Origin of the sequence: Bacillus sp. RC240, from assembly GCF_044907945.1 — a bacterium.
GTDB lineage: Bacteria > Bacillota > Bacilli > Bacillales > Bacillaceae_G > Bacillus_A > Bacillus_A mycoides.
On the sequence record NZ_JBIYCT010000014.1, the window covers coordinates 1 to 57,671 of the forward strand.

Sequence of the window (57,671 nt, forward strand, 5' to 3'; positions counted from 1 at the left end):
CATATCTTTCATTCTCCCTTCATTTATCTTTTGTTACAAAACTTCTATTATACTAATACGCTTGATAGAAATACGATTAATGCTGTTAATACTACCGCTCCACTTGCTGATCCTACGAAGTCACCTTTTGTTACTTGTAATACTTGCTCTTTCATATCTTTCATTCTCCCTTCATTTATCTTTTGTTACAAAACTTCTATTATACTAATACGCTTGATAGAAATACGATTAATGCTGTTAATACTACTGCTCCACTTGCTGATCCTAAGAAGTCACCTTTTGTTACGTTTAATACTTGCTCGTTGTTCATATCATTCATTCTCCTTTTTTATAAGTTATCTATATGTAATTACTAAGAAATGATTAGTTCATAGTTTTCATGTTAACGTTACATTGAAATTAATTACGTAACGTTTGTAACAATAATGTAACATAACTATTATTACGTTGCAATATAATTACGTAAATTTTATTACACTTTTTTTACGTTTTTTTTAATAAACACTCAAAAACCTTGTTTTAATGCGTTTTCTACTACAATCACATTTGTAACACTAGTGTAACATTAAGGTCATAAAGCGAAATATAATATTATTCATCTCTATTTTGTTAAAAACCAAAGTGAAACTTTAATCAACGAGAGTTTCATTCCCTACTAATTATTCCCCTCACCAATCGCACTTTTACTAGAAATTAATGCGGGATAAAATACTATCTTTCCAAGATAAGTTTATATGTTTCCTCTATATAACTATGTATAATGGAAACAAAGAGGTGGTCATTTTGAAATTAATCGCACTAGATATGGATGGTACACTACTATCATCTAATCTTGAAATCTCCAAAGAGAACTTACAAGCTATCCAAACCGCAAAAGAGGCTGGTCATATTGTAATGATTTGTTCTGGCCGCGCGAAAGAGGATGCTTTGAAATTATTGGAAGAATATAAACTATCTCTTCCAGTTGGAGCAAGCAATGGGGCAATTGTTTATGTGGACGGAAAAGTAATTAACTCGCGTTGTTTACAAAATGATAAAGTATACAAGCTTGCAAAATTACTAGAATCTGAAGGTTTTCCATATAAGTTGTACACAAATAAAGGGGTTTATTCTCCTTATACATGGCAAGGTCAAGTTATGCAGGCATTCGAAGAAAATAAACATACACTAGATGTTACACTTGAGGAACTTGAAAGAATTACAGAAAAACAAAAGAAATCTAACTTAATTACTGATTTCCAAAAAATAGAAGATGTCGTAAATAATCCAGAATTAGAAATATCTAAATTCTTTATTTTGACATTTAATGCTGCTCATCGTTCGCAGCTATTGCAAACTTTACAAGAAGATACGGACATTTCAGTTACCGCATCAGCTCCTACTAATGTAGAAATTATGGATAAGCATGGTCATAAAGGGAACGGCCTACAAGAAATGGCAGCTTATTTCAATATACCAATTGAAGATACTGTTGCAATCGGTGACAACTTTAATGATGTGCCAATGCTACAAGTAGCTGGCTTATCAGTTGCAATGGGAAATGCCGAAGAAGATGTCAAAAAACTATGTGACGTTGTAACATTAACAAACAATGAACATGGTGTTGCTCATGCAATCGAGCAATTTGTATTGAAACAAACTTCATCTAGTAAATAAAGTTCAACTTTAATCAGAGGTGGGGTTCCTCTGATTATTAGTTGAACCAATCGGGCTTTTACGGGCAGTTAATCTCCCACCTAACTTCCCCGCATGTGTCGAATTTTCAGGTGGGAGTCTTACTGCCCGTTAATGCGGGGTAAAAAAAGGACTCTTTCACATTTTGAAAGAGTCCTTTTCTTTTACACATGATGACAAGCAACAAAATGATCTTCACCCAAATTACGGAATTCTGGTACATTCGTTTTACAAATATCTGTAGCAAAGGGGCAACGTGTATGAAAACGGCAACCTGATGGTGGATTTGCAGGACTTGGAATATCCCCTTCTAAAATAATCCGTTCTCGCTTAACTGTTGGATCCGGTATTGGCACTGCTGATAACAATGCTTTTGTATATGGATGAAGCGGATTCGCAAATAACTCATCACGTGGTGCTGTTTCGACAATAGTTCCTAAATACATAATTCCAATTTTCGTACATAAGTGCTCCACAACACTTAAATCATGTGAAATGAATAAATAGGATAATCCCTTTTTCTCCTGTAATTCACTAAACAAATTAATGATTTGCGCTTGAATAGATACATCTAATGCCGCAACAGGCTCATCAGCTACAATAAATTCTGGATCTAATACCATCGCCCTTGCAATAACGATACGCTGACGTTGCCCACCGGAAAACTCATGAGGGTACCGGTCAATGTGATACGGCGCTAAACCACATAACTCCAATACTTCTATCACCTTTGCACGGACATTTTCTTTCGTCGCTAGTCCGTGAGCCAACATTGGCTCACCAAGCGCTTCTCCAATTCTCATTCTTGGATTTAATGAGCTAAATGGATCTTGAAAGACGAGCTGCATATTAGGACGATGCTTTCTCAGCTCCTCATTTGATAAAGCATGAACATCTTGACCTTTAAATTTCACTTCACCTTCTGTTTTTTGAACGAGACGGAGAATTGTTTTTCCTATCGTCGTTTTCCCACTTCCAGACTCTCCTACAAGGCCAAACACTTCTCCTTTATCAATTGTAAAGCTTACCCCATCTACCGCTTTCACATGTCCAATCGTTCTACTAAATACGCCGCCCTTAATCGGAAAATACGTTTTTAAGTTCTTCACTTCTAATAATGGTTCACTCATTGCCCAGCACGCTCCTCATATAACCAACAAGCTACTTTATGATCCTCGTCATGCACATTAAGATTTGGCGCTTCATTTTTGCATATTTCCATGCAATGTTCACAGCGGCCACTAAAGTAGCAAAACTCATCTAAGCCAACTAAATTTGGAACTTGCCCTGGAATAGAATAAAGTTTCTCTGTTCGTTTCCCCATTACTGGTTTTGATTTCAGCAACCCTTGCGTATATGGATGTTTCGGATTTTGAAATATTTCTAGTACCGGTGCCTCTTCAATAACTTTTCCACCATACATAACAACAACGTAATCAGCCATTTCCGCTACAACACCTAGATCATGTGTAATTAATAAAATGGACGTTTTAAATTCCTCTTTTACTTGTCTTAGTAAGTCTAATATTTGCGCTTGAATCGTAACGTCTAGAGCTGTTGTCGGTTCATCTGCAATTAATAACTTTGGATTACAACTAAGTGCAATAGCAATCATAATACGTTGTAACATACCACCGCTTAATTCGTGCGGATAAGAATGGACAATTTCATCAGCACGAGCAATACCAACTTTACGAATTAATTCAATTGCTTTTTTGTATGCTTCGTTTTTGCTAAGTAGTTCATGCTCTCTTAACGTCTCAACAATTTGCTCTCCAACAGTAAAGACCGGATTAAGTGATGTCATCGGTTCCTGGAAAATCATCGCGATATCATTTCCTCTTAAACTACGAAGTTCTTTCTCTTTCATTCCTAAAAGACTTTTTCCTTCATAAAGAATGTCACCACCAACGATGCCGCCAGATTCAGCAATAAGTCCCATAATAGATAAAGCCGTTACACTTTTCCCGCAACCTGATTCGCCTACTACACAAACTGTTTCACCTTCTCGAACTGAAAAGCTAACATGATTGACAGCCTTTACTGTACCTTCTTCCGTCTGAAAGTGTGTTTGTAAATCCTTTAGCTCTACTACTGCTCTACTCATGCTTTCTCACCTACCGCTTCATCTTTGGATCTAATGCATCACGAAGTGCATCGCCAAGTATATTAATTGATACAACTGTTATAAAGATTGCAAAACCAGGCGGGATCCATAACCACGGACGCTTTTGGAAATCGATTAATGAGTTTGCTGCACTAATCATATTTCCCCACGATGGTGTAGGCGGGACAACGCCAAGTCCTAGGTAACTTAGTGCAGACTCACTTAAAATAGATCCTGCCACACCTAACGTCGCTACAACAATTAATATTGGAAAAACGTTTGGAATTAAATGATGGAGAATTTTACGAGAATCTTTTAATCCCAAGACGTCCGCTGCCTGCATAAATGCTTGCTCCCGCAGCGTTAAAATTTGACCTCGTACGAGGCGTGCAAGTCCTGGCCATCCTACTAAACTTAAAATAATCATTACGACATATAACCGATATTCTGATGGTAGTTTCCATTCTGATAAAATTGCCCCCATTATAATAAGCAACGGTAATCCTGGAATGGACATTAACACATCTGCAATACGCATAATTAGATGGTCTACAATGCCACGATAAAAACCAGCAATGGCTCCTAACAGAGCACCGAGTATAACAGATAGTAACATCGATGCTAAACCGATTGTTAATGAAATACGTCCTGCTTGCATAAGCCTAGTTAAAATGTCCCGTCCTAATTGGTCTGTTCCGAGCCAATGTGAAAGGTTAGGTGGTTTATTGATTTGCGTTACTTGTACTGTCCCCGAAGCATATGGTGAAAAGATTGGACCAATGAAACTAAATAAAAACATAAATATTAAAATGTATAAACCAAACAATGCCAACTTATTTTGCTTTATTTTTTTATAGGCTTGACGCCATGGTGATGATTCGTTTCTTTTTTTCGGTTCTTTCTTTTTCTTTATTGTTGTAATAGTCTCCATATCTTCCCCCCCTTACTTCAGTCGAATTCGTGGATCAACAAGCCCATATACAATATCTGCAAAAAAGTTCGCCATAATTGTTAAACAAGAAAGAAACATCGTAAATGCCATTAATACTGTATAATCACGAAAGTTCAATGCTTCTAATTGAATACTTCCAATCCCTGGCCAGTTAAAGATTTGTTCAATAATAATTGCGCCAGAAAATAAGCCTGGTAATTCAAACGCAAGTAAAGTAATCGCTGGTAAAATTGCATTTTTCAATGCATGCTTATAAATAACTTTTCTTTCTTTCAACCCTTTTGCACGTGCAGTACGAATATAGTCTTGTCTTACAACATCCAACATACCTGTTCTAAAATATCGTGTTAATGACCCTACACCGAGAAGCGTTAAAATAAATACAGGCAGAATCATATGACGTAATACTTCCAATATGTATGTGATACCTGTCGAATTACTTCCAATATCAATCATGCCGCCAATTGGTAATAAATTTAAATCAACTGCCAATAATTTAATTAAGAACAATCCTATAAAAAATGATGGGAATGACATTGCAGCAAAAACACCAATTGTTACAAGTCTATCAAACCATGAATGCTGTTTTGTTGCTGAAACAACACCAATTATAAGAGCAATAATCCAAGTGAAAAATAAAGCTGCAACTGCAACAATAAATGTATTCCAAATGAACTTATTAAGTAATGATGTTACTGGTTCTTGATATTGTAATGAGAAGCCAAAATCACCGTGCAGTGCGTTACCTAGCCAGTGAAAGTATCTTTCAATAATCGGCTTATTTAAACCATACAGTTCCCTTAATTCTTGAGCTCTCTCTGGTGTTAACTTTGGATTCGAATCAATATAATCACCTGGCAAGAGTGCAAATAAGAAAAAGATAATAATGGACGTACCAAACAATGTAGGAATCATTTGTAGAAACCTACGAATGATGTATGTTTTCACCTTTTGTCTCCCCAATCCTATTTACTTAAAAATAGAAGAACATTTTTTCAAAGCAGCGTTTATTCCTTGCTGTATGAAAAAGTGTCTTCTATTATTTCAGTTAATCTTTATTTTTCAACTGATAGCACTGGTAAGTTAGAACTAATACCATCATATTTTTCTGGATTGATGCCTTGTATACGTGCATTGTGAGCGTAAAGTAGTTTACGATAGTTTAGTAAAATAACCGGTGGATCATCGCTTAACTCTTTATACAGTTCTTTATAAACTGCTCTACGTTTTTCAATATCTGTCGTCTCTATGCCTTTTACAATTAATTCATCAACTTTCGGATTACTATAACCTGTATCACTTTTTGGGTTAGTTGATAAGTAGTCACTTACCACTTCACTTGGATCACTAATTCCTGGTGTTGAAACCGCTGCTAAATCATAGTCACCTTTTCCCACTTTTGAAAGCATCGTATTAAAGTCCATTAGCTCTGGATTTATTTCAACACCGATTGCTTTGTAGCTTTCTTTTGCAATTGGAATAAAGATATCATTTGTTTTTCCTGTATTTGATGCGTAGTATGTTAATTTTAATTTTTGACCATCTTTTTCACGAACCCCGTCAGAACCTACTTTCCAACCAGCTTCATCCAATAATTTTTTAGCCTTTTCTACGTCGTATGGATATTTATTAATTCCTTCTTCCGTATATGCCCACGAAACTGGAGCAATTGGTACGTTAGCAACAGAACCATATCCTTGTAAAGCTGTATCAACATACTTCTTACGATCTAACCCATAAGTAAGTGCTTGGCGGACTTTCTTATCTTTCAAATATGGCTTCTTATTATTCACATAAATATAAGCGATATCACTAGAAGACTCGAGATTAATATTCGCAAAACCTAATCCTTTTAATTGTTCTATATTTTCAGGATTTGCTCTAAATCCACTATAATCTAGTTCACCTGTTTGGAATAATTGGAATCCAGTATCACCTGATGTTATTTTGTAAATAAAGTTTTTGATTTTCGGTTTTCCTGCATAATAATGTTCATTGGCAACAAAGCGAACTTCTTGACCTGGAACATATTTCTCAAATTTATATGGTCCCGCAGCAATTGGTTGCCCATACAACGCTTTTAAATAGTCTAAACTTGTATTTTGTTTATATTCTTTTCCATAATAAGCTTTTGATAACACTGACCCACCTAAAGCAGTTAGTGCCTGAGAATTAACTTTTTCAGTTATAATTTTAATTGTTTGTGGATTAACAACTTGAACTCCTTCAATAGAAGTTGCTTTTCCTTCTTTATATTCTTTCCCACCTTTAATGGCATACTGAGCAATATCCACCCCACCTTCATATGCTTTATCATGGAGTAGTGTTAATGTGAATGCTACGTCATCCGCTGTTAAAGGGGAACCATCACTAAACTTTAAATCTTTACGTAAATGGAATGTATATGTTAACTGATCAGCAGAAATATCCCATTTTTCTGCAAGGTCTGGAGCAGGTTTACCTTGTTTGTCTGTTGTTACTAATGATGCAAAAATAACAGACGTTACGTTTCCATCCCAACCATTCTCTTGGAAATATGGTAAGAAAACGCCTCCTGGCTTAGAAATAGCCGTGATAAAAGTGTCCTTCCGCTGATTTGCTTTTTCTGGACTTTTCTTCTTATCTGTAGCTGGAATTGTTTCAATCTTAGAGTCTTTTAAATCCTGTTTTTGCACTGGTTCTGTAGAAGCCGTATCCTCCTGTCCCCCACAGGCAGATAACACAAGCGAACTACTCAGTAATACCGAAAATACACCAGCCCATTTTTTTGTCTTTTTCTTCATTGTCCCCACCCTAACTTTTTTTTAATAATTACACCTTATGAACTGCTTGCCTAATGTATGCCTCCCACAGCAACATTTCATAGCCAATCGGAAAAGTCGGTTTTAAACGTAAAAAAAGATGTTTTTGAGGGGTAACAATCTTATTCCGACCTTTCCGGTAGACTTTATGGTTATTAGCTTATATCTTTCAGTATATTTTGTCAATTATTTCTATATAAATATTTTGAGAATTCTTTCGAAATTATTGATCAATCTTTAATTTAAATAAACTTAGCAAAAAATTCATTCTATTACCTAATAGTCCCGCATAGAATAATAACAATTAACTACCAAGAAGGGGGCGAAAATATGGACAACCTATTCCAATATGTCCTGCACTATGTGCTATTAACAATCATGATAGTCGGGGCGTTATTACTATTCCCTTTCTTCCCAAAGTTCGTCCTCTTTTTAGCTTTTTTTATTATGCTCGGGATCGCTATTATAATTTCAACAAGGGAAGATACCACACAAAAAGAAAGCAGAGTTCAGCGCGTAAAGCTGTAACTCTGCTTTCTTTTTTCAGTCATAACGTATTCTTGTTAAACCAATTACGAAAAATACTCCTGCAAATAAAATGAGTATACCAATATATACTCCTATATCTGCTAATGTACCTCCCCTTACAATTAACTCAGTAAAGCCACGCATCGCCCACGTTTGCGGAACAAAATTTGCCGCCGCTTGCATCCATGAAGGCTCAATTTCAATTGGCCAATAAAGACCACTAATCATACACGTTGAAATTACAACGATATTCCCTAGTGCGGACTGCTGTTCTGTTGTTTTCACGATACTTGCCAATAATAAAGCTAGACCAATAACCGCTAATAGCAATACTGAAACGAGTGTAATAACCCCTAATAAATTTCCCCACTGCACATCAAATAATGAATGCGTTAATATCATTAAAACACCAAATTGAATCCACCCTATTAAAAAGAAGGAAAGGATATATCCTGCTAGTATTTGAACTTTTGAAACTGGTGCCCCTAATAAACGAGACCAAACACCAAGTTGTCTAGCTTTCAAAATGGTTCCCGTCGCACTTAACATGACAATCATGACGAATAGAATTGAAAAACCTGCCGCTCGCCCTGTAACGTTATTTAACTTTTGATCATCGTGTAAAATCAATTCTTTTTGAATCGAAACAGGATCTATTTTTGTATAAATTGTTTCATACATCGTTTCCCACGAAGTGTTACTTTTCTTCTCAAAATCTCTTGCTGCACTAACTTCTATCTCCATCTTTTTTAATGCACTTGCTAATACTTGCTCTACAGAAGTTCCACCCGTAAAATCAGCACTGGCTTGAAATTGGATATTTTCTACTTTTCCATCTAGCATACTCTTTTGAAAATCTTTCGGAATGATGATTATACCAGATGATTTCTTATCTTCGATCCTCTGTGTCCCTTCCCTATACGTTACCTTTTCTATAGAAATTAAATCACTTTTCTTTATTTCCTCATAATACTTGCCAGATAATACAGAACCATCTTTATCTACTAAACTAACATTTACTTTCTCATTCCCACTTCCGCCTAAAAGTCCACCGAAAATGAGTGTAAAAATAATAGGCATTCCAAACATGAGTATATAACTTTGTGGCTTAATTAAAATTTGTTTTAATTCTAGCCAACAAAGCGCCCAAACTTTCTTCATCATTTCCCCTCCTATCTCGTACGTAAACGTAACGTTCCAATCATAACGGAGATAATTCCTGCACTACATAAACTTAAAATGACAGGGAATAGCACATCCCAAGATGTTCCCGACATAATATTTAAGAAGCTCGTAAGTGCCCATTTATTCGGAGCAATATTCGCAACTGTTTGAAGTGTATCGGGAAATACGTAAATCGGTAACATTGATCCTCCTAATATAGCTAGTATTTGAATACCGATTCCCCCCATTAAATCTGCCGTTTTTTCCTCACGAATAAAAGCGGCGATTAACATAGATAAACCAGAAACACAAATTGCATAAGAAATTCCCAACACTACTATTTGAGACACATCTGCGCCCCATTCCACATGAAACATAAAGTGTGTAGCAACTATAAATATTCCAAATTGTATACAGGCAAATAGTAATGTACCTAAAAACTTCCCGAATAAAATTGAAAATGAGCTCGTCGGTGTACTGAACAAACGCGCCAACGTTTCAGTTCGTTGCTCTGTTACAACTGACTTTGCACCTACTGTTATGTTATATAGTAAAAACATGACTAACATTGCTGCTGCATAATATTGCATCGCTGCAACTGTTTTTTTGCCTACCGTTCCTTTTTGGATGTTACCCACACTTGCAGTTGCTATCGTCTGTAGACTTCCACTTACCTCTTTTGCAACTTGTGCTACATCACTCTGCTGAGATTTTGCTAATTCTGTTACAACACTTTTAGTAGATACTGCGACTGTTTGAACACGTTCTGAAAAAGAGCGGATCATTGACTCAGCAATTTTTGCTTGTATATCTTTTGATGGGTCTATAAGCACCTTTGGTTCTTTTAATTTTCCATCTTGTACTTGTTCGCTCCATTTATTTGGGATGACAATTCCTACATCGATTTTCTTTCCCTTTAACATATCTTCAAGCTCTTCCTGAGAATTAACTACCTTTACTTTCACATCATCTTTTATTTCTTTAGATTGCAATACATCTTTTTGAAAGACATCTGCAAACTCATCCGTTCCCTCTTGATAATAGCCAATTACTGTTTTCGGTAGTCCACCACTCTCAAATACATTACTTAATGCTGAACCTAAAATGGCCGTTAATACAAGTGGCATAATTAACATCATCATAAATCCGCGCCGATCAATTAAACGGATTTTTAAATCTTTCCATGCAATAATGAAACTTCTCATCTCGTACTAACCCCCTTAATCACGAAGTGAACGTCCTGTTAATTGTAAAAAAAGTGCCTCTAAATTCGGTTCTTTTACTTCCAGTTTTAAAATTTGAGCTTTGTTTTCAACAACTTCTGAAACAACTATGCCAATTGCCTCGCCACCATTTAGTCCAATATCAATCGTGCTACTATCTTCGTCAAAAATAATCCGCTCAACAACAGGTAGTGCCTTCAACTTTTGTAGCAGTTCCGTACTGTAGCGATTTAATTGCAATTTCACCATAAACCCATCTGTTAGACGATTACATAGCTCTCTTTTCGTTCCTAGTGCAATTACCTTTCCATGATCAACGATGGCAATTCGCTCACATAAATACTCAACTTCTTCCATGTAATGACTCGTATAAATGACCGTCATACCTTTTTCATTTAACTTTTTAACAGTCTCTAAAATATGATTTCTCGATTGCGGATCAATCCCGACTGTCGGTTCATCCATAATTAATAACTCTGGTTCGTGCATAAGTGCTGCACCAATATTAATACGCCTTTTCATTCCACCTGAAAATGTTTCAATTTTATCTTTTCCCCGATCCTGTAAACCGACGTAAGCTAACACTTCCTCTGCCCGCTCTTTTGCAACTTTTCCATTTAAACCGTACATCTTTCCCCAGAAGATTAAATTTTCCTTTGCTGAAAGTGTCGGATACAGCGCAATGTCTTGCGGGACAATACCGATTTTCTTTTTCGCTTCTAATGGATACTCTTTTACAGATTTCCCACCAACTTTTATATCACCACTATCGTATGGAATTAACCCGCAAATCATTGATATCGTCGTTGATTTCCCCGCTCCGTTTGGTCCAAGCAACCCAAATGTTTCACCTTTTTTCACTTCAAAAGAAACATTCTTTACGATTTCCTTCTTGCCAAATGATTTCGTAATATGATCTATGACTAACATATTGATTCAGCCCCTTTGTATTCATCTACACTTTCATTGTAGAAAAATTTCTTTTCTTCTCCATCAGCCTTAAGATAGAAATACAAAATAAAAAAGCAGCAAATTCCGCTGCTTTTTCACACTTATATATGCCAAAAGTCATGTGTACATCGTGACGCCATACCTTACTGCGTATATCGCAGCTTGTGTTCGATCTCTCAGTTCTAGCTTACTAATCAAATTAGAAACATGATTCTTAACAGTTCCCTCGGTAATAAATAGCTTTTCGGCAATCTCTTTATTATTTAACCCCAGTCCAATTGCTCTTAAAACATCTACTTCTCGCTCAGTTAATTGTTTTAGTTGTTCTGGTGGGTTACACTCTACTGCCACTTTCGTCTTTTTTAATTCCTCTATAATTTGCGCTGTTATATCCTGAGGAAGCACAACCCCGCCACTATGCACCGTTAAAATTGCTTGCGCGATTGCATCTGTCTCCATATCCTTCAATAAATAACCACTCGCTCCTTGCTCCAATGCTTCAAAAATAAGCTCACTATCATTGAATGTCGTCAACATAAGAACCTTTATATGAGGGAACTGTTCTCTAACTAAACGTGTTCCTTCAACACCATTCATACGAGGCATCCGAATATCCATCAAAATAATTTCAGGATGTAGCTCTTTCACTTTTTGTATCACTTCGTCTCCATCCGTAGCCGTTCCCACTACTTCAAGTTCTGGTCGTAAATTTAATAACATCGCTAAACCATCGCGAATGAGTGATTGATCATCAACAATCATAATGCGAATCATACCGTTCCCCCTATTACCCATGTTTTCTCCTGAAGCGGAAATTCAATCTGTAACTGGAAGCCTTTTTCTATCTCACTCTCAAATTGAATAGTTCCACCATGTTCCTCTACACGTTCTTTCATATTAAGTAAACCAAAACCTGGACTTACCTCGTTGACTCCCACACCATTATCCGAAATACAGAGTTTAACTTGTTTCATTGAACAAGTTAAACTCACTTCACATAAACTGGCTTTCCCGTGACGTTTTGCATTTGTTAAAGACTCTTGCATAATACGAAGTAATGTAGGATGTAGCGACAATGGAATTGTAACAGGATCTCCTTGCAATCGAAAAGATGCTTGTACTTTCGTCATTTTAGAATATTCATTCAACATTCCACGCATATTTTCTACTATGTTTCCTAGTTTGCTTTCCTCTTTTAAAGCATGAACAGAAGCTCTTACTTCTTGAAGTGACTTTCTAGCCAGTTCATAACATGTATGTAAAACCGTTTCTGTCGTATCCGAGTTTTGCTTCCATAGCGCTTCCGCTAGTTGCAACTGCACAAGCAAAGCTGTCATATTATGACCCACGGTATCATGAATTTCTCGGGCAATATCATTTCGCTCCCGAACCGCCGTCAATTCCTCTACCTCTTTGGCATATAGCCTTAATTGTTCATGTGCTTCTTTTAAAGCTGTATGAGATAATGCTAATTCCTCATATTGCTCATCTACCATTTTCCGCGCAGCTGTAAGTTTTTTTATTAAGTTTCCAGCTAAAGCACTGAAAATGATAAACATAAAGTTAATTGCATTACTCTCCAATTCCAGACTCTCTGTATGTTGATACGTATGTAGTATATTTATAAACCAACAAAGAAAGAAAAAAGCGATAAAAAAATAAGTCATCCTTTTACGCCAATCATGAATAAATAATCCTACCGCATCAATTCCAAATATAATTAAATATAAACATGTCTCGGGAAATAAAAACCCTAATAACGCTGTGACAATACCATTTGTGAGCAAGGTATAAAAAACAAGTTTCCTACTCCCTTTTGCTTTTACAAGCAAGATATGATTCACAATATAAATAAAAAGTGCAATACCGACAAAAATTTGTAAATTTTCTGTTTCACGTGAAACATGATTTGCGTAAACTAAGCAAATCATGACGATTGTAGCAATCCGCGCATATCCTAACATAAAATTCTCCCCACGTTTTAGTGACCTAAAGTTCATTCTCTTATCACATTAACAAGAAAATTATACCGATTTTTCTACTTTCATTATACTAGAAAGAGCAAGCCCTCCCCAAAAATATGAGAAAACAACTTGCTCTTTTTCATTCTATTTTCTTTACTCCACAATATTCTCTAACTCATTATATAACTCCGCTCGCAAAAACTCGTTTTTCGTTTTTTCTTCATACAATTGTTCAAGCATTTCAACATCAACTACATGTTCCATTTTACATTCAAGTGCATATATATCTTCTTCTATATGCATTAACTCGTTTTCAACTTCCTCTAAATTCCTAGACTCCTTCTTTTTTATAGGCATTACTTTTAACACTTTATTCCCTTGCTGTTGCTGCTTCTGTTTTGCTACTTGTTTCTCAATTCTTTCTTCCCACTTTTGACGAGCCCATGCATAGTTCCCTGCAAACTCAAATAATTTGTGCTCATCAATCCAATATGTTTTTTCAAATAACTTATTTAAGAAATAACGATCATGTGAAACAGCTAAAATAGTCCCATTATATTGTTCAAGGGCCTCCTCTAAAACTTCCCTTGATTCAATATCAAGATGATTCGTCGGTTCATCTAAAATAAGAAAATTAACATCTTGATACATAAGTTGCGCGAGTCTTAACCTCATTTTTTCTCCGCCGCTAAGTTGCGTTACTTTCTTAAAAACAGCTGGACCATAAAATAAAAATCGCGCTAATATATGTCTTGCTTCTCCCTCTGTTACAGCCACGCAATCTCTGAAAGCTTCCAATACATTGTTCTTCATATTCCCGTACGCATGTTGCGATAAATAACCGATTTTCACACTACTACCAATTCGAATTTCTCCAGCATCTTGCTGCATTTCTTTTAGTAATAGTTTTAATAGCGTAGTTTTTCCTGTACCATTACGTCCAACGATAGCTGCGCGCTCCTGAAAACGAAGATGCAAATTTACTTTCTCAAATAAAGATCGTTCAGCAAATCCTTTACTCACTTCTTTCATTACAACAACATCTTTCCCGCTTCTCTCTTGCCCTTCAAACTGAAGTCCCATCTGTTTTCTATCCAAAATGGGTCTCTTTAGTTTCTCTATACGCTCTAATGCACGTTCCATATTTCTCGCTCTCTTATGCAATCCTTCATTCGGCGGATTCGCTTGATTTGCCCATTCACGTAGACGCTTAATTGCTTCTTTCATTTTCTTTATTTTCTTTTGCTGTTCTTGATACGCTTGAAATTCTTGAAGCAGCCTTTCTTCCTTTTCCTCAACAAACTGTGAATAGTTCGTATGATATACGTGAATTTCTCCATCTTCTAAATCAAAAATTTTCGTTACAACTTCATCAAGGAAATAGCGATCGTGCGAAATGACCATAACTGTTCCTGTATATTCTTTTAGAAATTGCTCTAACCACTCGACTGCAAATAAGTCCAAATGATTTGTTGGTTCATCTAACAAAAGTAGATCTGGTTTCTGCAATAGCATATACGCAAGGCTTACTTTTGTTTGTTCTCCACCACTTATCTCCATAAATGACCTTCGAAATAGTTCCGTCACCTGTAGACCATTTGCTACCTTCATAATATTCGCTTCTATTTCATAACCACCGAGAAACGCGTACCTTTCTTGAATTACTCCGTATCTCTCCATCAATTTTTGTAAAGCAGATGATTCCTGTTCTTCTGCCATATTTTTTTCTAAAGCATGCATTTCTATCTCCAACTCTTTTTCCTTTTTAAAAGCGGAGCTTAATACATCATATACATTCATTTCATTATTGAATTTTGGAATTTGTGCTACATGACCGATGCATGTACCTTTCTTCATATGAATGGCTCCTGCATCCAAACTCTCCATTCCTGTTAGAAGCTGAAAGATAGTTGTCTTCCCACTACCGTTACGACCAACTAATCCAATACGTTCTCCATTCTTTATTTCAAGCGATATATTTTCAAATATGATGTTTCCACCAAAAGATTTCTTTACATTATTTACACTACAAATTGTCATTTTCCGTACTCCTTTCAATATAAAAAACCATGGGAAAGAAACATTCCCCATGGTTTTTGTCATAGAAAAAGGAAGCCAAATAGCTCCCTTTTCACACGTTTATCAAAAATGGGTGAAGAGACTTCTATCGTTCAATAGCTACTATGCAATTGTTAAAAAAGGGCATACGTATCCCGTTAACAACTACATCATGAAAAATCGCACGACAAATATAGATATAATCTAAAAATTTTGCGTGCGTAGCTAAAGAACATTTCATCTCATTCACTCCTTTCGTACGGAATTTAATACTTACTTCTTTATTATACTTCCCCGATTTATGTTTGAATAGTCATTTTTCTGAAAATAATGAAGATAGACTAAACATTTCAATAAGTGACATCAAATCTTACAAAACTGTTATGTTCACGTAATGGAAAGCGATAGTACGAAAAGATGCCTCCCTATACAATAAAGATATAAACAAGAGAGACAAAAACAAGGAGGAAACAATCATGATGAAAGAACTCGTAAAAGCAATCTTTGAGGTATTAGTGAACGGACAAGCAGTTGTAAAAGAACTAAACGAACTATAAAAAGGAGTGAAGGAATATGATGAACATGGTAAAAATGATCTTACATGCTTTAGTTGATGCGAAAGCAGTTAGCCAAGAATTAAACCAACAATAAAAAGGGGTATATGAATATGAAGAAAGCCATTATTGTAATCGCAAGTACAGCAATTGCCTTATACACAATAAAAAATAGAAAAAAGAAACAAAATGAAAATGCTCTATATTATCCATACACACTATTAAAGAAAAAATAAAAGACAAGGTACCCTATTGCAATGAGGATATCTTGTCTTTTATTTTTCCCTATTCCCTTTAAAGGATTTCCTTCTCCTTTTCCCGAATGTATTAAGCGGGATTTTTACATATATTTTAAAGGGGCATATACAAATGGATACACAACAACTATATTTTTTAAACGATATCGGTAAACAAAAACCAGAAAGCATTCGGAACAGAAACACTGCATGTCCTTTTTGTGACAGAAAAAATTTAACGGATATTTTAGCAACTGAGGGCTCTATTATTTGGTTAAAAAATAAATTCCCTACATTAAAGGATACCTTTCAAACCGTGCTAATCGAAACAGATAATTGCGAAGACCATATCGCAACATATACAGAAGAACATATGAGAAAACTAATTCGCTTCTCTATTCTCCATTGGTTAAACTTACAGGAAAATGAAGAATTCACTTCTGTGATTTTATACAAAAATCATGGTCCATTTTCAGGCGGAAGTTTGCATCATGCACATATGCAAATTATCGGAATGAAACATGTAGACTATCTTGAAAATATTGAGGAAGCAAATTTCCAAGGGGTAATTGTTCAAAAAAATGAACGCATTGAACTCAACATTTCAGAGCGTCCTATTATCGGCTTTACTGAATTTAATATCATCATTGAAGATATTGCATTTATAGATGAAATGGCCAATTATATTCAGCAAACTGTACGTTACATACTGACAGATTTCCATAAAGGATGTAGTAGTTATAACTTATTCTTCTATCACTTAAACAGGAAAATCATTTGTAAAGTTGTTCCTAGGTTTGTCGTTTCACCGTTGTATGTAGGATATAAAATACCGCAAGTTTCTACAAAACTAGAAGATGTGAAAATACAACTAGCGCAGTATTTCACGAAAGAAAAGGATGAAATTATTCATAAAAAAACAGAGTAGGTATAGAAAACCTACTCTTTGATTACACCTTTATTTCGATAGTATACATCCTCTAATCCGATGTTATACTTCATATTGTTATCCGTCCACTCTGGTCCTAAATTCCCTGGCCATCCAGATGTATTCGCTATATATTTCAGTAATGCAAAATCAGTCAAACCTTTTTGCACCCCGCGCTTATAACCTTTCATTAAATGCGGCATTGCAATTTGCGCATTTGTACGTGGATCTTTCAGCTCTTCATCAGTTAAATGATCTGGCGCAAGCCCACCACCGCGGTGTAATTGAAACAATCCGAATGAAGTTCCGTTATCTCCAACACTTCTTGGATTTAACCTACTTTCATGTTCGGCAATTGTAAGAGGTATCCATTCCGGAAGGTTTACTTTCTTTGCTTCCTCTATAATGATTTGTTTCATCTGTTTTGCTTCTTCTGAATCAACATAGCTTGTTTCATTCATTAGCTTACCCATTCCTTCAGACTTTCCTTGGAAATATAAATACACTCCAAGAACAACTAAAAATCCTACAAAGAATTTCTTCACTACCTCTACCTCTTTCTCCGCTGAAATTTGTCCCCTTTCAGCCTTCCTTTTACAATTACCAACACTCTATCATTCTCTTACCTTTCAATCATAGCAAATTACTATACATATTATCATCATGCTTTAGACCGATTTTGCGAAAAAACATATGGTAAATACGTGCAAAAATGTAACTTACATGGACTATAACTTATTTCTTGTATATAATTGTAAATTGAATTCTATATATAGAATAGGAGCATAAATAAATGAAAAGAACTCTACTAATCTTTTTCAGCATTTTACTACTCATTCCTATACATACCTCTGCACAAACATCATCAAAATCAAAAGTACTCGTTTTGTATAGTACAGAAGACAACAAAATTACAAACAATGTACAAATCCTTAATACTCAGTTAGGGCACTTTACAAAAAATATAACAGTAAAAAGCTTAAAGGAAGTAAAGGAAAGTACTGAATCATCTTCTTATACACATATTGTTTATATCGGAGAGAAAAAAGAAGATTTTTCTATTGCAGCAAAACAATTTCTAGAAAACTTCTCAGGTCCCATATTAGTTTTAGGACAAAATGTTGAACAATTATCTAATCGCTTTTCTTTCATTACCTCGAAAGAAACCGATATACGAATTCACACTATAGAATATCCGACTAACCAGTTAAAAAATGAATTACATGAAGAACGCTTAATGAAGAAAATTGAAACAAAAGGAACAACTCTTGCTTACGCCTTGAGTGCTGATGGAACTCATCCGTTAATCATTCAGCAAGGAACATCCTATTATGTTGCAACTCCAAACCTTTTCGATTGGATGTCTCATTACGTCGGTGAAATGTTATTTTCTTATTTCGGACAAAAACCTGAAACAAATAAAACTTCAGCTTATTTACGCCTTGAAGACGTTCATCCAGCTGTAGATGTAAAGCAATTAAAAGAAATCGCTGAATTACTAAAAGAGAAAAAGCTCCCTTATATGATTACGGTTATCCCTGTTTACAAAGATCCAGACACAGGAAAAACAGTACATTTAAAGGATAACTCTGAATTAATCGATGTTTTACACTTTATGCAAGATAATGGTGGCTCTATCGTTATGCATGGTTACACACATCAGTTTTATGATAGTGAAACTGGCGAAGGTTTTGAATTTTGGGATGTAAAAACAGATCAACCAATTCGCCAACCGAACCATGAAAAACCAAAGACAAAAGAAGATTTTCATTCTACAGAAGACTATAATAAATACGTAGAAAACGGAAAATCCTTCGAAGAAAAATATATTAAAGATCATATTGAAAAAGGGATTACAGAGCTTGTAGAAGCTAAATTATATCCAGTTGCCTTTGAAGCTCCGCACTATACAATGTCTCAAAAAGGATATGAAATACTATCACAATATTTTTCAACTTATGTAGGACAAATACAACTAAACGATACAACTTGGAAATCAATGCACTCACCGGCTTATATAAGTACACCGTCATTTTTACATGGGATGAAATTAATTCCTGAAACTGTTGGCTTTATTGAAGAAGGTAAGCCACAAGCTATAGCAAAAATGAAAGAACGTGCTTTATCTATCACTAAACTATCTGATGGAATTATCGGTGCATTTTATCATCCTTACTTGGGCGTTGAACCATTAAAAGAAGTATTAAAAGAACTAGAAAGTATTCCAAACATAGAGTGGATTGATTTACAAAAAGAAACGAATGAAGTAAAAATGAAAGATATTCATATTACTACTAATAAAGACGGCATTCACGTTAAAAAACCAACAAGTGCGAATGACATAATTGATTATATAAAACAATATGGGTTCTTCCTTATAATTGGGTTCATTATAATTGTCTTTCTTTTATTATTAAGACGTGCGAAAAAATTAGAGTCATAAAAAAACACCAAGAGAGATGCTTGGTGTTTTTTTATGACTCACTAACTTTATAAAATCGCACCGTATTCGCATATATTTGCTCAGTAACTTTCTCTACTGATATTTTTTTTATTATACTAATTTCTTGTAATACATCTTTTATCATATAAGGATGTGTCATCGTATCCTTCTGAAATTCCCACGGCCCATCTGTTTCTACCATCATATATTCAAGCGGATAATACGAAACTATTTTTCTAATTTTCTCCTTATGTAAAACATCCGGTGTGATAGAAATATAATAACCGTTCCTCATCATCCGTTTCATTGCCTCTTCACTTCCTTTAAACCAATGAAAGTGTGCACGCGAAACTTTATATTCTTCAAGTAAACCACATACAGTGTCAGTATCTTCATAAACCGCATGCAATATAATTGGTAAATCGTATTTACTAGCTAGTTCCACAAACTTTTTTAACACCGCTATGTATGGATCAATAGCAATATTTTCATCTTCTTTCCTTAAATAATATGGCAAGCCCACTTCACCAATCGCAACGATTTCCTCTACATGATCTTCAATTAATTTATAAATTTGCTCACATTCCTCTTTATGAATCGGCTGCTCCGGATGAAAACCTATTGCTGGATGTACAAAAGGATATCGCTTTGCTAAAGATAAAGTTTCTAGACATGATTGATAATTCATAGATACTGCAATAAGCCCTTGTATCTCTTTACTGTTTTCCACATCTATAAATAATCTACTTTTCTCTTCATTCTCATATTGATCAACATGTATATGGCTATCAATCAATTTCATCTTTATGCCCCCATAAAAAAAACAAGAAAGGGTCTTCCTTCTTGTTTTATCATCTATATTAGTTAACAATTAAATTTGTTATTATATCAAATAATCCAATACATACTACGGCAACAGTAAAGTAGCTACAGAAATCTTTAATTGGAAACTTCACTACTTCTTCTTTACGCATCCCAGTTTTCTCCCTTCTTAATATATCCCTAATTATTTTTTATCTATTTGTATCTATTATGCAAAAAATATGACAAATTTACTATCGAATTAACTTACGTAAACCTTACAATGTTGTAAGGTTTGAAAAAGAGCCTCATCTAAATAGAGATGAGGGCTATTAAAAATTAGTTGGTTTTTCATTCTTCATTAACATTACAAACAGAAAGTGATACAGTGAGACTTTCTAGTTACACTATATGAAATTTACTATATTTTAACCATCGAATTACATTACAGAAGGCTTACATATTTGTAAGCTATGTGTAATGTAATTCGATAGTTTCCCTTACCTATATTTCGTACAATAAAGTTAGAAAGTAAGCCAAATAAGAAGAACACTCACATAACCAAATTACATTGCTAGTAGCCGACTCTTCTTATACCTTTCACTCATGCTACTACAATGTACCCCCTTCCCCTTTATATAATAAGAAAAGCCTTAGTCCATATGAACTAAGGCTTTTTCACGAACCTAAAATACCCCTACCTAGTATTTTTATTTTCGACAAAAAATAGGCAGGGGTATAATTCGCTATCTCATCGTTAAAAGTTTACTCTTCGCATTAATAGGAATATTTACAGCTTCAATTTCTTCAATTGCCTCGCCGTAGCGTCCTTTTGCGTACACCTTTAATGCCTCATCTCTCTTTAACATATGCTTAACAGTCTTCTTTATTTTTTGTTCTCTTCCACGTTCATCAAATGCAATAAATTCATATTCATACCATTCATCACCGACATGCTGACCAATCGCATCCACAATTGTATAGTATTCTTTCGTCGTATAAAGCGGATTATATTTATCAATAACTGGTCCAAGTTTCGTAGGTAGTAATACTACTACTATCACTACCATAGCTATTACAGTAGTAATTATTTTTTTCTTCATAATACTGATCTTCCTCCTCTACAGGATACTTATACATCCATTCTAAAGAGCAGGAATTTAATCTACCATTCAATCCCATTACATTACCCTTACATTTTTGTAAGAATAAAGTGAAACTTTAATCAGTGGGGGTTTTGTTCATCCCCCCACTGATTATCAGCCCTCACCAATCGGGTGTTTACGGGCAGTTGATCTCCCACCTAACTTCTTTGCTCCAGCTGAATTTTGAGGTGGGAGTTCTACTGCCCGTTAATGCGGGATAAAAAAAGATGAACGAATTTTCTCGTTCACCTTTTAGCTTGCTTTAAAGCCACCACCAAGTACATCACGCACATCGTGAATGACAACGAAGGCATCTTCATCAACTCTACTAATAACTTGCTTTAACTTAACAAGCTCTTGTTTATTAATAACGATATATAAAACTTCTTTATTTTTACCAGTATATCCGCCGCGTCCTTCTAATACAGTGACACCGCGCGTCATGTTTTTCGTAATAGTCTCTCGAATTAAGTCTGGTTGATTCGAAATAATCGTAACAGCTGTTTTTGTATCCATACCTTCCACGATGAAATCAATTACTTTCGCTCCGACAAATACAGCTACAAGTGTATACATTGCCTTTTCTTGTCCTATTATAAATACAGATCCAGCAATTACAACGATATCAATAATAAGTACGCCTTTACCAACGCTCCAACCTAAATATTGATTTGCTAGTCGAGCTAAAATTGCCGATCCTCCTGATGTACCTCCAGCTTTGAACATACAGCCTAATCCGATACCTACAAATACACCAGCAAATAAAGCTGCTAGTAACGTATCACTATTTACTTGATATTCGATATGTTCTGTAACATATAAAAACAAAGATGTTTCCACACTACCTATAATTGTGTAAACCATCGTTTTCTTATCAAAAAATTTATAACCTACAGCTAATAAAATTGCATTCAAACCAAAATTCACAATTCCCGGTGACCAATCAAATAAATAGTACGTAACAACTGTTAAACCAATAATTCCACCCTCTGATAAACGGTTTGGAATTGCAAAGTAATTAATACCAATTGCGAATAATAATGAACCAATTGTAATTAGTGTTATTTCCTTTATACGTTGATTAACCATAGTTCATACCTCCCCCCATTTGACATTGTATCACTATCTCCTAGAGGTTTAGAAGTTGTTTTTATTCCGCATTTCCCCTCACAAAGACCAAGATATTATGTTTAAACAAAGGGGTGATTAATTATTCATATTCGCTCTAACTGTACGGACAAAGCGCTCCACACTCCCACTCTGAATATACTTAGCTCTAATGGTTTCACGATTACAAGTACATTCGAAATATGGACGGAAATCTATGTCATCTATATGCAAATACGAATACTCTTCAAATATCGCAGGATAGCACGGAAATTTCCCGTAAAATAGAAGACGTCTAGTAGTGGCAACAAAAATCCCATGTTGATAACATAAAGTAAAGTCATCCTTTTCAAATATCCCTACGACAAACGCTAAAATCTTTTCGTCATCCTCTACATATTTTTTCATACTTAATAAAAGTTCATTCATGCATATCCCTCCAAATTCTATTCATTGTTTTAACACTTGAAAAGAATCCATGGATTATTACAGACCGGTGTAACTCTTTTATAAAGTATGAAACGCGTTTCCTGTCAAAGACATTTCAAAAAATAATCCGTTATGTGATTATACACATAACGGATTATGACTAAACTGTAGAACGTTCCACAAGTTTATATGGAATTTCCATCTTTTCTTGTTTAGAACCCTCATCACTTACTTGCCTATAAAACATTTCAAAAGCCGTCTTACCTATTCCCTTTAAATTTTGGTCAATGGTTGTCAGTTGTAAAACTTGAGAAATCGGTTGATTATCAAAACCAATAATCGCTAAATCCTCAGGAACTTCAATACCTAATTTTTCAACTTCTGTCATGATCCCAATAGCAACTTCATCTCCTGCCACTATTAATGCTTCAGGAGGATTCTCCATCTCCTTGAATTGATGTGCAACTCTTACACCATCTTCTAATGTAAAGCATTCTGTGAAAATCCAATCTTCCATCACTTCTTCATCTATTAATTGTAGCTGTTGTTTATAAGCATCAAAACGTTTCTTACTACTTGGCCCTAACTTTCTTCCCGTACAATATCCAATCTTCTTATAACCTTTTTCAATAAGGTAACTCATCCCTAATTGAAAGGCATTAAAATGATCTGTATATACACTCGATATGCTTTCAATATCATTATCCTCACAAGCAATAACCGCCCCATACGCTGCATAAGGCTCTATAGTTTCCCACTCATTAGCACGAGAACAAATGATAAGACCGTCTAGTTGCTTTGTTTTCAACATATGTAAACTTTTCATTTCTTCTTTTTTATTGTAGTTCGTTTGACAAAGAAGCACCCTGTAATTATGAGCTAACGCAACTTCCATCATTCCACCCACCATCGCATCAAAAGATGGATGATTAATATAAGGTAAAATCACGCCAACAATATTCGTCTTCCCTTTTGATAAATGCACAGCATTTGCATTTTGCGAGTAATTCAATTTCTCAACTATTTCTAAAACAACTTTCCTTTTTTCTTCACTTACATATGGATGATCATTTAATACCCTCGAAACAGTCGTAACTGAAACCCCAGCCATCTTTGCAATATCTTTAATATTAGCCATACACTCACCTCTACTTTTAACTTAATGAATCACATGAACATATGTCAAATCTTCTCATCATGACACTTTCATTCGTTTTTCTTACAAAAGTGTAATTTTCCTGTAAGCTAATTCGATAGTGACTCTCCGCAACATTTCATATAATTAAGTCAGAAACAGGGCAACAACCATTTGAAAAGGAGCGGATCTATATGATGAACAAAATGAAAACGAACAATTTCTTAAATACAATGAGCTTGGTATTTTCCGCTCTTATCGATGCAAAAGCTGTTGCTTCTACATTAAACAAGTAAGGAGAATGCATTATGAACAACATCACTTTTAATAAATTAGATTTTTTAGGACTAGCTAGCGGCACGGTTCTTCTTACTGCTTTCATTTACGCTGCTACACTATAACTTTGTGTCCCCTTTCCCCTTTATATAAATAATAATAGAAAAGACGACCGTCTATACCCGGTCGTCTTTTTTAGCTTTGATTCGGCTGCAAAACTTCCTTTAGTTCTTCAAACTTTGCATTTAATTCATCTGTCATCATCTTCATAGCCGTTTTTCGATCTATTTGTTCTTCAGCATCAATTTGAATTGGGTCTCCAAAAACTAATCGCGCTTTTTTTCCTTTTATCAATTCTTTTATACTTGATGGACCAACATAAGCTGCCGGTATTAACGGAACGTTAGAACGCATTGCAATCGTAACAGCCCCAGCTTTTAGTGAAACGTCTTCTGATGACCTCGTCCCACTCGGGAAAATCCCTACTACTTTTCCTTCTTTTAATAAACGTGATGGAATTTTTAATGTGCTTGGCCCTGGATTCGCACGGTCTACAGGGAATGCATTTACATTTTTAAAAAACCAATTTTTAAATTTCCCTTCAAACAATTCTTTTTTTGCCATGTAATGAATTTGGGTTGGGTACATTCCTGCCGCTAACATTAAAACATCCATAAAACTTGTATGTGTACACGCAACAACATAAGGGCCATCTTCCGGTAATTTCTCTCTCCCTTGTACTTCTACCTTCCCAGCCATTTTAAATATATATTTCAACGAAAATGTAATTGGTTTATACATTTGTTTCGTTCCTTTCTGAATATCCGAAGTATAATCATTTTCTTACAACGATTATAACACTAAGTTTTAGGAGTTGGTAATAAAAATAAGTATTTATTGTTAAATTTCAATTCTTACAAAAGTGTAATTTTCTTGTAAGCTAATTCGATAGTGACTCCCCCCCAATATCTTATACAATCAAGTTAGAAAGTAACAACAACCATTTGAAAAGGAGCGGATCTATATGATGAACAAAATGAAAACGAACAATTTCTTAAATACAATGGGCATGGTATTTTCCGCTCTTATCGATGCAAAAGCTGTTGCTTCTACATTAAACAAGTAAGGAGAATTTATAATGAATAACATGACTTTTAACAAATTAGATTTTTTCGGACTGGCTAGCGGCTCGATTCTTCTTACTGCTTTCATTTACGCTGCTACGCTTATATAACTTTGTGTCCCCTTTCCCCTTTATATAAATAATAATAGAAAAGACGACCGTCTATGCCCGGTCGTCTTTTTAATTTTTTCTTTCCTTCAAGTCTTTTAAAAGCTGTATCAGTTCAGCTTGTTGTTTTATATTTTTACGACCGTTTCGATTAATTGCTGCAAGCTCGCAGGCAACTCCAGCAGCAAAGAAAAACAATAAACTTTCTAACATATAAAATCCTCCAGTTGCCTATTAAACAGCTTGACGCAATTGCTTTTCTTGCAAAATTTGTTTATTTATATTTTCTTCTTTTCTCTGACAAACATTATTACGAATAAGCGCTGCAATAACAAATAATGTTCCTAATACATCAAATGTCGTTATCTTATATCCTTGTATCATCATAATAACTAAAGTAGTAATTGGCACAAAGTTAATAAATAAAATACCATTAATTGATGATAAGATTTTCACACCGTAGTTCCAAGCAAGTAGCGCTACAATACCTGGTAATGTCATCATAAATAATAAATCATATTTCACAATAGAAATCGATCCCATACTTGGGACTGAAACGTATCCAAGCGCCGTAATGATTACCGTTATAATTCCTGTGACAGCCGTACCAAATACACAGGTCAACGTAGAATAACGTAACGTAGACCAATCACTACACGTTTGACCACCCATCGTATAAATAACCCATCCTACAACACCAACAAATATAAATGCTAGTGAAAACATGTTATCTTTCAATGTTAAAAAGAAACTCATATCACCTTTTGTAATAACAAATACAGCTCCTACAAATGCGATAATCATGCTCGTTATCATATACTTCTTCGGCTTTATATTTTTATATCCCCATAAAATACAAATTGAAATCATCGGCATAAGCGCCTCCATAATAGAAGCTACCATCACACCTGATTTTCCCATTAACATTTGTCCTAGAAAAATTAATACATTATATACGGTAAACGCCATTGTTCCAAAAAAGACGAGTAACTTCCCTCTTCCTTCTAAGCGAAATGCTTTCTTTCCTTCTTTCATTAGCAATAATACAATCAGTACAATTGCTACGGCTCCATAGCGAATAAGTGAAAAATAAAATGGATCTATGTATTCTAGTGCATGATCAGCAACAGGAAACATTGCCCCCCATGACATACTTGCAACTAAACATGCCAACGCACCTATTATCATTTGACTTCTTCTCACCGCAATCCCTCACTTCTTTCTATTTGCACAAAGAGAATTGTAAAAGAAAAAATATATCACGTAAAATGATTCAAAATGATGTTAACTATCATTTATAATGATAGTTAACATCAAGGAGGAGCATAAAATGGAATTACGAGACTTACAAATCTTCCAGAGCGTTGCCGACCGCGGTAGTGTAAGCGGCGCAGCAAAGGAATTAAATTATGTACAATCAAATGTAACCGCACGTATTAAACAATTAGAAAACGAGCTGAAAACACCTCTCTTTTACCGTCATAAGCGAGGCATGACTTTAACAGCTGAAGGAAGAAAAATGCTCGTTTACGTTCATAAAATTTTGCAAGATGTTGAAGAGCTAAAACAAGTGTTTTTAGATAGTGAAACACCATCTGGCATATTAAAAATTGGTACAGTCGAAACAGTCAGTACATTGCCTACCATTTTGTCTTCTTACTACAAAAGCTATCCAAATGTCGATTTATCATTACAAGCTGGTCTAACGGAAGAACTTATTAGAGAAGTGCTCGATCACCAATTAGATGGTGCCTTTATATCAGGTCCTATTAAACATCCACTAATTGAACAATACGATGTTAGTACCGAGAAATTAATGCTTGTTACACAAAATAAAGCTTTTCATATAGAAGAATTTACTACGACGCCCCTACTCGTTTTTAATCAAGGATGTGGATACCGTTCCAAGCTTGAACGATGGCTTAAAGATGAAGGTTTGCTACCAAAAAGAATTATGGAATTTAACATATTAGAAACTATATTAAATAGCGTAGCGCTCGGTCTTGGGATTACACTCGTCCCCCAGTCTGCGGTGCAGCACCTTTCTACAGCAGGTAAAGTCCACTGCCATCCAATTCCGGAGAAATACGGCAGTATTTCAACTGTTTTCATACGCCGTAAAGATAGTTACATGACCAATTCGATGCGCAGCTTTTTAAAAACAATTAAAGAGCACCATCATATCAATATGCTTTAAAAGACATTCTTACATGAATGTCTTTTTTTCTTACAAAAGTGTAATCCTCCCGTAAGCTAATTCGATAGTTGCAGCCGGCCATATTTCATATAATTAAGACAGAAAGCAGGGCAACAACAATTCGAAAAGGAGCGGATACACATGATGAACAAAATGAAATCAAACAAATTTTTCAATACAATGGGCATGGTGCTATCCGCACTTGTCGATGCAAAAGCAGTTGCAACTACATTAAACAAATAAGGAGAGATTATGATGAACAACATTACCTTCAACAAATCAGACTTTATCCCGCATTAACGGGCAGTAAGACTCCCACTTCAAAATTCAGCGAAATCAAAGAAGTTAGGTTTGGGATCAACTGCCCGTAAAAGCCCGATTGGTGAGGGCTAATAATCAGCGAGGGATACCCCGCCCTCACTGATTAAAGTTTCACTTTATCGAACTTGCAAGTGGAGCAGCTCTTCTTACAGCTTTCATTTACACACTTGCTCAAAGTCTTATTTAACACTTTGTTTCCCCCAACCCCTTTATATATAGAAAAGGCTGCTCGTCTTATAGACAAGCAGCTTTTTAGTTTGTTTCATATATAATTTGGCCTGTTTTGCTTATATCATATCCACCAATTGCTTTTAATTCATTGTGAAACTCTTCAGATTGCAAAACCTCTTTTATAACCTCAATAAGTTCCTCATTTTCTCTATTCTTCAGAAGTACTAAATCATACTGTTCTTTCATTATTGGAATAAAGTCTACGTTCACAATTTGGGAAAACTTTTCTGATCCTACCCCAACATCAGCTTTTCCATTCGCGACTTGCGAGGCAACGCCAAGGTGATTCGATTCTTCCCATTCATACCCGTTAATATCTTCTTTACTTAATTTTTGAATTCGCAATTGCTCATCCACTAACACCCTAATACCAGAACCTTTTTCTCGATTTACAAATCGTATAGATGACTGAGCTAAATCAGCCCATGTTTTTATATTTTGTGGGTTCCCTTTTTGCACATAAAACCCAACATTTCTTGCTAATAAATTCATCATAATATATGGTTGTCCAACTAAAATACGTTTTACGTAAGGAACATTATATGTACCCGTTTCACCATCAAATAAGTGTAAACTAACGACGCTTCCTTCTCCTTGGTACATCTTCACTAAACTCGTTAAACTACCTTGATACGCTCTCAATATATTAGAATTTGGCAATCGATTTTCTATATGCTTTGCCAACATATCTAACGTTAGTTCTTGACCACTAATGATGCGTGTATTCGAACTACTAATTTCATCCTTCTTTACAGGAGTAAATTGTACCTTCCCTGTTTTCATTTGCTTTATATATTGTTCTAAATCAGCTGCATCAATGCGCATTTGTCTACCAACCCTATAAGAAGGAAGTTCTCCTTTTTTAATTAGGTCGTATACAGTTAATTTTGATACTTTTAATCGCTTTGCTACTTCTTCCGTTGTGTAGGAATGATGATCCATAGACGATTCCTCACTTTCTTCCTTCATTGTAACAAAGAAAAGAATATTTCTCCTAGTTTTAAAAAACAACTATACCGTTCAAATTATATTCAATTATAACTAGTTATAATTAGTTATAATTAGTTATAATTAAATATATCAAAACAAAAGGGGATTTTTTTATGAATAAGTTTACATTACGATCCATTGGGGCACTTATACTTTCTTTTCTTCTTATATTTAGTGCTGCATGTACAAGCGGAGAAAAGAAAGAGAAATCAACTGCCAAAGAAGGAAAAACAGTAGAACTTACTATATCCGCTGCTGCAAGCTTACAAGATGCACTAAAAGAAATTGAAACAAAATATAAAGAAAAAGAACCTAATATTAAACTTTCTTTTAACTTCGGTGCTTCTGGTGCACTTCAACAACAAATTGAGCAAGGTGCACCTGCTGATTTATTCTTCTCTGCAGCAGAGGATAAATTCCAAACTCTTGTTAAAAAAGGATTTATTAATGAAAAAGAAGGGAAAAACCTTCTTGGAAATGAACTAGTTCTAGTCGTTCCAAAAGATAGTGCTCTTACAAAATTTCAAGATTTAAAGGATGAGAAAATCAAGAAAATCGCACTTGGTACACCCGAATCTGTACCTGCAGGAAAATATGCAAAAGCTTCTCTCACATATGAAAATCTTTGGAATGACGTTCAAAATAAAATCGTATTTACAAAAGATGTTCGCCAAGTGTTAACATATGTAGAAACAGGTAATGTTGATGCTGGTATTGTATATAAAACAGACGCTCTCGTTTCAGAAAAGGTAAAAATTGTAGAAGCGGTAGCAGCTAATTCTCATGAGCCAATCCACTATCCTTTAGGTGTTATAAAGGAATCTAAGCATAAGAAAGAGGCGACTTCATTCTATGAGTATTTACAATCAAAAGATGCACAATCTATCTTTAAGAAATATGGATTTACAATCCTGCCATAATCGCTATGAGCTTTGATGCAATTTTGTCACCTGTCTTTCTATCCTTGCGAGTAGCTGCGTGCGCCACAATAATCGTTACGATCTTAGGAACGATTATTGGACGAGCATTAGCGCGCTCCTCGTGGCGATATAAAGTACTACTAGAAACTATTTTCTTATTACCAATGGTGCTTCCACCAACTGTTATCGGCTTTTTTCTAATTATCATTTTTGGAAATAACAGTCCCATTGGAAAGTGGATTGAATCATTATTTCAGCAGTCCATTATGTTTACATCTACTGCTGCTATCATTGCTTCTACAGTCGTTGCATTTCCGCTCATGTACCAATCAGCAAAAACAGGATTTTCTATCGCAAATGTACAAATTGAAGATGGCGCGCGCGATCTTGGTGCAAGTGAATATCAAGTTTTTCTACATGTTACACTCCCGCTTGCATTCCCCTCACTACTTAGCGGTATGATTTTAAGCTTTGTTCGCGCACTCGGTGAATTTGGTGCAACTTTAATGTTTGCAGGAAATATACCTGGCAAAACTCAGACGATTCCAACGGCGATTTATATGGCTATTGATGCGAGTAATATGCAACTAGCTTGGACACTTGTAATCATAACGATTAGTATGTCCCTTCTATTCTTACTATGCATTCAACTCATTAATAGAAGAATTACTACTTCTTAAAGCAACTTTCGACAAAAGTTGCTTTTTATTTCCCGAAAAATAAAATGATTTGATTAATAACTGAATTTTTCTCCTTATTTAAATATACATTTTATTTGAATTCACTTTCTAAAATAGGTAATTTCCTGTTATTATATGAAAGTGTTTCAAAAAATGAAGAAATGAAAACGCATTTATATCGTAAATTCTTCATCCTGTTTTAGCGATCGGTAATCTTCTACTCTATTAGTGGGGCATTACCGATCGTTAGAACGATATGTAATTATATTGGTATAGAAAACCGAAGGGAGTCTTGTAATGGACATTTTATTAGCGCTTCTTCCTGCAATCGCATGGGGAAACATCTTATTAGTAAGCGTAAAAATGGGCGGTGGTGCATATAGCCAAACGGTAGGTATGACAATCGGTGCTCTATTCTTCGCAACAACTATGTATGTATTTACTCAACCAACTTTAACAATGACAGTCTTGATTGTTGGCTTTATTTCAGGTTTATTCTGGGCTTTAGGACAAGTAAACCAATTAAAAACAGTTGAAAAACTAGGTGTTTCAACTACTGTAACTATTTCTACTGGTATGCAACTTGTTGCAACTTCTATCTTTGGAGTTATCGCTTTTCGTGAGTGGACTACTACTACAACGATTGTTCTGGGAACGATTGCAATCCTATTAATCGTAGTTGGTGTAGTATTCACATCACTAGATGATAAAGAAAATGCACAGCCACCAGGACAATTGAAAAAGGGACTTCTTACTTTAATTGTTTCTACTTTCGGTTATCTTGTATATGTAATTATTATTCGTTGGTATAACATTGATGGTTGGTCTGCTATTTTACCACAGGCAGTTGGTATGTTCGTTGGTGCGGTTGTACTGACGTCTAAACATAAACCATTTAACAAATATGCAATTCGTAATGCTGTATCTGGTTTACTTTGGGGAACAGGAAACTTATTCTTACTTCTTTCATTACCACGTGTCGGAGTAGCGACAAGCTTCCCATTATCTCAAACTGGAATCGTTATCTCAACATTCGGTGCGATTGTCTTCTTAGGTGAAAAGAAAACAAAACGTCAATTGATCTTTATTGCTCTAGGTAGTGTTTTAATTATCGGCGGCGCTGTATTGCTTGGTATGACAAAAGCATAAATTTATACTATATTTAAACCCCCTGAAACGTATATGCTTCAGGGGGTTTTTTGATTACAATTATTTTCTAAATATAATTATTTACACGTTCTCGCTCTTTATGGTTTTTCTTCCATTCTAGCAAGCCATCGATACATAAAAATAGATTAATAATAGCTAATACTAACATGACGTATAAGCCCGTTGAAATATAAATCACAATGCTAACTATGTTATACAAAATCCATAAATGCCAATTTTCTAAGATTTTTCGGCTCAGCATAAATTGAGCTACTAATCCTAATACAGCGTTTAAAGCATCTAAATATGGACTTGTCGATTCTAAATAACGGACTTGATAATATCCCCAACCAATCCAAGCAACTAAAATAAAAAGTATATAAATAATCCATCCTTTCAAATCTAAGCGGACTGTCGGTTTTACCTTCTCCTCCCCACTACACGCAATCCAGTAATACCAACCGTACACATTAAATATAAATTGGAAGGCTGCTAATACTGCCATTGCGTATAAGCCTTGTGTAGTGAAAATATACAGAAATACCGCAACTGTAATCATCCCAAATAAAAAGTTTGATACCTTTTCCCTTGCAAGTAACCAAACATTAATAATCCCCATAACCGATGCGAAAATTTCAATATAACTTGATCGGATATAGAATCCAACTAATATGCAAATAATACTAGAAATGAGTAAAAAAAGTGGACTTCTAACCATATTTATCTCTCCCCAGATATGTAATAAACTCCCTATCAACAGTATAAGAAATAACTCTTATACTTACTATAAATTTTCTCCTGTAAAACTCCCCACTCATCTATTCCACTTACGATAAGCCGTTTCTTTTTACAAAATTCTCTTAAAAATGGTATCGTTTTTTATAACATATTCTCATCAGAAAGGAATAAAGGATATGCCTAATAAACATCGAATTTTATTTATTGGTGCCGGTCGTATGGCAGAAGCTATATTTGCTGGACTACTTACAACAAGTAAAGAATACATCGAAGAAATTATTGTTTCCAACCGAAGTAACATAGAAAAACTAACGCAATTACAAACTCAATATGATCTATCGATTACAACAGATTGGAAACAGCATATTAAATCTGTAGATACAATCGTTTTAGCAATGCCGCCTGTCGCACATGAACAGCTATTAGCGGATCTATCCCCTCTTCTAACTAATCAATTTGTCGTGACAGTTGCTGCCGGAATCGGACCATCTTATCTAGAAGAAAGACTTCCCCAAGGGACACCTGTTGCTTGGATTATGCCAAATACAGCTGCTGGAATTGGAAAGTCTATCTCCTTATATACGACGGGACATTCTGTAGATGAAACACATCAAGAAACGTTACAACTTCTTTTAAAAGGTATCGGTACCTCACAGTTTTGTACCGAAGAGGAAGTTCACCAACTTACCGCAGTTACTGGTAGTGCACCCGCTTTTCTCTATCACTTTGCTGAAGGGTTAATTGAAGCAACGAAAAGCTATGGTATTGATGAGGAAACAGCAAAACACCTTGTCATTCAAATGATTGCTGGCTCTGCCGCTATGCTCCAGCAAAATCAGGATCCAGCTATGCTCCGCGAACAAGTAACAACACCAGGAGGTTCAACGGCTGAAGGCTTAAAAGTTCTATATGAAAATAATTTTTCAGAAGTCATTCAACAAGCAGTTGAAGCGACCAATAAAAAAGCTAGGGGGAATTAATATGACTTTAACAAGTTTAAATGACTATACAACATTACATAACGGCGTGAAAATGCCTTGGTTCGGCTTGGGTGTTTTTAAAGTTGAAGATGGTACAGAAGTAATTGATTCTGTAAAAGCAGCTATAAAAAATGGATACCGTAGTATCGATACTGCTGCGATATATAAAAACGAAGAAGGCGTTGGACAGGCAATTCAAGAATCTGGTATTCCTCGTGAAGAGTTATTCATCACTTCAAAAGTGTGGAATAGTGATCAAGGTTACGAGTCAACACTACAAGCATTTGAAACTACATTAGAAAAATTAGGTCTAGAATATTTAGATCTATATTTAGTACATTGGCCTGTAAAAGGAAAATACACTGAATCATGGAAAGCTTTAGAGCAGCTTTATAAAGATGGTCGTGTTCGTGCTATCGGTGTGAGTAATTTCCATATTCACCATTTGCAAGACGTATTTGAAATTGCAGAAATTAAACCAATGGTTAACCAAGTGGAATACCACCCACGTTTAGCACAAGAAGAATTACATGCCTTCTGTAAAGAACATAACATCCAGCTTGAAGCTTGGTCACCATTAATGCAGGGGCAGCTACTTAATCACCCAACATTACAAGAAATCGCTACGAAATATAATAAATCGACTGCACAAGTTATTTTACGTTGGGATCTACAAAATGAAGTTGTAACAATCCCTAAGTCTATTAAAGAACACCGCATTATTGAAAATGCAAACATCTTTGACTTTGAATTAAGCTCGGATGATATGAAAGCAATTCAAGCTTTAAATGAAAATCATCGCGTTGGTCCAGATCCTGATAACTTTAACTTCTAGTAGGGAAACCACTGCCATATGCAGTGGTTTTTTTATTTTTAATAAAACTGAAAATTTAAACTATATTCCATTTGATTGACACTTCATTATCTAAGGTGTAAGATTTTGAATTATCAAAGAAACACAAAAATTAATAAAATTTATTTGTTTACTCATTGTATCAAGAGAGGTGGAGGGACTGGCCCTTTGAAACCTCGGCAGCAGGTTCATTTTGAATACTGTGCCACTTCCTGCAAGCTTTGTGCTTGAAAGATAGAATGAGGGACTTCGTTTATATACGGGTGCATAACTTGTACGTAAAAATCCCTCTTTCTCAATACGAAAAGAGGGATTTTTTATTTTTCATTTCCCTCATCATCATCCAAACTTAATTATTTAGGAGGAAAATCAAATGAAAAAGAAGTTTGTACCCGGTATTGCATCAATTGTAGGAGTAAGTATTTTATTAACTGGTTGCGGTAGTTATAAAAACGAAGCGAGCGGAGCAAATGCAAAAGACGAGGCACCTAGTAAACAGGTTTTAAACTTATCTTCACCTACCGAAATACGAACAATGGATACGGCTCGTGCTACAGATACTGATTCTGGTCAAGTAATGAGAAACGTATTTGAAGGTTTGTATAATCTTAGCGAAGGTAACAAGCCTGTCCCTGGCGTTGCAAAATCTCATGAAATAAATGGCGATAAAACGAAATACACATTCCATTTACGAGATTCAAAATGGTCAAACGGCACTCCTGTTACAGCGAAAGATTTTGTCTTCGCTTGGCAAAGAGCTGTCGATCCAGCAACAGCCTCTGAATATGCATTTCTATTCTTTGATATTAAAAATGCAACAAAAATTAACAACAAAGAACTTCCTGCCGATCAACTTGGTATAAAAGCAGTTGATGACCATACGTTTGAAGTAGAATTAGAGCGCCCTGTTCCGTATTTTATTAGCTTAACGGCGTTCCCAACATTTCTACCAATCAACGAGGAATTCTTTAAAGCACAAGGTGATAAGTACGCTTTAGAAGATAACAAAATCTTATACAACGGAGCTTTTACACTAAGCGATTGGAAGCATGAACAAAGCTTTAAATTTAAGAAAAACCCTACCTATTGGGATAAAGATAATGTCAAACTCGAAGAAATCAATTTCAACGTTGTGAAAGAAAAATCAACAGAAGTAAATTTATTCGAATCCAAACAATTAGACCGTATAAAACTAACATCTGACTTCGTTGATAAATATAAAAAGGATGCTAACTTTAAAGAACGCCCGAACGTAGGCGTACAGTTTTTACGTATGAATCAACAAAACAAAGTACTTCAAAACGTTTCTGCACGCCAAGCAATCGATCAAACAATTGATCGAAAATCCTTTGTAAATACATTATTAAATGATGGCTCTACACCAACCTTTAGTCTCGTGCCGAAAAACTTTGCAAAAGGGCCTGATGGAAAAGACTTCCGTACTGCAAACGGCGATTTAACAAAAGTTGATACAACATCTGCACAAGAATTATGGAAGAAAGCAAAAAAAGAACTTGGTTCTGAAAAGATAACATTAGAATTATTAACAAGTGATGGTGACCTTGAGAAGAAAACTGGTGAATTCCTAAAAGGGCAACTAGAAAAGAATTTAGATGGCTTAACAGTAAATATAAAACCGCAACCACGTAAACAACAAGTTTCACTCTTATTAAAAGGTGACTACGAGATTGGAATTGACGGTTGGAGCCCTGACTTTGCTGATCCAATTACATTCCTTGAACTATTTACGACGAATAACCCTTACAACTTAGATCATTACTCTAATAAAGAGTTTGATGACACAATTGAAAAAGTTAAAACTACTTTGGCTGGTGATGAAAAAGCTCGCTGGGAAGCGTTACTAGCATCAGAAAAAATCTTATTTAAGGACTCTGTTATCGCTCCTCTTTACCAAAAAGGAGAATCTTATCTAGAACGTTCTTATGTAAAAGGAATTGTGCAAGTAGACTTCGCAGGCCAGTTAAACTTCAAGTGGGCAAAAATTGAAAAATAAAGTGAAACTTTAATCAGCCCTCACCAATCGGGCTTTTACGGACAGTTGCCCCCCCTTACTTCTTTGCTTTCACTGAATTTTGAGGTGAGGATCTTACTGCCCGTTAATGCGGGATAAAATGCAACTTAGATCATTGTGTTCCCACCCACACCCATTGTTTTTTTAGCAAAATATATTAAAAGCGGATTCCCTAATATGAGGAAATCTGCTTTTAATATATATTATTCCAAGAAATTAACACTCCACTTTTTATTATTGACATATAGTTCTTTCTAGTGTTAATATTCTAAATAATCAAAGAGACGAAATATTTAACCATCAAAATGTAATGTCTACAAAGTTGAAACATATAACGTCAGATTATAGTTCAACATGTATATACATATAGAACACCTGATTACCTATATACACATATTTATAATAGGTTTTCTCTTCTGTAGCTACACTTCAAGACATGGACATTATGGCGTTACGAACAACACATTTAGGGAGGAAAGAACAATGAAGAAAAAAGTTGTACCTGTTGTTGCATCTGTTTTAGGGGCAAGTCTACTACTAACTGCTTGCGGGGGAAATAAAGATAATGCAGGCGGAGCAAAAGCGAATGATAAAGCACCTGATAAACAAGCGATTAACTTATCATTTGCTTCAGAAATTCCAACAATGGATGTTGCAAGAGCAACGGATGGGGAATCCATGAACGTAATGCGAAATGTTTTTGAAGGTTTATATGCAATAGGAGAAGATAATAAACCGATCCCTGGTGTCGCTGAGTCGGTTGACATTAGTTCAGACAAAACAAAGTATACTTTCCATCTTCGTGATTCAAAATGGTCAAACGGTACTCCTGTAACAGCAAAAGACTTTGTATTCGCTTGGCAACGTGCCGTAAACCCTGAAACAGCAGCTGAATATGCATTCTTATTCTTTGATATAAAAAATGCGAAACAAATAAATCAAAAAGAAGCAGCGATCGATCAATTAGGCGTTAAAGCTCTTGACGATAAAACTTTAGAAGTACAACTGGACCGCCCTGTTCCCTACTTCTTAAGCTTAACGACATTCTCAACATTCTTACCAATTAATGAAGACTATTTAAAATCTCAAGGCGATAAATACGGTTTAGAAACAAATTATTTAATTTACAATGGTGCTTTCACATTAGATAACTGGAAACATGAACAAAGCTTCCAATTGAAGAAGAACCCTAACTATTGGGATGCTAAAACTGTAAAACTAGAAGAAATCAACTTCAATGTCGTTAAAGATAAATCTACAGAAGTTAACTTATATGATTCAGGACAAATTGATCGCGTTGCTTTAACTGCGGAGTTTGTTGATAAGTATAAGAACGATACCAACTTCAAGGAACGTGCTGAAGTCGGTATCCAATTCTTACGACTAAATCAGAAAAATGCAGTATTAAAAAATCAACATGCACGCCTCGCTATTAACGAAGCAATGAATAAAAAAGCGTACGTAGAAACAATTTTAAATAACGGTGCAATCCCAGCAGAAGGAATGGTTCCTGCGAAATTCGCAAAAAGTCCAGACGGTAATGACTTCCGTAAAGAGAATGGAAATCTAGTCAAAGATGATGTGAAATCTGCAAAAGAAAACTGGAAAAAAGCGAAGCAAGAACTTGGTACTGACAAAGTAACAATTGAACTATTAACAAGTGATAATGCTTTAGCTAAGAAAACTGGTGAATATTTAAAAGGTGAATTAGAAAAGAATCTAGATGGATTAACAGTGAATTTAAAACCGCAACCACGTAAACAACAGTTAAAGCTACTATTAAGTGGTGATTACGAAATCGGAATCGATGGCTGGGGTCCTGACTTCGCGGATCCTATTACATTCTTAGATCTATTCACAACAGATAGTGCTTATAACTTCGATAAATACTCTAACAAAGAGTACGACGAGCTTATTCGTAAAGTAAAAACTGATTTAGCTGGTGATGAAAAAGGTCGCTGGGAAGCAATGAAGCAAGCTGAAAAAATCTTATTACAAGATGGTGCTGTTGCTCCTTTATACCAACAAGGTCGTTCTTACCTACAACGCGGATTTATTAAAGGACTTGTAACAACTGACTTCGGCGGTGAATTTAACTACAAGTGGACAGAAGTTGCAAAATAATAAACGCTAGTAAAAAAGGTATCCCACGAAGGATACCTTTTTTACTTTATGCTTCTTTAACTACAGAACTTCTCCTCTTTACTATCCCTTTTATACCTATAGTGATTCCCGCTACCAATTGTGTAACTAGTATAATAAGTAATAATGAAATAATATTTTCCTCTAAACTAATTCCACCGAATATTATTGTATAATAACCATTTGCTGCGTATGTTGCGGGAAATAATTCACCGATCGTTTGATATGTTTTAGAAAGCATTGCATGTGGTACGATTACACCTGAACTTACAAGTTGTAACGATAGCGAGATAATATTAAAAATCATACCTGCATTTCCGAAAACAGTTATGAACATTTGTGTTAATGAAAGAAATGCGAAGAAGACTATTGCTTGAAACATCAATATACTCCATACTGTTTCATGCATTTCAATTTGAAATCCTTCCATCAAGCCAATTGTAATACATGCAAGTAAAATTGATACTGTACCGTTAATGATTTGTCTTGATACGAAATTACTCCAACCGTTCTTTACTTCCTTTGCCACTTTCGATAATTCCATACTCATAATCATTGCTCCTACAAATGAAGCTAATACAATCATAAGTGGTACCATATTAACGGAAAATCCTTTTGCATCATTTACTTTATGAACTGTAAAGCCAATTGAATCTTCTGTTAAGCCTTTCATCACTTCTACATTTTCATATCCTACAGCTTGTAATTTTCCAACAATCTCTTGTTTTTTATAACTTGCTGTCTCTTTATTTACGTTGTCTCGAATTTGTTTTGCTGCTCCTTCCATCATTTGTTTCGCCATCATGGCATTCGCTTGATTAATGTGGAAGTTTAAATTTGTTTTTCCCGCTTCATTTATATCTTTTGAGAAAGAAGCGGGAATTTCAATAATCATATCGTATGCATGATTGTTCATTTTCTCTTTGGCTTTTTCCATAGACGTTTCTTTTTCTGCTTGAAACGGTAAATTTTTCCGTAAACCTTCCGCCATTTTACTACCTATATTTGCATCCCCATTTACAATCGCAATACGCATTTGATCGGCCCGTTCATCCACTCCATCGTATGCTGTTAACCACACACAAAAGAAAATAAGTTGGAACGATAATGCAACTACCATTCCTACATACGTACCCGGTCGTTTTAAAAACTGTTTTAATGTATCCATCTTCTCAATCTCCTAATCGGCAAGCAAGTACACACTTGCATTTCATTTCAAATAAATACTAGGGTCTCAATGCCCTAGCATATAAGATGATATTATTCTCAATAAAATTCTCATTATCAATTTCTGTCAGTCGATTTGCAAATCGTAATTTAGATAAGAAATAACCAAAATTGATCCATATAAAATTCATTACTTGTGCTTCAATATTCGTATCAATAATCTTGCCCTGTTCCTGCATCTTTGCAAAATAAATCATTAATTCCGTTTTTAATCCTTGTGGTATTTTTGCAATTTCCTCGTCTAATTCAGGGAATTCCCCAGCCTCACGTATACCAATAGAGATAATATCTTTTGCTTCATTCAAAAATTTATGATAATGCCTTGCTAAGTTTTTCAAATCCGTTTCTAATTCCCATACAATCTCTGTTTGCAAAAACTGTTTTAAATGTGGTACATATGAAAATTCAGCAACTGCGGCTTCAATAACACCCTTCTTACTTTTGAAATTGCGAAATATCGTTACTTCATTGACACCCGCACGCATTGCAATTTCCTTCGTTGTCGCCGCTTTATATCCTTTTTCTTTCACTAATTCAACTGCTGCTTGAATGATTTTTTCTGCTGTCTTTGAGCGCGCCATAAAGTCCTCTCTTCCTCATGCAAGTGATCACTTACATTTTGATTATATTACTTTTCTAATAATTGTCAATAATTCTCTTTCGCTTCTTTTTGTATTTCAGTACCTCCTCACAACTTCAATTTACCATATACATACAAATTCTTTTTGATTTAAATTGCGGACTAATCCTTGAAGCTATAAGAAAATAATTTATTTTCATCACATACATAATTACATGAAATTAGGAAAAACTTGTATAGAACAAATTTACATAAGGAGGAATTTATAATGAGAATTTTACTATCAATTTTATTAGCTCTTATGCTAGTACCTGCATTAACAGGATGTAAAGCTCCTGCAAAAGAAGATACAACTTCTAATAAGAAAACGACTGAAGAAGCAAAAAATGAGGCTCCTGCAGATTTAAAACTAAACTTTAATGAATTTGATTTAAAGGCAGACTATCAAGATACAAAGAAAGACTACGAAGCTGATTATAAAAATGTAGCAGCCGATAAAAAAATGGAAGCAAAAGTTGAAGACCATAAAGCAGATGTAAAATTAACAGGCGACGAGGCTATTACAAAATTAAGCCCACTTCTACAAGAGTTGAAATTTGATAAAGATACTCCTGACCAAGAAGTAATTGATCAAGTAGTAAATGTATTCAAACTTGATAAAGACTATCAAAAATTCGCTTTAGAAGTTATCTTCTCTGATGGAACGAAAAAAGAATATAAGAAAGAAATAAAATAAAGAAGTAGGCGATTGCCTACTTCTTTATTTTTTAATTTTTACGTATCTTAGTTCTGGACTAGAACCAATAATGAATTGGACGCCAGATACTGATGATTTTTGCAAATACGAAGCACTTGGGAAAATAATTGGGATCAATGGTGTTTCATCAAACATAATGTCTTCTGCTTTATGCAATATATCAAAACGTTTATTTTCATCTTGTTCTGTTTTTGCTTGATTAATTAAATTATCAAATTCTTTATTGTACCACTTCGCATAGTTGCTCGGACCATCACCTGCATATAATTCTAAACGGGCACTAGGGTCTAAGTTAGAACCTCCCCACCCCATATAAGCTAATTGGAAATCACTTTGCTTGTATGTGTCGATGTAACTCTTCCACTCTTTATTTTCTAATTTAATATCTACACCAAGGTTTTTCTTAAACATTTCTTGCATTGCTTCTGCTACTTTTTTATGTTGTGTATCTGTAGTGAATTTTAATGTTACTTCAGGTAATGTAGACCATCCTTGCTCTTTCATGCCTTCTTCTAATAATTTTTTCGCTTCCGCTGGATCAAATTTTACGTAATCGCCTTTTTCTTTACGGAAATCACGGCCGCCTTGTGTTTTTGCCCCTTCTGGAACAAAAGCATATGCTTCTTGTGCATTATTTTTATACAGTTTTTCAACGATAAACTTACGATCAACCGCTAATGAAAATGCTTTACGTACTTTTGCATTTGTAAACGGCTCTTTTTCTACGTTAAACGAATAAATATAAGATGAGAATCCTGCAACACGCTTATATTCTTTATTTCCTTTTTCTTTCTCAATCATCTCTTGTGGTAAACCACTTAGTAAATCTAATTCTTTTGATTTAAATAATTGATACGCTGTTTTAGAGTCTGGAATAATACGAAACTCAATTTCTTTTAATGTTACCTTTTTATTATAGTATTCTTTATTTTTTTGTACTGTAATTGCTTGGTTATGCTTCCATTCTTTTAACGTGAATGGTCCGTTCGTAATTAACTCTTTTGGGTCTGTTTTTAATTTATTATTATCATCAATTGATTTTTTAGATAATGGAATAAATAATGAACTTGCTAGCTTTTGTTTGAAAGAAGCAACTGGATATTCAAGTGTTACTTTTAACGTTTGAGGATTAACCACTTGAATCCCAACTTGTCCCTCTTCACCTTTTCCAGTATTATATGCCTCTGCACCTTTAATAAAATACATTTCTGTCGCATTCATAGAACCCGTTTTCGGATTTAATAATCGCTTCCATGCAAACTCAAAATCATTTGCTGTAATAGGAGAACCATCTGACCATTTAATATCTTTCTTTAGATGAATTGTATATTCAGTCCCATCAGCATTTACTTCTTCTTTATCCGCTAACTCATTATGGATTTTCCCATTGTTATCCTCAGTATATAAACTTGAAAATAAGTTCCCAATTACATATCTCGAAGTAGTATCTGTCGCAATGGCAGAATCAAGCGTATACGGATCACTGCTAATATTCGTTACTAATCGATCCCCGTCTCCCTTACCAGCACTCGCCTTTTGCGTCTCTTTCTTACCGCAAGCAACAGAAGTGATCGCTAAAACAGTCATAATGACAAATAATAAAAACTTCTTCATCCTACATTCTCCTTTAACCTGAAATTTTTGGTGTTGATGCTAATAATGTTTTTGTATAAGAATGTTGTGGATTACGGAATACTTCGTCCGTATATCCAAATTCAACAAGTTCTCCTTTGTATAAGACAGCCACTTTTTCACATAAATAGTGAACCATCGGTAAATCATGTGCGATAAATAAATATGTATAGCCTTGTTCCTTTTGAATCTTTTGCAGCAAATGTATAATTTGGATTTGCAGCGAAACATCTAATGCTGAAATTGGTTCATCAAGGATTAATACTTCTGGCTCACATAATAGCGCTCTTGCAATGGCAATACGTTGACGTTGTCCACCGCTAAATTCGTGGGGATAACGATCAATATATCGTCTATCTAATCCAACACGCTCTAGTGCATCACCTGCGACTTTATCTTTCAATCCTTTATCGCCTAAACCGAATGAAATATAGCCTTCTGTTACAATATCGCGTACTTTCCAGCGCGGATTTAATGCAGCTGTGGAATCTTGAAAAATGAACTGTACTTTCTGCAAGAAATCCCGCTTATGAGCTGACTTCAGCTTGTGAACAACTTGACCGTTATAATCAATTTCACCAGACGTTGGACGCTCGATCCCAGCTATGAGCTTACCAAGTGTTGTCTTTCCAGAACCACTTTCTCCAATAATGCCAAGCGTTGTTCCTTTTGGGATAGAAAGTGATATACCTTTTAACGCTACGATTTCTTTATTTTTACTTCCATACGTTTTCGTTACTTGCTTTACAGTAATTAAATCTGTCGTCATGAGGCATTCACCCTCTCTTTTGGTTTCGCTTTATTATGCTCCAGAATATGCTGCCAGCAATGTGAACTATGCTCCTCAGAATATGTTGTTCTCTCTGGGAAGCGATGAATACATTCTTTTATCGCTACAGGACAACGATTCACAAACGGGCATCCAAAACTATTTAACGTTTCAATTGAAGGCGTTGTTCCCTCAATTGCTCTAAGTACCTTTTCTGAATCATCCATATTGGGAATTGCTTGCAATAAACTTTTTGTGTAAGGGTGCTTAGGTGAGCCAATTACTTCTTGAATCGTTCCTTTTTCAACAACACGTCCCCCGTACATAACTACTACTCGGTCAGCTACTTCACGTACAAGTGCCAAATCATGTGTAATTAATAAAATACTCGTATTTTGTTTTTCCTTTCTTTCTTTTAACAACTCCATAATTTGCTTTTGAATCGTTACATCTAATGCTGTTGTAGGTTCATCTGCAATAACGAGCTTCGGGTGACAAGCAAATGCAATTGCTAAACAAATACGCTGCCTCATACCCCCACTCAACTGATACGGGTATTGTTCAAAGCGTTTCTCTGCTTCATGTATCCCTAAATCATTTAGTAAGTTAATTGCAATTTCTTTTGCCTCTTTTTTCGATTTCTTTTCATGCTGCACAATTACTTCTGTAATTTGTCTTCCCACCCTCATCGTCGGATTTAAAGATGAAAGCGGGTCTTGAAAGATAAAGGAAATATCTTTCCCGCGAATTTGATTCCATTCTGATTCTTGTAAATCCGTTAATTCCTTTGATTGGAAAGATATATTTCCATCATCAATATGAATCGATTCTTGATTTAAGCCAATAATTGATTGTGCTGTAACACTTTTCCCTGAACCACTTTCTCCGACAAGTGCAACTATTTCACCTTCGTTAATAGAAAAGGAAACATGCTTCACAATTGCTTGCTTACTATTCTCTTTTTCAACGGCCAACGTTACGTTTTCTAAAGATAAGATTTGTGCCATGTTTTTTCTCCTTTCGATTACGTTTTACGATTTTTGGATCAATTGCATCTTGTAAACCGTCACCAATCGCATTAAATGCGAACATGATGAATGCAATCATAATTGCCGGGAAGAATAGTTGCCACCATTCTCCGCTTAGTAATATCCCAAGTGCATCGTTCGTCATCGTGCCCCAACTTGCCGCTGGTGATTGTACTCCAAGTCCGATAAAGCTTAAAAATGATTCTGAGAAAATGGCTGCTGGAATTGTAAATGATAAATTTACGATAATAATCCCTGTTAAGTTTGGAATTAAATGTCCGTATATAATTTTCATATGAGGTGTACCTAATCGCTCTGCTGCAATAACAAATTCTCTTTGTTTCAATGAAAGTACTTGCGCTCGAATGAGACGTGCCATGCCAATCCATCCCGTTAACGCAAGAGCTATAATAATTGTAAAAAGTCCTGGTTTCATAACGATTAATAGTAAAATAACAATTAATAAATATGGGATACCGTATAACACTTCAATCCCTCTTATAATCCACTCATCAATTAACGTTCCAAGACGATTACGTCCTCTCACATATCCACTAAAGCCACCGATAAGTACACCAAGCCCTATATCAAGAGCTGCTGCTACCAATCCAACTGTTAATGAAATTTTCCCACCAGCCCAAGTACGCGCCCAAATATCTCTCCCTAAATCGTCTGTTCCGAACCAATGCTCACTACTAGGCGGTAAATTAGTTGCTTCTTTTACTTGTTCACTCGCAGTAAATGGCGTTAAACTTTCGCCAATAAGCGAGAAAACAATAATTAGTAATAACGTCACTGCCCCTAAAACTGCTATAGGGTTTGATATAAACTTGCGAAACACTTCCTTTTTCCAGCTAATCGTTTGCTGATCTTTATTTATCGTTAATTCTTTTTTCTCTTCATTCGTTAATAACTGGTCATTAATGTCATAAGCCCCCATTTAAACATCACCCTCCTTACGTAATAGAACGAATGCGCGGATCAACAATACGATGAATGATATCTGTAATAAAAATACATACAATTAATAGCGCACTATAGAAAATGGTTGTTCCCATAATCACCGGATAATCTCGGTTGAAAATACTGTCTACAAAATATTTTCCTAAACCAGGAATTGAAAAGATTTTTTCAATAACGAAAGTCCCTGTTAAAAGTCCAGCCATTAATGGGCCAACAAATGTAAGTACTGGAACAATCGCATTTCGAAGAGCATGTCTTATAATGATTTTCTTAATTGGTATACCTTTCGCTCTCGCTAGCTTAATATAATCACTCTGCAACACTTCAATCATATTAGAGCGAACAAATCTTGTAATAACTGCGATTGGCCCGAGCGCTAATGCGAAGGAAGGTAATACAGTATGCTCAAATGTTCCCCAAGACGCCACTGGTAATAATTCAAATTGTATGGCGAATACTTGTATAAATAGTGGCGCTAAAATAAAACTAGGAATAGAAATACCGAGAATCGCAAGCAAGCTCACACTATAATCAATCACTTTCCCATGATATAGCGCGGCAAATGTACCTGCTGCAATTCCAACTAACAATGAAATAATAAGTGCTTGTAAACCAATAATCGCTGATGGACCAAAGCCTGTCGTTATAATTTCTGATACACCTTGCCCCGTCGATTGAACGGATTCACCAAAATCAAAATGCACTACGCCATCTAAATAAGCAACATATTGATTCCATAACGGTTCATCAAGGTGATACTTTGCTCTCATGTTTTGTATCACTTCTTCAGGAAAAATCTTCGCATCTGATGAAAATGGATCCCCTGGAATAATATGCATAATCAAAAATGTTACTGTCGTAATAACCCATAGTGTAAATACCATAACCGATAGTTTTTTAATCACATACACTTCAATAACCCCCTAAACAAATGAATTTACTTTGTTTTATTGACATATTTGTTGCCATTACTCCTTCTCTACTTCTTAAAACACAAAAAGCCTTGATCTTAAAAAATAAGATCAAGGCTTAATAAAACTATGCCCATCACTTATCTTTCAAGACTTGCTTGCTGGAATTAGCACGGTGTTCTATTACAGAACCCGCTGCTGAGGTGTCATAGGGCCAGTCCCTCTACCTCTCTGGATAAGTAAATTGCTATATTATTATTTGGTTCAAATTGTATATTTCGAATTATAATTCTGAAAAAATGAAAAGTCAATCAATTTGGATATTTTTAGAAAAATCAGTTTTTAATAGCGTTATTTCTTAAAATCACTACTTTAGCTTATAATAAAATTAATTACTTTAAAGGAGTTATAAAATGGATCCACTACTTCTGGCTACTATAGGATTGCCATTAACAATCGTCATACTCGTCATCATCGGCTTCTATAAACTCTTCATTAAAAAGAAAAGCATCACTTCTTTTTACACTCCATTCGATAATATTACTGGACAAACAATTTCAGAATTTCACGAAGAACAGAAGATATTAGTATCCGAGGATGAAGACGGAGATGGTAAAAAGAAAAAATAACCTTGCACACGCAAGGTTATTTTTTCGCTTCTGTTTGAAAACGTTTATAGTATGTCGATGCTGTTGCAAAATTAATTTCTATATCACGAATTAATGATGAATCTTCTTCTTTAGCTAACTTCTGTAATTTTTTCATCGCTTGTTCCGATTCATTCAAGAAACCAACATATACCTCATGTTCTTGCTCTTTCGACTTTGGAACACGAATTTCTTTACGTATATTATCAATATCTTCTAACATGCTCGTTGTTACCTTTTGCACATCTTCTTTATATGTAGCATTCGTTATTTCCTTACCGCCCTTTTCTTTTGCCACTTCAAATAACTGTAACGCCTTATTAATTTCTTTATTTATTTTCGCATCATATTTTTCATGTACTGCGCTGTATTCTTTCATTTCTTCTGTTTGCTCAGTGGATTGCTCTACCTTTTCTTTCGGTTCTTTCGTATCTTTATTTCCATTACATCCTGCTAGAAGGATCATACTTCCCATTACAGCAATACCCAAAACCTTCTTCATCTCGAATTCTCCTTTTATCTACAGCTACTACTAATTATAGTTTCTTTTATCTCCACTTGTTATTATACCGAGAACGCCCCACTTTTTACACTTAAGACGATATCTTAATATACATACCAACATTTTTGTCACAGTATCGTCACTTTATGCAAATAACTTTTGCATCACTTTACTACATCACCTTACAAAACTGTAAGCACACATAGAGAACAAACCATGCTAGACTTACATATGCATAAAGTAAGCGTAGTTCAGTTTGTAAGGAGAATCATCAATGTACAATACAATACCCTTTATGGGCGAAGATATTCGCGTCCTTATTCGCGAAAAGTCACTTCATATTGAAAATACAGAGAGCCTTCGCCGCGTATTAAAGAAGAAGCATGCTCCATTTAAGCTGGCCCAATATTTAAAGAAACAACATATAAATCAATTTCATACTGTGCTAAATATATCCGATAAATCTTTAACAATCGAGATTATCGGTCATGTCTACATTGGAAATTTTGCAGATGTCTTAAAAGAAATTCCACGCATACCGAAGATTGCTCCTATTATCGTTGAGAGGGCATATAGAATTACAGATCATACTGATATTATTGATTGCGGGGAGAAAGAGGTCGACAGTAACCGCTGGGTATGGGATAAACTTGCTTTCTTATATGATGCGATCATGAATAATATGTATGAGTTATTTCAAAGAAATGAAAAAAAGAGCTGATTCAAAGAAATGTTTGAATCAGCTCTTTTGTATTAAGCTTCTAACTTTTTATTTTGTTGCAGTTCAAACTGCTTCTCACTTCTTCTAGCCATAAATAGATAACATAATACAGCACCAATTTCACAAAGAGCTATAACAACCCCCATCGGTAATGCTGTATTACTTCCACCAATACCTACTAGCGGTGCAACAAGTGCTCCTGAAATGAACTGTAATAAACCTAGTAAAGCTGATGCTGTTCCTGCTGCTTGTTTTTGATTTCTCATCGCTAACGAGAAGCCGGTTGTTGATACAACCCCAACACTTGATACAACAAGAAATAGCGAGCATAAAACACCGATTAGCCCTATTCCAAGTGCGATTGTAAGTAGTAATGATAGACCGCCAACAGCCGCAATAATAATACCAGCAACAAATAAAGTTTTCTCATTAACTTTCCCCGCTAAGCGGCCAGTAACTTGGCTAGCAATAATAATACCAATACCGTTAATTGCAAAGAACAAACTAAACTGTTGTGGTGATGCCCCGTATATATTTTGCAACACGAACGGTGAACCAGAAATATAAGCAAACATTGCAGCTGTTACTAACCCTTGCGATAATGCATATCCCATAAATAAACGATCTTTCAAAAGCTTTCCGTATGTTGCCAGCGTTCCTGATAATCCACCTGTCTCTCTTTCTTCAGGAGGTAATGTTTCACGTAATACGAAAGTAGCTGATATTAGCATGAATACACTAATTGCTCCAAGCACGATAAAGACGCCGCGCCATGATGTGAACTGTAATAATTGTCCTCCAATAATCGGTGCCAAAATAGGTGCTGCCCCGTTTACTAACATAAGTAATGAGAAAAACTTCGTCATTTCAGAACCTGAATACATATCGCGTACCATTGCACGTGATATAACAATACCAGCAGATCCTGAAGCACCTTGTAAGAAACGTAAAAGCACTAAACTCCAAATAGATGGTGCAACAGCACAAAGTAACGAAGAAGCAACATAAATAATAAGAGCGATAATAAGAGGTTTGCGCCTTCCGTAAATGTCACTGATTGAACCAATAAATAACTGTCCTACTGAAAGCCCAAGCAGACAAGCAGTTAATGTAAGCTGCGCGAGGGATGCACCCGTTTGTAAATCATCCGTTAACTTTGGTAAAGAAGGCAAATACATATCAATAGATAATGGCCCAATTGCCGTAAGTGTCCCTAATACAAGAATCATCCATAACCTGTTTGTCTTTACAGGTTTATATACTTCGTGATTAACTCCATTCACTTTTTCCATTCACCCTTTCATATAAATACTCAATCGTAACAATTATAGTTACAACATAAATATACGTCAAGTATACCGTATTTCCCTGTTTAATAATGTAAAAAAAGCGATAGAATCTCTATCGCTTTACTTTTTCAAATTACTATTTGTAAATTTAGATACAGATGCCATCATTTCTCCTGTGTCTAAATATGTGATTTGAATTGGATCTCCTACTTCTGTAAACATTGCATATGGGAATTTCTTCGCCGGTACCATGAATACTTTTTGCTCGTTTTCTAATAGTACGTACACAATCGTATTTTCACCTGATTTTTCTTTATACACACGTTGTACAGTACCTTCTTTTTGCGCTTCTTTCCCATTTGAAGTCGGTCTAAATGAGTCACCACTTCCGCTCAGCGCATTTTTATAATTCTCAAGTGCTTCTTTTTGCGTTGAACCTGTTGCAAACACTTTTGCATTAGAAGCATATATGACAGTATGAGCACGTACTAATCCGCCGTCATCAATAACCGGTACAATCCAAGAAGGTTTACCATATACGTTATAAATAACCGGCATTGTTCCATGCCATTTCTCTCTCTTAAAGGAATTATCCACTACTTCTGTAGCAGCCGAACCATCCATAATTCCCTTTACTTCTTTTCCGTTATAGTAATACAACTTACCTGTACGCGCATCAATAAGCGAATAGCCTAGTGCAGAATCTACTCCTTCTTTCGGAGAGGTGAAATCAGTAAAATAATATAACGTTCCATCCTTACCGAAGATTGGTGTAACTCCTTCTTTCGTTCCCCACTCAGTCGGAATCTTCATATCCGTTTGTGAGAATTTTGTATTCCAAAATCCGTGAATATATTTACCGAAATACGTATTTAATGTAGATGCAGTCTCGTGATTTAATACGCCATCAACGAATTTAGGTGCCTTTCCTTTGTCGTATCTTTTCACTTCACCTGTTTGTGCGTCTACTACTACAACACCTTCTACTTCAAATCCAGATCTTCCTGAAATAAATTCACCATACGTCATTGTATAATACGGTTTCCCTTTATCATCAACTTCAAATTTTGGTTTCCCTTTAAAAACTAAATCTGGCTCTGCTTTTCGAACGACACGTTCTAATTTATTACCGAAAAACATGCTCGGCACATATTTCATTTTATAACCAAGATGCAGTTTCGCTTCCGCATCAGGATTCGTACCTGACATCGTTACGTACCCTGGAATTGTCTCAGCTTTACGTGCTTTAAAAAAGCCTGAAACTTCAATCGGTGCTACATATAAAGCCTCACCATTTACCATTTGTGGCGTTAATTCCCCTAGCTCAAAATAAGCTACTTTCGGAATATCCCCAAATACCTTTTTCATTTTATTTTCCGCTGTTTTAGGCGGAACTGTAAACGGCTGATCATTTTCAGTAAATGGCTCTGAAATATCTTTCTCGATCTTCACAACAGAATCATATTTTTTTTGCGTGATTACTATATCGTGCAAATAACCAAAATAGCCGTAACTTGCGAGTAAAACAAACATTAGAAGTCCCTTTAACGTACCTTCTAATTTCCCTACCTGCTCTTGTGAGAATAAAACAAGCCCAATTAAAATCGCTACTGCAACAGAATAATGAGTAAGAATAGAATCTGCTCGATCATCAATTAGCCAGAAATATTCATAGATTGCAATACCTATCCAAAATAAAACAGGAATAACTAAAATAGATGATTTCTTACCCTTTACAACTTTCTCATTTCCTCCTTTATCCACCGCGCGAATTTTATTACCGCTTCTAGTCCATGGAATCAAAAACAAAGTGAGAATAGCTAAAACTATAAATTTCATCAAAGGCAATGTCCCCTTTTCTTTTGTCTTCTCCATAAGTATAACAAATAAAGGGTAATCAGGTAAAAATGGGTATGATTATATTTTTTTGCTACTTAATACAATTCCACTCACTGCATATAAAATAGATGCTATATAAAAAATGGTGCCAATCGTAAAGAAATCTACTAAATATCCCGTTGCAATAACTGCTACTGCTCCTCCAACCGATGTCCACACATGATATTTTCCAATCTCATAACCAGCTTTTTTCTGTTCTACCTTTCGTGCTAACGATGTCTTCTCCGTATTACGCTGCACAGCACCTAAAATACCCATTAAAATTTGGAGAATGTATACATGCCAAACTTCTGTTGCAATAGGGAAAAAAAGCATTAATATAGCCATGGACCATGCGTATATAATTAATAACTTTCTATCACCTACCCTATCAGAGATTCTTCCAACTAACGGATATACTAGAGCTGAAGTTAAGGCAAATAAGCCGTACGCCCAGCCAAATTGCGAGAAACTATTTCCTACATTTCGAAGCAATAGTATATAAAAAGGAAATACCATACTACCCGCCATCATAATAATGCTTTGTGAGGCTACAAATCTTCTATATGTCATTTGCTATACTCCTTATAAAATAAATTCACAAACCTTTCCTCTGGGTCTACTTCCTTCTTCTTCTGAAGGAATTCTTCTATGCGAGGATACGCTTTCTTTAGTTGCTCCTTTTCCGGATAAGAATAATACGGTAAATAATAACTTCCATTATGCTTTAACGTAACATCAATCATCTTTTGAATGACCACTTTTGTTTTCTTTATTTCATCTTCAGAACGCCCTTGATTAATTAGAAGCACAAGCGCAAACATATCATCTTTCGCATAAGATAGCACCGCATTCTCATTCTTTTCTACATAGCGGATTGTGATGTTAAGAAGGTTTAATTCCTCTTCATTTAAAACACTTCGCAAATCATCTATATACTCTGCAAAACCATCTATCGGTACAAAGTACTCTTGTAAAACTTCGGTCAAGTTTGGATTATCGTATTCCATAAAAGCACTATCAGATCTCATTACGTTATTTCGAGTTTCGTACTTACCATCTGTACGTTCAAAATAACTTCTTTGTATATCCCAAAATGCGCCCTTTCCCCAGTCACTATAACGTGATAACCCAAGTAAGAATTTCGGCGCAGCTATAATATTTTCTTCTTTTAATTTGCTGTACTCTCCCAGCTTCTGTTGATCTTCTGCCAGTACATAATCTGTCACATACATTTCTTTTAAAAATGAATTTGGGGCAACAGAAATACGTGCTAAATGCATACGTATATTCTCGTCCCTTCGCACTTTATTCTTAAAGTATGAAGAGTATTCTTTATAATCTAGTACCTTCGTGTCCGTTTCATACAATTCATCGTTTGTTAACTGTAGCGTCACATCTAAAATCACACCAAATAATCCATATCCTCCAATTACATACGGAAACAAGTCAGCATTTTCTTCTCTATTTACATTACGCACCGTACCATCTGCCATTAACAATCTGAACGACTCTACTGTATCAATCAATGCTTCATGACGAATATCACGCCCATGTACATTTACACTTAATGAACCACCAACAGTAAAAATATTTTGAGATTGCATCACTTGAACTGCAAGACCATATGGATTGATTTTCTTTTGAATGTCATTCCATGTGACACCACTTTGCACCCTAATCCTCTTCTTCTCCGGATCGAATTCTAATATTTCATTATATCCTTTCATATCAAGCATCGTACCGTTAGGATAATATGTCTGCCCGCCTTGGCTATGTTGCATACCTGCAATAGAAATCTTCTCTCCAGATACTTTTGCATCTTGCACTAACTTTTTTAATGAACTTTCATCCTCAGCATTTTCAACACGTTTAATTTTCGTTGGAAGCAACTTTCCTACATCACTCATAATAGGATGATCCAGTTGCTCTTTGTATGTATATATAGATGTCGCGAGCAACACTGTATACGCTACAATAACAACTGCTATCTTTCTTTTTTTCAAATGGCACTCTCCCCTTCTAACGTTCTTCCTCTTCATATTGTACCTACTTTCCTACGAAGAAGGTATTAACAAAAAAGAGAGAGACCCTTTATTTTAGGTCCCTCCCTCATCAAAACTGTTACTTTGCTGCTGGCAGCTGTATTGGCTCAAACTTTTCGTACGATGTATATTTTGCATTCGTAATAATGTGTGCCTTATCCTTACCATTACTACTCATAATCATATCTATCTTCGCTGATTCATATTTAAAATCTTTTGTAATGATATATTCCGCATCCACTTCTTCTATCTTTGCGTTTTGTGCTTGTAGCATTTTCTTCTGCGTTTCATCCATGCTAGTTAACATACTCTCTGTTTCTTGCCCTTTTAATATAAACGTCAGCTTATATTTATCTCCGCTTTTCTCCATCTTCATTTTATCTAAAACTACTGCTGGCACTTCTAAATTATCTATAATATCTTGAGTGGCTTTCATTCCGCCAGCATTTAATTGCTCCTCCGGTACAGATATAACTTCTCCTGTATTAGGGTTTTTCACCTCACCAGCAACTTTACCATCCACAGTATACACTACAACATCTGTACCAGAAATATTCATTTCAGAACGAGAATTCTTTGTCTTTGGCTCTAATTGCATTTTAGCCTTTAATATATCCATCTCTGTTCCCTCAGCTTTTATCCCTACATCATATGTCATCGTTACATTTTCTTCGTTTTTAAAAGCTTCGTTCGTTTTCTTGAAAACATCCTTCGCTGCTAATTCCTTTTCTTTTTGAACTGATTCTTTTTTCGGTTCATCAGTCTTTGCTGTTTTCTCATTACTACACCCTGCACCTAAAATAACTGCAAGGATCATACTAGAAGTTAAAATAAGTTTTTTCATAATTTCTCCTCCTTTCCAAAAGGATATCATCTATTTTCCTTTGAAATCTATATACTTTTTAATATTTCTATTTAACTTTATTTCTCGAATAACAACATGTTTAAAGAAATACTTAAATATGTTGTAAATAAAAACAACTAAATTCAGGAGGTCATTATGAAAGCAATTATTTGCACAAAGTATGGGCCGCCTAATGTTCTCAAACTTCAAGATGTAGAGAAACCTACTCCTAAAAAGAATGAAGTATTAGTTAAGATTCACGCAACAAGTGTAACTACTGGAGATTGTAGAATGCGAAGCTTCACTAGTCCTCTTTTATTTTGGATTCCTATGCGATTTGTATTAGGTTTTAGAAAACCAAGAAAGCCTATACTCGGTGTAGAGTTATCTGGTGAAATTGAGGAAGTAGGAACGGATGTAACTCAATTCAAAAAAGGAGATTACATCTTTGCATTAACAGGACTTAACGTTGGTGGTTATGCTGAATACGCATGCGTATATGAAAGTGGATTGATAGCATTAAAACCTACCAATGTGACGTATGAAGAAGCGGCAGTTATTCCTTTCGGCGGAACTTCAGCATTACATTTTCTGAGAAAAGGGCACATAAAAAAGGGACAACAAGTACTTATATATGGCGCTTCCGGATCAGTAGGTACCGCTGCTGTGCAACTTGCTAAATATTTCGGTGCGACTGTTACAGCTGTTTGTAGCAATTCAAATTTTGAGTTAGTACAATCTTTAGGAGCTAATCACGTAATTGACTATACGAAAGAAGATTTTACAAAGCGCGATGAACGCTACGATATTATATTCGATGCAGTTGGAAAAATTAAAAAATCCTATTGCAAGAGCGCATTAACAGCTAACGGTAAATACGTATCAGTCAACGGAACGATGGCAAAAGTAAGCAAAGAAGATATGCTTCTACTAAAAATGCTAACGGAAGAAGAAAAATTAAAGCCAGTTATCGATAAAACTTACCCGTTAGAAGAAATTTCAGAGGCTCATACGTACGTAGAGACCGGACATAAAAAAGGGAATGTTTCCATTACCTTAAAATAAAATATATTCAGAAAATAATATTGACAATTCTTTTTGTAACATTTACTATTAGTACCATATTTAAAAACTACATACACATACTCTTATCAAGAGTGGCGGAGGGACTGGCCCGATGATGCCCGGCAACCGAGCTTATAACGTATAAGCTAAGGTGCTAATTCCTGCAGAACGATTTTCGTTTTGGAAGATAAGAGAGGAACCTATTTCGTCTATTCGGCACCTCTCTTATTTTTGAGAGGTGCTTTTTATTTTGGAACGTATATTAAGGGGGAATTATAGATGAAAAAGATATTATTAAGTATTGTAAGTGGAGCTGTATTATTGTTAGGCGCATGTGGTGCTAATTCTGATAAAGAGGTAAAAGCATTAGATGAGAAAAAGATTACAGTTGGTGTAACAGGCGGACCGCATGAACAAATTTTTGAAAAGGTGAAAGAAGTTGCAGCAAAAGATGGCCTCCAAATCGATATAAAGGTATTTAATGATTATGTAGCACCAAACGTATCTTTAGATGAAAAAAGCCTCGATGTAAATAGCTACCAAACAAAATCTTATTTAGACGTATTTAAAGCTGAACGTAATATGAAATTAACTGAAGTATTTTCCACAGTAACATTCCCTATGGGTATATACTCTAAAAACTTAAAAGATGTAAAAGAATTAAAAGAGGGTGACGCAATTGCTGTCCCAAATGACCCAACAAATGAGTTGCGTGCTTTAAAGCTATTTGAAAAAGCAGGTGTTTTAAAAGTTGATCCAAAAGCTACAGAAAAAGCGACTGCAAAAGATGTAATTGAAAATCCGAAAAATTTAAAGATTGTTGAATTAGAGGCATCTCAATTACCAACGCAGCTAAGTGAAGTGAAGGCAGCTGCGATTAATACAAACTTTGCATTAGGTGCAAAATTAAGTCCAGCAAAAGATTCTATTTTCCGCGAGGGAAAAGATTCACCATATGTGAACTGGGTCGTTGTGCGTACTGAAAATAAAGATGATGCTGTTGTAAATAAATTAAAGAAAGCTTATCAATCTAAAGAAGTAAAAGATTTCATTGAGAAAAAATTCGATGGTTCTGTTTTACCGTCTTGGTAGGAGCTGACTATAATGATTGAATTAAAAAACATCTCCAAAGTATTTTCAACAAAAAAAGGGAATGTTGAGGCCCTTAAACCAACTTCCCTTAAAGTAAAAAAGGGTGAAGTATTTGGAATCATCGGATATAGCGGCGCTGGTAAAAGTACATTAATTCGTTGTGTAAATTTATTAGAAAAACCAACGACAGGAAATATCATTATAAACGAACAAGATTTAACAACCTTATCGACGAAAGAACTCGCAAAAGCGAGACAAAAAATCGGCATGATTTTTCAAGGATTCAATTTACTTAAAACCGTTACCGTTTATGAAAACATCGCACTACCCTTACGTCTATCTGGTCTTCCCAAAAATGAAATTGAAAAAAGGGTAGAAAAGTATTTACGCATTGTTGATCTCTTTAATAAAAAAGATGCCTATCCAAGTGAATTATCTGGTGGTCAAAAACAACGTGTAGCAATCGCTCGCGCACTATCTCATGAGCCTGAAGTTTTATTAAGTGATGAAGCAACGAGCGCATTAGATCCGGAAACGACCGATTCTATTCTTGATTTATTATTAAAGATCAACGAAGAAATCGGAATTACGATTTTGCTAATTACACACGAAATGAATGTCATCCAGCGTATTTGTGACCAAGTTGCTGTAATGGAACATGGATCTGTCGTTGAAAGTGGAACAGTGAAGGACATTTTTACAGATCCACAACATGTAACAACGAAGAAATTTGTAAATAGCGCGTTTGCAGCTAAAATTCCAGAAGAGGTACAGAAAGAAC

At 35.3% G+C, this 57,671-nt stretch carries 59 protein-coding genes, 1 pseudogene and 3 riboswitches (1 of these 63 running past the window's edge); of the genes and pseudogenes, 22 read left to right on the top strand and 38 right to left on the bottom strand.

Annotated elements, in window-relative coordinates; translation table 11 throughout:
• Nucleotides 1-47: 47 nt before the first annotated feature.
• Together ABH955_RS26690 and ABH955_RS26695 are read right to left on the bottom strand one after the other, a co-directional pair.
• A complete protein-coding gene (locus ABH955_RS26690; RefSeq protein ID WP_000654250.1) occupies nucleotides 48-164 on the bottom strand; it encodes a DUF3948 family protein in 117 nt (38 codons plus the stop codon).
• 35 nt (nucleotides 165-199) lie between these two features.
• Nucleotides 200-319, bottom strand: a complete 120-nt coding sequence (locus tag ABH955_RS26695) for a DUF3948 family protein (protein ID WP_002009865.1) — start codon at nucleotides 317-319, stop codon at nucleotides 200-202.
• A gap of 464 nt (nucleotides 320-783) precedes the next feature.
• On the opposite strand from ABH955_RS26695, the gene ABH955_RS26700 reads away from it, so the two are divergent.
• Nucleotides 784-1,656 (top strand): Cof-type HAD-IIB family hydrolase, encoded by an 873-nt coding sequence (locus tag ABH955_RS26700; protein WP_071744529.1) that lies wholly within the window; start codon nucleotides 784-786, stop codon nucleotides 1,654-1,656.
• 182 nt (nucleotides 1,657-1,838) lie between these two features.
• On the opposite strand, the gene ABH955_RS26705 is transcribed toward ABH955_RS26700, so the two are convergent.
• The 5 genes from ABH955_RS26705 to ABH955_RS26725 form a co-directional block, all read right to left on the bottom strand.
• On the bottom strand, nucleotides 1,839-2,804 hold the full coding sequence (locus ABH955_RS26705) for an ABC transporter ATP-binding protein (protein ID WP_404449380.1): 966 nt from the start codon (nucleotides 2,802-2,804) through the stop codon (nucleotides 1,839-1,841).
• Entirely contained in the window at nucleotides 2,801-3,781 is a 981-nt protein-coding gene (locus tag ABH955_RS26710) for an ABC transporter ATP-binding protein (protein WP_404449378.1), read from the bottom strand. The genes ABH955_RS26705 and ABH955_RS26710 overlap by 4 nt, the downstream gene beginning before the upstream one ends.
• A 10-nt stretch (nucleotides 3,782-3,791) precedes the next feature.
• Nucleotides 3,792-4,712, bottom strand: coding sequence for an oligopeptide ABC transporter permease (opp4C, locus tag ABH955_RS26715; RefSeq protein ID WP_242311472.1), 921 nt, complete (start codon nucleotides 4,710-4,712; stop codon nucleotides 3,792-3,794).
• Nucleotides 4,713-4,724: 12 nt separating this feature from the next.
• Entirely contained in the window at nucleotides 4,725-5,681 is a 957-nt protein-coding gene (locus ABH955_RS26720; RefSeq protein WP_061689743.1) for an ABC transporter permease, read from the bottom strand.
• A gap of 107 nt (nucleotides 5,682-5,788) precedes the next feature.
• Nucleotides 5,789-7,516 (bottom strand): ABC transporter substrate-binding protein, encoded by a 1,728-nt coding sequence (locus ABH955_RS26725; protein ID WP_404449373.1) that lies wholly within the window; start codon nucleotides 7,514-7,516, stop codon nucleotides 5,789-5,791.
• 348 nt (nucleotides 7,517-7,864) lie between these two features.
• Here ABH955_RS26725 and ABH955_RS26730 point away from each other — a divergent pair, with 348 nt between their 5' ends.
• Nucleotides 7,865-8,062 (top strand): hypothetical protein, encoded by a 198-nt coding sequence (locus ABH955_RS26730; protein WP_000369259.1) that lies wholly within the window; start codon nucleotides 7,865-7,867, stop codon nucleotides 8,060-8,062.
• A gap of 15 nt (nucleotides 8,063-8,077) precedes the next feature.
• Here the strand turns inward: ABH955_RS26730 and ABH955_RS26735 are convergent, their stop codons facing one another.
• The 7 genes from ABH955_RS26735 to ABH955_RS26765 form a co-directional block, all read right to left on the bottom strand.
• The gene (locus ABH955_RS26735) at nucleotides 8,078-9,223 is read right to left on the bottom strand and encodes an ABC transporter permease (protein ID WP_219300614.1); all 1,146 of its coding nucleotides are present in this window, start codon (nucleotides 9,221-9,223) and stop codon (nucleotides 8,078-8,080) included.
• Nucleotides 9,224-9,234: 11 nt separating this feature from the next.
• A complete protein-coding gene (locus ABH955_RS26740) occupies nucleotides 9,235-10,431 on the bottom strand; it encodes an ABC transporter permease (protein ID WP_219300616.1) in 1,197 nt (398 codons plus the stop codon).
• Nucleotides 10,432-10,446: 15 nt separating this feature from the next.
• Nucleotides 10,447-11,379, bottom strand: coding sequence for an ABC transporter ATP-binding protein (locus ABH955_RS26745; protein ID WP_000960163.1), 933 nt, complete (start codon nucleotides 11,377-11,379; stop codon nucleotides 10,447-10,449).
• A gap of 138 nt (nucleotides 11,380-11,517) precedes the next feature.
• Nucleotides 11,518-12,174, bottom strand: a complete 657-nt coding sequence (locus ABH955_RS26750; RefSeq protein WP_063218196.1) for a response regulator — start codon at nucleotides 12,172-12,174, stop codon at nucleotides 11,518-11,520.
• Nucleotides 12,171-13,364 carry a sensor histidine kinase gene (locus ABH955_RS26755; RefSeq protein ID WP_078185466.1) on the bottom strand — a complete coding sequence of 398 codons (1,194 nt, stop codon included), beginning with the start codon at nucleotides 13,362-13,364 and terminating at the stop codon, nucleotides 12,171-12,173. Before ABH955_RS26755 ends, ABH955_RS26750 begins: the two co-directional genes overlap by 4 nt.
• Nucleotides 13,365-13,517: 153 nt before the next feature.
• Entirely contained in the window at nucleotides 13,518-15,404 is a 1,887-nt protein-coding gene (abc-f, locus tag ABH955_RS26760) for a ribosomal protection-like ABC-F family protein (RefSeq protein WP_404449369.1), read from the bottom strand.
• Between the two features lie 124 nt (nucleotides 15,405-15,528).
• Nucleotides 15,529-15,663 (bottom strand): RAxF-45 family protein, encoded by a 135-nt coding sequence (locus ABH955_RS26765; RefSeq protein WP_404449367.1) that lies wholly within the window; start codon nucleotides 15,661-15,663, stop codon nucleotides 15,529-15,531.
• 420 nt (nucleotides 15,664-16,083) lie between these two features.
• On the opposite strand from ABH955_RS26765, the gene ABH955_RS26770 reads away from it, so the two are divergent.
• Both ABH955_RS26770 and ABH955_RS26775 read left to right on the top strand, forming a co-directional pair.
• Nucleotides 16,084-16,212: a hypothetical protein gene (locus ABH955_RS26770; RefSeq protein ID WP_002029408.1), complete on the top strand. Its 129-nt coding sequence runs from the start codon at nucleotides 16,084-16,086 to the stop codon at nucleotides 16,210-16,212.
• A 133-nt stretch (nucleotides 16,213-16,345) separates the two neighbouring features.
• Nucleotides 16,346-17,140, top strand: coding sequence for a DUF4931 domain-containing protein (locus tag ABH955_RS26775; protein WP_404449365.1), 795 nt, complete (start codon nucleotides 16,346-16,348; stop codon nucleotides 17,138-17,140).
• 11 nt (nucleotides 17,141-17,151) lie between these two features.
• Here ABH955_RS26775 and ABH955_RS26780 read toward each other — a convergent pair whose 3' ends face one another.
• The gene (locus ABH955_RS26780) at nucleotides 17,152-17,685 is read right to left on the bottom strand and encodes a transglycosylase SLT domain-containing protein (protein WP_000713256.1); all 534 of its coding nucleotides are present in this window, start codon (nucleotides 17,683-17,685) and stop codon (nucleotides 17,152-17,154) included.
• A gap of 248 nt (nucleotides 17,686-17,933) precedes the next feature.
• On the opposite strand from ABH955_RS26780, the gene ABH955_RS26785 reads away from it, so the two are divergent.
• On the top strand, nucleotides 17,934-19,583 hold the full coding sequence (locus ABH955_RS26785) for a DUF2334 domain-containing protein (RefSeq protein ID WP_404449363.1): 1,650 nt from the start codon (nucleotides 17,934-17,936) through the stop codon (nucleotides 19,581-19,583).
• A gap of 31 nt (nucleotides 19,584-19,614) precedes the next feature.
• Here the strand turns inward: ABH955_RS26785 and ABH955_RS26790 are convergent, their stop codons facing one another.
• The 5 genes from ABH955_RS26790 to ABH955_RS26810 form a co-directional block, all read right to left on the bottom strand.
• Nucleotides 19,615-20,385: a TatD family hydrolase gene (locus ABH955_RS26790; RefSeq protein WP_404449361.1), complete on the bottom strand. Its 771-nt coding sequence runs from the start codon at nucleotides 20,383-20,385 to the stop codon at nucleotides 19,615-19,617.
• Nucleotides 20,386-21,130: 745 nt separating this feature from the next.
• Nucleotides 21,131-21,487 carry a YxeA family protein gene (locus tag ABH955_RS26795; RefSeq protein ID WP_002029403.1) on the bottom strand — a complete coding sequence of 119 codons (357 nt, stop codon included), beginning with the start codon at nucleotides 21,485-21,487 and terminating at the stop codon, nucleotides 21,131-21,133.
• 294 nt (nucleotides 21,488-21,781) lie between these two features.
• Nucleotides 21,782-22,618 carry a YitT family protein gene (locus ABH955_RS26800; protein ID WP_404491855.1) on the bottom strand — a complete coding sequence of 279 codons (837 nt, stop codon included), beginning with the start codon at nucleotides 22,616-22,618 and terminating at the stop codon, nucleotides 21,782-21,784.
• A gap of 117 nt (nucleotides 22,619-22,735) precedes the next feature.
• On the bottom strand, nucleotides 22,736-23,065 hold the full coding sequence (locus ABH955_RS26805) for a PH domain-containing protein (RefSeq protein ID WP_404449357.1): 330 nt from the start codon (nucleotides 23,063-23,065) through the stop codon (nucleotides 22,736-22,738).
• 160 nt (nucleotides 23,066-23,225) lie between these two features.
• Nucleotides 23,226-24,203 carry a LacI family DNA-binding transcriptional regulator gene (locus ABH955_RS26810; protein ID WP_404449355.1) on the bottom strand — a complete coding sequence of 326 codons (978 nt, stop codon included), beginning with the start codon at nucleotides 24,201-24,203 and terminating at the stop codon, nucleotides 23,226-23,228.
• A gap of 305 nt (nucleotides 24,204-24,508) precedes the next feature.
• On the opposite strand from ABH955_RS26810, the gene ABH955_RS26815 reads away from it, so the two are divergent.
• The gene (locus ABH955_RS26815) at nucleotides 24,509-24,601 is read left to right on the top strand and encodes a DUF3948 family protein (protein ID WP_012260201.1); all 93 of its coding nucleotides are present in this window, start codon (nucleotides 24,509-24,511) and stop codon (nucleotides 24,599-24,601) included.
• A gap of 70 nt (nucleotides 24,602-24,671) precedes the next feature.
• On the opposite strand, the gene ABH955_RS26820 is transcribed toward ABH955_RS26815, so the two are convergent.
• Nucleotides 24,672-25,277 (bottom strand): lysophospholipid acyltransferase family protein, encoded by a 606-nt coding sequence (locus ABH955_RS26820; RefSeq protein WP_002063482.1) that lies wholly within the window; start codon nucleotides 25,275-25,277, stop codon nucleotides 24,672-24,674.
• 337 nt (nucleotides 25,278-25,614) lie between these two features.
• Here ABH955_RS26820 and ABH955_RS26825 point away from each other — a divergent pair, with 337 nt between their 5' ends.
• Nucleotides 25,615-25,710 (top strand): DUF3948 family protein, encoded by a 96-nt coding sequence (locus ABH955_RS26825; RefSeq protein ID WP_404457883.1) that lies wholly within the window; start codon nucleotides 25,615-25,617, stop codon nucleotides 25,708-25,710.
• A gap of 69 nt (nucleotides 25,711-25,779) precedes the next feature.
• Here the strand turns inward: ABH955_RS26825 and ABH955_RS26830 are convergent, their stop codons facing one another.
• Both ABH955_RS26830 and ABH955_RS26835 read right to left on the bottom strand, forming a co-directional pair.
• A complete protein-coding gene (locus ABH955_RS26830; protein ID WP_002063481.1) occupies nucleotides 25,780-25,920 on the bottom strand; it encodes a YrzO family protein in 141 nt (46 codons plus the stop codon).
• A gap of 21 nt (nucleotides 25,921-25,941) precedes the next feature.
• Nucleotides 25,942-26,910: a DMT family transporter gene (locus ABH955_RS26835; RefSeq protein WP_404449350.1), complete on the bottom strand. Its 969-nt coding sequence runs from the start codon at nucleotides 26,908-26,910 to the stop codon at nucleotides 25,942-25,944.
• Nucleotides 26,911-27,037: 127 nt separating this feature from the next.
• Here ABH955_RS26835 and ABH955_RS26840 point away from each other — a divergent pair, with 127 nt between their 5' ends.
• Nucleotides 27,038-27,904 (top strand): LysR family transcriptional regulator, encoded by an 867-nt coding sequence (locus ABH955_RS26840; protein ID WP_002063480.1) that lies wholly within the window; start codon nucleotides 27,038-27,040, stop codon nucleotides 27,902-27,904.
• Nucleotides 27,905-28,331: 427 nt separating this feature from the next.
• Nucleotides 28,332-28,412 (top strand): annotated as a pseudogene (locus ABH955_RS26845) (DUF3948 family protein); the annotation flags it as partial.
• A 65-nt stretch (nucleotides 28,413-28,477) separates the two neighbouring features.
• On the opposite strand, the gene ABH955_RS26850 reads toward ABH955_RS26845, so the two are convergent.
• Nucleotides 28,478-29,425 (bottom strand): substrate-binding domain-containing protein, encoded by a 948-nt coding sequence (locus ABH955_RS26850; RefSeq protein ID WP_404449348.1) that lies wholly within the window; start codon nucleotides 29,423-29,425, stop codon nucleotides 28,478-28,480.
• Nucleotides 29,426-29,559: 134 nt separating this feature from the next.
• On the opposite strand from ABH955_RS26850, the gene modA reads away from it, so the two are divergent.
• From modA to ABH955_RS26865, 3 genes are all read left to right on the top strand, one after another.
• On the top strand, nucleotides 29,560-30,366 hold the full coding sequence (gene modA / locus ABH955_RS26855; RefSeq protein WP_404449346.1) for a molybdate ABC transporter substrate-binding protein: 807 nt from the start codon (nucleotides 29,560-29,562) through the stop codon (nucleotides 30,364-30,366).
• A gap of 5 nt (nucleotides 30,367-30,371) precedes the next feature.
• Nucleotides 30,372-31,046, top strand: a complete 675-nt coding sequence (modB, locus tag ABH955_RS26860) for a molybdate ABC transporter permease subunit (RefSeq protein ID WP_404491856.1) — start codon at nucleotides 30,372-30,374, stop codon at nucleotides 31,044-31,046.
• A 297-nt stretch (nucleotides 31,047-31,343) separates the two neighbouring features.
• The gene (locus ABH955_RS26865; protein WP_002009926.1) at nucleotides 31,344-32,195 is read left to right on the top strand and encodes a GRP family sugar transporter; all 852 of its coding nucleotides are present in this window, start codon (nucleotides 31,344-31,346) and stop codon (nucleotides 32,193-32,195) included.
• A gap of 67 nt (nucleotides 32,196-32,262) precedes the next feature.
• On the opposite strand, the gene pnuC is transcribed toward ABH955_RS26865, so the two are convergent.
• Nucleotides 32,263-32,913 (bottom strand): nicotinamide riboside transporter PnuC, encoded by a 651-nt coding sequence (gene pnuC / locus ABH955_RS26870; protein WP_404449343.1) that lies wholly within the window; start codon nucleotides 32,911-32,913, stop codon nucleotides 32,263-32,265.
• 196 nt (nucleotides 32,914-33,109) lie between these two features.
• On the opposite strand from pnuC, the gene proC reads away from it, so the two are divergent.
• The 4 genes from proC to ABH955_RS26890 all read left to right on the top strand — a co-directional run bounded on the left by proC (nucleotide 33,110) and on the right by ABH955_RS26890 (nucleotide 38,922).
• Nucleotides 33,110-33,913 (top strand): pyrroline-5-carboxylate reductase, encoded by an 804-nt coding sequence (proC, locus tag ABH955_RS26875; RefSeq protein ID WP_002091431.1) that lies wholly within the window; start codon nucleotides 33,110-33,112, stop codon nucleotides 33,911-33,913.
• A 1-nt stretch (nucleotide 33,914) separates the two neighbouring features.
• Nucleotides 33,915-34,748, top strand: coding sequence for an aldo/keto reductase (locus tag ABH955_RS26880; RefSeq protein WP_002063472.1), 834 nt, complete (start codon nucleotides 33,915-33,917; stop codon nucleotides 34,746-34,748).
• Between the two features lie 154 nt (nucleotides 34,749-34,902).
• Nucleotides 34,903-35,007, top strand: a riboswitch (SAM riboswitch).
• Between the two features lie 132 nt (nucleotides 35,008-35,139).
• Entirely contained in the window at nucleotides 35,140-36,780 is a 1,641-nt protein-coding gene (locus ABH955_RS26885; protein ID WP_404491858.1) for a peptide ABC transporter substrate-binding protein, read from the top strand.
• 501 nt (nucleotides 36,781-37,281) lie between these two features.
• Nucleotides 37,282-38,922, top strand: a complete 1,641-nt coding sequence (locus ABH955_RS26890) for a peptide ABC transporter substrate-binding protein (RefSeq protein ID WP_404491859.1) — start codon at nucleotides 37,282-37,284, stop codon at nucleotides 38,920-38,922.
• A 46-nt stretch (nucleotides 38,923-38,968) separates the two neighbouring features.
• Here ABH955_RS26890 and ABH955_RS26895 read toward each other — a convergent pair whose 3' ends face one another.
• On the bottom strand, nucleotides 38,969-40,108 hold the full coding sequence (locus ABH955_RS26895; protein ID WP_404457890.1) for a YhgE/Pip domain-containing protein: 1,140 nt from the start codon (nucleotides 40,106-40,108) through the stop codon (nucleotides 38,969-38,971).
• A 58-nt stretch (nucleotides 40,109-40,166) separates the two neighbouring features.
• Nucleotides 40,167-40,748 carry a TetR/AcrR family transcriptional regulator gene (locus ABH955_RS26900; protein ID WP_404457893.1) on the bottom strand — a complete coding sequence of 194 codons (582 nt, stop codon included), beginning with the start codon at nucleotides 40,746-40,748 and terminating at the stop codon, nucleotides 40,167-40,169.
• A 267-nt stretch (nucleotides 40,749-41,015) separates the two neighbouring features.
• Here ABH955_RS26900 and ABH955_RS26905 point away from each other — a divergent pair, with 267 nt between their 5' ends.
• Entirely contained in the window at nucleotides 41,016-41,483 is a 468-nt protein-coding gene (locus tag ABH955_RS26905) for a YusW family protein (protein ID WP_012260194.1), read from the top strand.
• 24 nt (nucleotides 41,484-41,507) lie between these two features.
• On the opposite strand, the gene ABH955_RS26910 is transcribed toward ABH955_RS26905, so the two are convergent.
• Genes ABH955_RS26910 through ABH955_RS26930 form a run of 5 tightly spaced genes read right to left on the bottom strand, consistent with a single transcriptional unit; the run spans nucleotide 41,508 to nucleotide 46,807 of the window.
• Complete coding sequence (locus tag ABH955_RS26910; protein WP_404491860.1) at nucleotides 41,508-43,118, bottom strand: peptide ABC transporter substrate-binding protein; 1,611 nt, start codon at nucleotides 43,116-43,118, stop codon at nucleotides 41,508-41,510.
• A gap of 13 nt (nucleotides 43,119-43,131) precedes the next feature.
• Complete coding sequence (locus ABH955_RS26915; protein WP_012260192.1) at nucleotides 43,132-43,905, bottom strand: ABC transporter ATP-binding protein; 774 nt, start codon at nucleotides 43,903-43,905, stop codon at nucleotides 43,132-43,134.
• Entirely contained in the window at nucleotides 43,902-44,912 is a 1,011-nt protein-coding gene (locus tag ABH955_RS26920) for an ABC transporter ATP-binding protein (RefSeq protein ID WP_012260191.1), read from the bottom strand. Before ABH955_RS26920 ends, ABH955_RS26915 begins: the two co-directional genes overlap by 4 nt.
• Nucleotides 44,869-45,873, bottom strand: coding sequence for an ABC transporter permease (locus tag ABH955_RS26925; protein WP_404491861.1), 1,005 nt, complete (start codon nucleotides 45,871-45,873; stop codon nucleotides 44,869-44,871). The genes ABH955_RS26920 and ABH955_RS26925 overlap by 44 nt, the downstream gene beginning before the upstream one ends.
• 16 nt (nucleotides 45,874-45,889) lie before the next feature.
• Nucleotides 45,890-46,807 (bottom strand): ABC transporter permease, encoded by a 918-nt coding sequence (locus ABH955_RS26930; protein ID WP_016095104.1) that lies wholly within the window; start codon nucleotides 46,805-46,807, stop codon nucleotides 45,890-45,892.
• 137 nt (nucleotides 46,808-46,944) lie between these two features.
• A riboswitch (SAM riboswitch) is annotated at nucleotides 46,945-47,049 on the bottom strand.
• Nucleotides 47,050-47,220: 171 nt separating this feature from the next.
• Between ABH955_RS26930 and ABH955_RS26935 the strand changes: the two genes are divergently transcribed.
• Nucleotides 47,221-47,436, top strand: coding sequence for a DUF3951 domain-containing protein (locus tag ABH955_RS26935; RefSeq protein WP_000371388.1), 216 nt, complete (start codon nucleotides 47,221-47,223; stop codon nucleotides 47,434-47,436).
• Between the two features lie 16 nt (nucleotides 47,437-47,452).
• Here ABH955_RS26935 and ABH955_RS26940 read toward each other — a convergent pair whose 3' ends face one another.
• The gene (locus ABH955_RS26940; protein ID WP_002139912.1) at nucleotides 47,453-47,956 is read right to left on the bottom strand and encodes a hypothetical protein; all 504 of its coding nucleotides are present in this window, start codon (nucleotides 47,954-47,956) and stop codon (nucleotides 47,453-47,455) included.
• A 274-nt stretch (nucleotides 47,957-48,230) separates the two neighbouring features.
• Between ABH955_RS26940 and ABH955_RS26945 the strand changes: the two genes are divergently transcribed.
• Complete coding sequence (locus ABH955_RS26945; RefSeq protein WP_002167144.1) at nucleotides 48,231-48,677, top strand: hypothetical protein; 447 nt, start codon at nucleotides 48,231-48,233, stop codon at nucleotides 48,675-48,677.
• Between the two features lie 32 nt (nucleotides 48,678-48,709).
• On the opposite strand, the gene ABH955_RS26950 is transcribed toward ABH955_RS26945, so the two are convergent.
• From ABH955_RS26950 to ABH955_RS26970, 5 genes are all read right to left on the bottom strand, one after another.
• On the bottom strand, nucleotides 48,710-49,969 hold the full coding sequence (locus tag ABH955_RS26950; protein WP_113938318.1) for a multidrug effflux MFS transporter: 1,260 nt from the start codon (nucleotides 49,967-49,969) through the stop codon (nucleotides 48,710-48,712).
• A gap of 117 nt (nucleotides 49,970-50,086) precedes the next feature.
• Nucleotides 50,087-51,805, bottom strand: coding sequence for a DUF3981 domain-containing protein (locus ABH955_RS26955; RefSeq protein ID WP_033709756.1), 1,719 nt, complete (start codon nucleotides 51,803-51,805; stop codon nucleotides 50,087-50,089).
• A gap of 78 nt (nucleotides 51,806-51,883) precedes the next feature.
• Nucleotides 51,884-52,417 carry an MFS transporter gene (locus ABH955_RS26960; RefSeq protein WP_012260185.1) on the bottom strand — a complete coding sequence of 178 codons (534 nt, stop codon included), beginning with the start codon at nucleotides 52,415-52,417 and terminating at the stop codon, nucleotides 51,884-51,886.
• A complete protein-coding gene (locus ABH955_RS26965; protein WP_404449327.1) occupies nucleotides 52,414-53,850 on the bottom strand; it encodes an FAD-binding protein in 1,437 nt (478 codons plus the stop codon). The genes ABH955_RS26960 and ABH955_RS26965 overlap by 4 nt, the downstream gene beginning before the upstream one ends.
• A 118-nt stretch (nucleotides 53,851-53,968) precedes the next feature.
• Nucleotides 53,969-54,733 carry a hypothetical protein gene (locus ABH955_RS26970; protein WP_219375208.1) on the bottom strand — a complete coding sequence of 255 codons (765 nt, stop codon included), beginning with the start codon at nucleotides 54,731-54,733 and terminating at the stop codon, nucleotides 53,969-53,971.
• A gap of 156 nt (nucleotides 54,734-54,889) precedes the next feature.
• Between ABH955_RS26970 and ABH955_RS26975 the strand changes: the two genes are divergently transcribed.
• The 3 genes from ABH955_RS26975 to ABH955_RS26985 all read left to right on the top strand — a co-directional run.
• Complete coding sequence (locus tag ABH955_RS26975; protein ID WP_404449325.1) at nucleotides 54,890-55,798, top strand: NAD(P)-dependent alcohol dehydrogenase; 909 nt, start codon at nucleotides 54,890-54,892, stop codon at nucleotides 55,796-55,798.
• Between the two features lie 80 nt (nucleotides 55,799-55,878).
• Nucleotides 55,879-55,992, top strand: a riboswitch (SAM riboswitch).
• Between the two features lie 85 nt (nucleotides 55,993-56,077).
• A complete protein-coding gene (locus ABH955_RS26980) occupies nucleotides 56,078-56,890 on the top strand; it encodes a MetQ/NlpA family ABC transporter substrate-binding protein (RefSeq protein ID WP_219300657.1) in 813 nt (270 codons plus the stop codon).
• A 12-nt stretch (nucleotides 56,891-56,902) separates the two neighbouring features.
• Nucleotides 56,903-57,671: the 5' portion of a methionine ABC transporter ATP-binding protein gene (locus ABH955_RS26985; protein ID WP_404457908.1), read on the top strand. The gene runs 272 nt beyond the window's last position; 769 of the gene's 1,041 nt are visible here — the first part of the coding sequence; its start codon is at nucleotides 56,903-56,905; its stop codon lies beyond the right edge, outside the window.

Coding starts and splice junctions, on each gene's coding strand:
- ABH955_RS26690 (WP_000654250.1), bottom strand. CDS start 164: ATGAAAGATATGAAAGAGCAAGTATTACAAGTAACAAAAGGTGACTTC.
- ABH955_RS26695 (WP_002009865.1), bottom strand. CDS start 319: ATGAATGATATGAACAACGAGCAAGTATTAAACGTAACAAAAGGTGAC.
- ABH955_RS26705 (WP_404449380.1), bottom strand. CDS start 2,804: ATGAGTGAACCATTATTAGAAGTGAAGAACTTAAAAACGTATTTTCCG.
- ABH955_RS26710 (WP_404449378.1), bottom strand. CDS start 3,781: ATGAGTAGAGCAGTAGTAGAGCTAAAGGATTTACAAACACACTTTCAG.
- opp4C (WP_242311472.1), bottom strand. CDS start 4,712: ATGGAGACTATTACAACAATAAAGAAAAAGAAAGAACCGAAAAAAAGA.
- ABH955_RS26725 (WP_404449373.1), bottom strand. CDS start 7,516: ATGAAGAAAAAGACAAAAAAATGGGCTGGTGTATTTTCGGTATTACTG.
- ABH955_RS26730 (WP_000369259.1), top strand. CDS start 7,865: ATGGACAACCTATTCCAATATGTCCTGCACTATGTGCTATTAACAATC.
- ABH955_RS26735 (WP_219300614.1), bottom strand. CDS start 9,223: ATGAAGAAAGTTTGGGCGCTTTGTTGGCTAGAATTAAAACAAATTTTA.
- ABH955_RS26740 (WP_219300616.1), bottom strand. CDS start 10,431: ATGAGAAGTTTCATTATTGCATGGAAAGATTTAAAAATCCGTTTAATT.
- ABH955_RS26745 (WP_000960163.1), bottom strand. CDS start 11,379: ATGTTAGTCATAGATCATATTACGAAATCATTTGGCAAGAAGGAAATC.
- ABH955_RS26750 (WP_063218196.1), bottom strand. CDS start 12,174: ATGATTCGCATTATGATTGTTGATGATCAATCACTCATTCGCGATGGT.
- ABH955_RS26755 (WP_078185466.1), bottom strand. CDS start 13,364: ATGTTAGGATATGCGCGGATTGCTACAATCGTCATGATTTGCTTAGTT.
- abc-f (WP_404449369.1), bottom strand. CDS start 15,404: ATGACAATTTGTAGTGTAAATAATGTAAAGAAATCTTTTGGTGGAAAC.
- ABH955_RS26765 (WP_404449367.1), bottom strand. CDS start 15,663: ATGAAATGTTCTTTAGCTACGCACGCAAAATTTTTAGATTATATCTAT.
- ABH955_RS26770 (WP_002029408.1), top strand. CDS start 16,084: ATGAATATGAAGAAAGCCATTATTGTAATCGCAAGTACAGCAATTGCC.
- ABH955_RS26775 (WP_404449365.1), top strand. CDS start 16,346: ATGGATACACAACAACTATATTTTTTAAACGATATCGGTAAACAAAAA.
- ABH955_RS26785 (WP_404449363.1), top strand. CDS start 17,934: ATGAAAAGAACTCTACTAATCTTTTTCAGCATTTTACTACTCATTCCT.
- ABH955_RS26790 (WP_404449361.1), bottom strand. CDS start 20,385: ATGAAATTGATTGATAGCCATATACATGTTGATCAATATGAGAATGAA.
- ABH955_RS26795 (WP_002029403.1), bottom strand. CDS start 21,487: ATGAAGAAAAAAATAATTACTACTGTAATAGCTATGGTAGTGATAGTA.
- ABH955_RS26800 (WP_404491855.1), bottom strand. CDS start 22,618: ATGGTTAATCAACGTATAAAGGAAATAACACTAATTACAATTGGTTCA.
- ABH955_RS26805 (WP_404449357.1), bottom strand. CDS start 23,065: ATGAATGAACTTTTATTAAGTATGAAAAAATATGTAGAGGATGACGAA.
- ABH955_RS26810 (WP_404449355.1), bottom strand. CDS start 24,203: ATGGCTAATATTAAAGATATTGCAAAGATGGCTGGGGTTTCAGTTACG.
- ABH955_RS26815 (WP_012260201.1), top strand. CDS start 24,509: ATGAACAACATCACTTTTAATAAATTAGATTTTTTAGGACTAGCTAGC.
- ABH955_RS26820 (WP_002063482.1), bottom strand. CDS start 25,277: ATGTATAAACCAATTACATTTTCGTTGAAATATATATTTAAAATGGCT.
- ABH955_RS26825 (WP_404457883.1), top strand. CDS start 25,615: ATGAATAACATGACTTTTAACAAATTAGATTTTTTCGGACTGGCTAGC.
- ABH955_RS26830 (WP_002063481.1), bottom strand. CDS start 25,920: ATGTTAGAAAGTTTATTGTTTTTCTTTGCTGCTGGAGTTGCCTGCGAG.
- ABH955_RS26840 (WP_002063480.1), top strand. CDS start 27,038: ATGGAATTACGAGACTTACAAATCTTCCAGAGCGTTGCCGACCGCGGT.
- ABH955_RS26850 (WP_404449348.1), bottom strand. CDS start 29,425: ATGAAGGAAGAAAGTGAGGAATCGTCTATGGATCATCATTCCTACACA.
- modA (WP_404449346.1), top strand. CDS start 29,560: ATGAATAAGTTTACATTACGATCCATTGGGGCACTTATACTTTCTTTT.
- modB (WP_404491856.1), top strand. CDS start 30,372: ATGAGCTTTGATGCAATTTTGTCACCTGTCTTTCTATCCTTGCGAGTA.
- ABH955_RS26865 (WP_002009926.1), top strand. CDS start 31,344: ATGGACATTTTATTAGCGCTTCTTCCTGCAATCGCATGGGGAAACATC.
- pnuC (WP_404449343.1), bottom strand. CDS start 32,913: ATGGTTAGAAGTCCACTTTTTTTACTCATTTCTAGTATTATTTGCATA.
- proC (WP_002091431.1), top strand. CDS start 33,110: ATGCCTAATAAACATCGAATTTTATTTATTGGTGCCGGTCGTATGGCA.
- ABH955_RS26880 (WP_002063472.1), top strand. CDS start 33,915: ATGACTTTAACAAGTTTAAATGACTATACAACATTACATAACGGCGTG.
- ABH955_RS26885 (WP_404491858.1), top strand. CDS start 35,140: ATGAAAAAGAAGTTTGTACCCGGTATTGCATCAATTGTAGGAGTAAGT.
- ABH955_RS26890 (WP_404491859.1), top strand. CDS start 37,282: ATGAAGAAAAAAGTTGTACCTGTTGTTGCATCTGTTTTAGGGGCAAGT.
- ABH955_RS26895 (WP_404457890.1), bottom strand. CDS start 40,108: ATGGATACATTAAAACAGTTTTTAAAACGACCGGGTACGTATGTAGGA.
- ABH955_RS26900 (WP_404457893.1), bottom strand. CDS start 40,748: ATGGCGCGCTCAAAGACAGCAGAAAAAATCATTCAAGCAGCAGTTGAA.
- ABH955_RS26905 (WP_012260194.1), top strand. CDS start 41,016: ATGAGAATTTTACTATCAATTTTATTAGCTCTTATGCTAGTACCTGCA.
- ABH955_RS26910 (WP_404491860.1), bottom strand. CDS start 43,118: ATGAAGAAGTTTTTATTATTTGTCATTATGACTGTTTTAGCGATCACT.
- ABH955_RS26915 (WP_012260192.1), bottom strand. CDS start 43,905: ATGACGACAGATTTAATTACTGTAAAGCAAGTAACGAAAACGTATGGA.
- ABH955_RS26920 (WP_012260191.1), bottom strand. CDS start 44,912: ATGGCACAAATCTTATCTTTAGAAAACGTAACGTTGGCCGTTGAAAAA.
- ABH955_RS26925 (WP_404491861.1), bottom strand. CDS start 45,873: ATGGGGGCTTATGACATTAATGACCAGTTATTAACGAATGAAGAGAAA.
- ABH955_RS26935 (WP_000371388.1), top strand. CDS start 47,221: ATGGATCCACTACTTCTGGCTACTATAGGATTGCCATTAACAATCGTC.
- ABH955_RS26940 (WP_002139912.1), bottom strand. CDS start 47,956: ATGAAGAAGGTTTTGGGTATTGCTGTAATGGGAAGTATGATCCTTCTA.
- ABH955_RS26945 (WP_002167144.1), top strand. CDS start 48,231: ATGTACAATACAATACCCTTTATGGGCGAAGATATTCGCGTCCTTATT.
- ABH955_RS26950 (WP_113938318.1), bottom strand. CDS start 49,969: ATGGAAAAAGTGAATGGAGTTAATCACGAAGTATATAAACCTGTAAAG.
- ABH955_RS26955 (WP_033709756.1), bottom strand. CDS start 51,805: ATGAAATTTATAGTTTTAGCTATTCTCACTTTGTTTTTGATTCCATGG.
- ABH955_RS26960 (WP_012260185.1), bottom strand. CDS start 52,417: ATGACATATAGAAGATTTGTAGCCTCACAAAGCATTATTATGATGGCG.
- ABH955_RS26970 (WP_219375208.1), bottom strand. CDS start 54,733: ATGAAAAAACTTATTTTAACTTCTAGTATGATCCTTGCAGTTATTTTA.
- ABH955_RS26975 (WP_404449325.1), top strand. CDS start 54,890: ATGAAAGCAATTATTTGCACAAAGTATGGGCCGCCTAATGTTCTCAAA.
- ABH955_RS26980 (WP_219300657.1), top strand. CDS start 56,078: ATGAAAAAGATATTATTAAGTATTGTAAGTGGAGCTGTATTATTGTTA.